We start from the raw sequence: 57,671 nt of genomic DNA, 5'->3' as shown, positions 1-57,671 counted from the left end.
AATGCCCAGAAATTAAAAATATATGGGTCTGAATTTGATGTAAGAATGACAAAAGATGGTGTATTGGTGATCAACCATGATGAGCACCATGGTAATATGGAAATTTCTGACGCTACTTTCAAAGAACTGGAAGCTGTGAAATTATCCAATGGAGAAAAATTCCCGACCTTAAAAGATTATTTGAAACAGGGGAAAAAAGATAAATCTCTGAAACTGATCGTTGAGATCAAGCCAGCCAAGACTCCGGAAATTGAAAATGAGATCACGGAGAAAACGATCAAAATGATCAAGGATATGAAGCTGGAATCTCAGAGTGAGTTTATTTCTTTCAGTCTTAATATCTGTAAAGAGATCAAAAAACTGGCACCTTCATTTAAAGTACAGTACCTGAACGGAGAATTGTCCCCTGAGCAAATCAAAAAAGAAGGATTGGATGGTATGGATTATCACTACAGTGTTTTCCAGAAAAATCCTACCTGGATTGCTGAAGCAAAAACATTAGGTTTAATTACCAATTCATGGACCGTGAATGATGTTGCAGTTTACGATGAATTGAAAAAACAGGGAATCGGGTTCGTAACAACCAATATTCCTGACCAGTTGAAGAATAAATAACCGTTGGAAATTTCTCACAAAGAGTACAACCGAAGGACGAAACATTCCCCTCCTCCGGAGGGGTGGCAAAAATTCAAAGAATTTTTGACGGGGTGGTTTAAAAGACATCCCATCTCAATCAATTACAATCATAATTTACGCAGTCTGACTCTTAAAAAGGGGACAGACTGTTTCTTTTTTAGGGGAGCTGAGTCCTTATATTCATAAATAATAAAAAACAGTATAATTAAATTTGATTTATTGTATTATTAATCAAATTGTTATGTTGTTTGTGTGGTATTATCTCAAGTAAAGACAATAAAGATACATAAATAGGGATGTAAAATAGTATTAAAAATACTTAATCATTTAATGAGTTGTTAATTAATTGTTTATGCAATATTGTTAAGGGTAGATTAATATATGGTTTAATAAATTTTTAAGAAACGTTAAAACTGTGTTAAGGTCATCCTTGTAATGTCGTTCTAATTTTGCGCAAACAAAAAGTAAATGCGTAAAGAGACACAAAAACTGTTGGTTTTGTCACTGTTAGGATTTGTCAGTGTTAATCTGGCAGCTCAACAGAAAGCTAAAAAAGACACGGTTAAAGGACTTGACGAAGTAGTAGTGACTGCTTTGGGAATCAAAAGACATGACAGGGCTTTAGGGTATGTTGCAGAAAAAGTAGAAGCCAAAACATTTGAAGAAACCCAGAATAACAACTGGGCACAATCAATGGAAGGAAAAGTGGCAGGTTTAAAAATCCAGACTGCCGGAGCAGGACCACTTGGAACTTCCAGAATTACTTTGAGAGGAGAGAAATCCATTATGATGGATCATAACTATGCTCTGATTGTAGTGGATGGCGTTCCATTGGGAAATTCTACTACAGGTTCCGGTACGGCAGCGTATGGAGCAGGTTCCGGAGGGGATGTTCCGATTGACCTTGGAAACGGATTAAACAGTATCAATCCGGATGACATTGAATCTGTAACTGTATTAAAAGGTGCTTCAGCAGCTGCATTATACGGATCCCGTGCGGCCAACGGTGCCTTGATGATTACCACAAAATCCGGAAAAACAAAAAACGGGAAACTGAGGGTAACCTTCAATTCTTCTTCAAGCTTCGATTCCGTATTAAAATGGCCGGACTGGCAGTATGAATATGGGCAGGGAACCCTGGCAGTCAATCCAGCAGGAAATTTTTACTATTCTTATGGCCTTTCTCCGGATGGACCAAGTACCGGAGGCACAAGTAGTGCATTTGGACCTAAATTCGCCGGACAATATTATTTCCAATACGATCCAAATGTACTGGGACAAAGCAAAGAAAGACAGCTGTGGAGACCCTATGAAAATAACATCAAAGGTTTCTGGAGAACAGGTTCTAATTACTCAAACAGTATTTCGATAGAAAGCTCCAATGAGAAAACCAGTTTCAGGACGTCATTGACTTACCTTAATAACGAGTGGATGATGCCGAATACTGGTTTTGACAGGTTCAATTTTGCCTTATCTTTTGCCCATCAGCTTACCCAAAAATTAAAAATCTCAACAAAATTTGCATATAACACTACTACGAGTGACAACCTTCCTGCTACGGGATACAACAATCAGTCGATCTCTTATTTCATGATCTTCCAAAATCCCAATGTAGATCTTGAATGGTATAAACCGATCTGGAAACCGGGTCAGGAGCAGGTTGATCAAATCCATCCTTTCAGTTCCTTTATTGACAATCCTTATATGATTGCTTACGAAATGTTGAATGGGGTCAGAAAAAAGACCATTACAGGAAACATTACGGCAGATTATCAGTTTAATAAAAATTTCAGTTTAATGCTGAGGTCTGGTATTGAAATTCTGAATGAAAAGAGAACAACCAAAAGACCATGGAGCTCAGCAAACTATCTGAAAGGGTTCTATAGAGAACAATTTATCAAAAATCAGGAATATAACAATGACCTTTTATTCTCTTACAAAGCAGATTGGAATAAATTCAGTATTTCCGCTTCTGCAGGGGGAAGTATCCGTTATAATGAATATCTGATGACCGATTACCAGGCTATCGGGTTGAAAACAGCAGGAGAATACAGCCTTACCAATGCGCTTTCTATTCCTGTTAAATATCCTGCACCAAGAGACAAGCATGTAGACAGTGTTTACGGATTACTAACGCTGGGATATGACAATAAAATTTTTGTGGACGTTACCGGAAGAAATGACTGGAGCTCTACACTTCCAAAGCAAAACAGATCTTTCTTTTATCCTTCAGTGAGTACCAGCTTCATTCTTTCAGACATTTTTAATCTGAAAAGTAATAACCTGAACTTATGGAAACTGAGAGCTTCATGGGCGAAAGTAGGGATAGACAGTGATCCGTATCTTTTGGATAACTACTATACTGCAAGTAACATTACAGGAAGTGTAATAGCACCTACAACTTTTAATAATCCAACTCTTAAACCTGAAAAAAATACAAATATCGAAGCTGGTATGGATTTCAGTTTTTTCAAAAACAGATTGAATCTTAATCTTACTGCTTATCAGAACGTCAGCGAAAACCAGATTATCCCTGTATCATTACCTACCGAAACAGGATATTCCAAAAGGATAATCAATGCAGGGAAAATCCGAAACAGAGGTCTTGAACTTTCAGCGGATATCTTAGCTGTAAAAGGCGAAAATTTCTCATGGAAAGTAGGCGGTAACTGGTCTACCAACGAAAACAGAGTGATGACTTTGCCTGAAGGATTTGACGGAATTGTTTCCAACGTAGGAGACGTTGTGTTCTATAAAATGGAAGTCGGAGGTTCTCTTGGCGACATGTATGGATTTAAATTATTAAGAACTCCGGACGGAAAAGTAATCTACGGAGACAATGGGCTTCCGGGAAGACCTGCAGATATTGAAAAAGTAGGCAATGCATTCCCGAAATGGAGAGCTGGTCTTCAGAATGATTTCAAGATCAAAAACTTCACAATAAGTTTCTCATTTGACGGTCAGTACGGTGGTATTGCTTATTCTCAGTCTCATCATAAAATGTCTGAGCAAGGCAAGCTGAAATCTACCCTTCCCGGAAGAGATAATCCTGGCGGTATGATTGTAGGCGACGGTGTTGTTCAGAACCCTGACGGATCTTTCACTCCGAATACAAAAGGAGTACTAGTATCTTCCTATTATGGAGATTACTATAGAAGAGCCAATGTGGAAACCAACAGCTTCAGTACAGATTTTATTAAACTGAGAGATGCCAGGATTGCTTATTCTTTCCCGAAAGAAACCATAAAATCTATAGGTCTGGATGATCTTACGATTGCTATTTTCGGAAAGAACCTGTGGATGTGGACCAAGTTTCCAATGTTTGACCCTGAAGTGGCTACACTGGACAACGCAACCATCACTCCGGGAGTAGAGATGGGACAGCTTCCAACAGCAAGAACAGTTGGTTTTCAGTTAAATCTTAAATTCTAAAATCTTTAAAAATGAAAAAAATAATCATACATCTGACATTGGTCGCTTCTGTTTTCATGCTTCAGTCCTGCGACAGAACATTTGAAGAAATCAATACAGATACCAGCAAGATCAAGGATCCTTCCGTGGGCAGCCTTCTTGCTCCCATCCAATATGAAATGGGAAGTTATGGCTATAACAGAGCCGATGATTTCACTTTTGATATGATGCAGATTGCTTTAGACTTTCCCAATGAAGGAAATTCCTACAGCCGGTATTATATGGACGAAAAAAGTGGTAATGGCTACTGGAATACTTCTTACAGATGGCTTAAGCAGGTCAATGACCTGAGAAAATATGCTGCGAAAGAACAGAATAATAATTATCTGGCCATTTCAATGGTCCTGAATGCATGGATTGCCTCTAATCTTACTGATGCTTTCGGAGATGTCCCTTTATCTGAAGCGGTGAAAATTGAAGAAAATATTTTAAAGCCAAAATATGATAAGCAGAAAGATATCTACATCCAGCTGTTAAATGATCTAAAAACAGCTAATTCACTATTCAACCCAAACCAGGCATTAGCAGAAACAGATTTGTTTTATAATGCCAATACCAATAGCCAGACGGGTATTTTAGGATGGAAAAAATTCTGTAACTCTCTTTCATTGAGATTACTGACCAGGATTTTAAGCAGAAACGGTGAAATAAACGTGCATGAAAGAATCCAGGAAATTGTCAATAATCCTGCACAATATCCTATTTTCCAAAATAATACGGACAGTGCGGTGCTTCCGCTTTCAGGGATATCACCTTATTTACCGCCAATTGCCCGTCCTCAGGATTTTACGGCATACAGGGCAGCAGGCGAATTTTTTGTAAATGCCATGAAAGATAATAATGATCCAAGATTGAGTCTGTTTTTTACCAAAGCGAAAGCAACTACAGGGGAAGATCTTGGGTATAAAGGAGCGCCTTCAGGATATGCTTTGGGAACAGCTTTCAACTATCAGCCTTCCAACCTTAATCAGAATCTGGCGAAAGCACCTTTAAAGATTTTAATCATGACTTATTCTGAAGTGCAGTTTATCCTGGCAGAATTAGTCAACAAAGGAATTATCACAGGAAATCAGCAGACTTATTACGAAACCGGAGTGAAATCTATTATTGAACAATGGGGAGCAACGGTTCCGGCCAATTACTTCAGTAATGCAAACGTCGCTTACGACGGCTCTCTGCAAAAACTGATGCTTCAGAAATATATCTCCCTGTTTTTTGTAGACCATCAGCAATGGTACGAATACAGACGTACAAAATTGCCGGTACTTCCTAACAACGGAGGACTTCAGAACGGAGGGCAGATGCCTGTAAGATTCATGTATCCTACCGCTACAAAAGTGATGAATACGGATAATTATAATGCAGCGGTGCAATCCATGGGAGGAGACAATATCAATGTAAAAATGTGGTGGAATAAATAATAAATTGAATTTAAAAATTGAAAATAATTAAAGATTAAAAAACAATGAGTATCAATATAAAAATTTTAGTGCCATGCCTGTTGGTTTCAGCAATGGCATTCCCGCAGACTTCTGTTTCCGGATATGTATACGACGACAGTAATAAAAATCAAAAGAAAGAAAACCGCGAAAAAGGAATTGAAGGCGTAGCCGTTTCCAATGGTGCTCAGATAGTTCTTACTGATAAAAACGGACGATACAGCCTTCCGGTACAGGAAGATCAGACTATTTTTGTCATCAAACCTTCAGGATATCAGACGGCTTTAAATGCTAATAATCTTCCACAGTTTTATTATCATCATAAACCCAATGGTTCCCCTGCGGATTTCAAATACAAAGGAGTGGCTGCTACAGGAGATCTTCCCAAAGAACTGAACTTCCCGCTTTATAAGCAAAACGAAAATAAAAACTTTGATATCCTTGTTTTCGGTGATCCGCAGCCTTACACAGAAAAAGAACTGGACTATTTCAAAAGAGGAATTGTAAATGAAGTGAAGAACACGAAGAAAAATGCGGTACTGGGAATCAGTCTGGGAGATCTGGTAGGAGATAATTTAAGTCTTCAGAAGCCTTATGCAGACGTCATGAAAGAAGTCGGACTGCCTTGGTATAATGTGATGGGAAATCATGACATGAATTATGATGCAAAAGAAGATAAGCTTTCCGATGAGACATTTGAGTCGAATTTTGGTCCGGCCAATTATTCTTTCAACTATGGTAACGTGCACTTCATCATTCTGGATGATATTCTTTATCCGGATCCGAGAGATGGTAAAGGATATTGGGGAGGATTCCGTGAAGATCAGCTTCAGTTCATTGAAAACGATCTGAAACTGGTGGATAAAAATAAACTGATCGTCATTTCTTTCCATATTCCACTGGAGCATAACAACGAAGACAGCTTCAGAAATGCGGACCGTCAGAAACTATTTGATTTCTTAAATCCTTTCCAGAATGTATTACTTCTGTCAGCACACACCCATATTCAACAGCAGATTTTCTATGGAAAAAAAGCAGGCTGGAACGGAATAAAAGAACTCCACGAATATAACGTTGGAACTACCTGTGGTGATTGGTACTCAGGAACACCGGATGAGGCCGGACTGCCAACTTCTACCATGAGAGACGGAACGGCAAAAGGATATTCATTCATCAGTTTTGAAGACAATCAGTACAAAGTGAAATACAAAACGGCCGGAAAACCGGATGATTATCAGATCAAATTATATGTTCCGAAAGTGATTCCTTCCTCAAGAACCTCTGCAAAAGTATTGGCCAATTTCTTCATGGGAAGCAAAAAAGACAAAGTAGAATACAGAATAGATGGTGGAAAATGGGAAGAAATGGAGTACGATGAAACTATAGACCCGAATTTTGCCCTTTCAGTTTTCAAATGGGATGCTACAGAGAAAATTTTCCCGGGAAGAAGACCTTCCAATCCTGAAATGTCAAAGCACATCTGGGAAGCAGATTTTCCTAAAAAACTACCGTTAGGAAAGCATAAAGTGGAGGTGAAGGCTGTTGATATGTACGGAAATGAATTTACAGCTTCAGAAGAGTTTGAAGTTCAGAATGCCATTCAGATTCCTTAAGCTTTATTTTTTTACTATACCTTTTTTTAGATTTTGAAACCGGTTCTCGATGAGCCGGTTTTAATTTTTTGATGAGGTTCTGGGAAACCATAAAAGTCACAAAAGATTTAAACACTCAATTTTTTTAAGTTATGACTTTGAGTAGAATGGAGTACACTTAGGTTTTATATAAAAAAATATACGTTTTCATCTTATATGAACTTTTATGCAGAATGATTACAACTTTCAAATATTCTCAATGTTAATCATCTTTTGTGACTTTTGTGGTTGAATAAAATATAAGTTAAATCTGTGTTTTCACCGCTTCATAAAAATGTTCTTTCGTAACTTTGTATCAAGAAAAGTATCATTACTATGAATATAAACGGAAAAAATGCCATCGTAACAGGTGGTGGAAGAGGATTAGGAAAAGCTGTAGCACTTGCTTTGGCTAATGAAGGAGTAAACGTTGCCATTACAGGAAGAAATGAGGAAAACCTGAAAATGACGGTTGAAGAAATCAAAAAACTGGGAGTAAATTCCGCATATGCAGTTTTTTCTGTAGACAATGAAATTCAGGTAAAAGCTGGAATTGAATCTTTAGCAGAACAATTAGGAGGTATTGATATTTTAATCAACAATGCAGGGATCGGAGACTTCGGAAGTATTGAAGAAATGCCTTCTGAAACATGGGAGCAGGTAATTAAAACCAATCTGTTCGGAGTATATTATGCAGCGAAAGCAGCTCACCCATTTATGAAAGCTAAAGGAGAAGGAGATATCGTCAACGTAGCTTCTACAGCTGGTTTGAAAGGTGGACCAAATATGTCCGCATACGCCGCTTCAAAAGCAGCAGTGGTATCTTTATCACAATCTATGATGGCAGAATGGAGAAAACAAAACATCCGTGTAATTACTTTGACTCCAAGTACCATCGCTTCAGATATGAGCATCCAGGGCGGACTTACAGACGGAAATCCTGATAAAGTATTACAGCCGGAAGACTTTGCAGAATGGGTAAGAGATATTCTTAAAATGAACAGAAGAGCACTGATTGCAAACGGTTCTATCTTCTCTACAAATCCTTAATAGCTTAAAAATTTAAAGTTCAAGGTTGATGTTCAACGTCGTCAGCAAAGAACTCTTAATCTATCTATCTTGAATAGCAAAATTCAATAGGAGCGGGCTATTATCCTGAGCATAGACGAAGGAAGCCCGCTTTTTCTTTTTCCAATCTTAGTGGCTTTAGCCAAAACTTGGAGTTTCTCGCATTTCAAAAAATTTAGCAATTTATTTCCAGGTCTCTAATGATAGGTTTTGGCTAAAGCCAATGGAATTAGTCTTGATTTTGTAGACGGGCTAAAGCCCGTCCCTATTGAATATATTGTATGCAATCATCTGTCATCTACATAATCAGTGAGGACAAAATTTTATAAATAAACTTTTCCATAGCATTCATTCAATAGGAGTGGGCTATTTTCCAAAGTGTCATTCTGACGAAGGAAGAATCTTATTCACAGTTAATAACATGAGTTACTTCACTGCATTTCCGTACGAAAAAACATAAAAATCCCTGGTTTCAGCCAAAAATTACTCCATCATTTTTTTAACAATAATAACATTAGTATTTTTGCAGCAAATTAGTCACATGCAAAATTATTTAGAATTCAATTTCAAAATTTCTCCATTGCAGCCTTGGAATGAAATTTTAATGGCAGAGCTTATAGAAATAGGCTTTGACAGCTTTACAGAAGAAATTGACGGAATTTTAGGATATATCCAGACAGAATTGTTTCAGGAAGATCAGTTGAAGGCTCTTCCGATCTTTGAAAACGAAAACGTAAAAATTGAATATACTTTCGAAGAAATGCCGAATATCAACTGGAACGAAGAATGGGAAAAGAACTTTTCTCCAATCAATATTGATGATAAAGTATTGATCAGAGCAGAGTTCCACGAATCGGTTCCGGGAATGCATGAAATTATTATTCAGCCTAAAATGTCTTTCGGAACAGGACATCACCCTACAACTCACCTGATGATCCAGCAAATGATGGATATTGACTTCAATGGTAAAAAAGTGCTGGATATGGGATGCGGAACTTCTGTATTGGCAATCTATGCAAAACAGCAGGGAGCAGGAGATACGAAAGCGATCGATATTGATGAATGGTCCGTAGAAAACTCAAAAGAAAATGCAGTAAGAAACAGTGTAGAACTGGATATTGAACAGGGAACTGCAGAAAATTTAGGAAAAGAAAATTTTGATGTTATTTTAGCCAATATCAACAGAAATATTCTTATTTCAGATATCCCAACCTATGTTTCAGTATTGAATAAAGGTGGTAAACTATTGCTTTCAGGACTTTGTTTCTTTGACGTAGATGATATCCTGGAAGTATGTAAAGAAAGCGGTCTTGAGCTTAAAAAGCAGCTGCAGCGCGAAGAATGGGTAAGCCTTCTGCTTGAAAAATAACACTCAAAAAACAAAATACGAATATGAAAACTTTATGGACAGCTTTATTGATACTGATGCTGCAATTTTTTTCAGCGCAGGAAAATGAAGTGTATGCAGATGGTGTCTTTGGCTTTGAGGAAAATAAAGCGCAGAAAATTTTTACAGACTGGACCCGCGTGAGATTAGATCCAGGAGTGAACGCTCAGATTACAGATTCATTGCAGACCAATCAGCAGGTAATGATTCTTAAAAAAGAAGAAGAAGTACTGAAGTTGGGGGAAAGAGCTGCTAACTGGTATAAAATCTCTTATCAGAAAGGAGAAAATACTTTGGAAGGATATATCTGGGGCGGTAATCTTTGTGTAGGATATCGTAACAAAAATGGGTATGATTTCCTTTTTGGGCTAGCCAAAACAATTGACAGGAAAAATAAAGAATCCAATGAGACCGAAAAACAGAACATTGCAGGAATAAAAGCAATGGAAGGGAATACCCTTATTGATGAGGTGTATTTTGATACGGGAAGAGGAGAGGAGCTGAGTACAGCAACTTTCAACATAGAAAGTAATCACAAGCTTCAAAATGTTGAATTTACCCTCAAAGCAATGGTTTCCGGTGAAGCCTGCGGAATTGCAGGATATGACCAGTATGTTCTTTTTAAGGATAAAAAACTGATTGCCCTTCCACAATTAATGAATGTAGGGGATGCCGGAGCTTTTTATCACAATGAAGAATTTGTTTTCCCTAATGATAAAGGTGGAATTCCCAACACATTTATCCTTAAAGTAGAAGATATGGAAGTAGATGAAAAAGACAGAGAGAAGAAAAAGCATTCTTCCAAAACCTATCTTTGGAACGGAAGTTCTTATAAGTTAAAATAGCATCCTCAAAATAAATTAAACCGTTGTAGCCACAGCGGTTTTTTTATTGTATAAATGCCAAAAAAATAGGATTGGAACAAGCCAATCCTATCAAACATGATTAAGTGTATAGTTGAGCCATAAAGGCTACAGGGAATTAAAGTGCACAAAAAGATTTTTATTGATCCTTAATCAATGTTTCCTTAATACTAATTAAACTAACTAAGTGACCTTGCGGCTACGTTTACCATGTAAAAGTAATACATCTTCCCATCTCTCAAATTAAAAGATAAGCTGATTCAGCAAAATAGATAGGTGAAACGGAATTTTCAACAAATGAAACGTATTTTGTAGATTTATAATGTCTCCGCTGTACTAATTCATTCCTGTTATATCCAGTCGTTTACTTTAATGACATCAGCCTGCCTTGGGAAAACTTTTCTCATCAGCAGATGATGTACTTCTTCATCTCCGTCTTTACAACAATCTTCAATCACTGTGAGTTTGTAATCTTTATCTGAGGCTTCTCTCACTGTAGATAGAACAACACCGCTTGTAGACACTCCTGTCAGTACCAAATGTTGAATATTCAGACCACGCAGAACTACTTCAAAATCACTTCCTGTAAAAGCACTGAACCTTCTTTTGGTAATAACAATGTCTTCCTCTTCAGGGCTAAGCTCAGGATGAATGGCGGTCCATTCTTTCATATTGACATCTGCCATATGTTGTTTAATTCCTGAAAATACTTTGTTATTAGAGTTTATTTCCGGCATTCCCTGTCTGAACCCTACTTTGATATAAATAACCGGAATTTGGCGGTTTCTGGCCGCTTTAATAACCTTGTTGACATTAGATATCAATTCTTGTGTGTCAGGTAAGTTGCTTAATATTGATGACTGCATGTCCATCACCAATAATGCTGTTTTTATGTTTTCCATTTTAATTACACTTTATTAATAAATTGTTCCTCAGATTCTTCTAAAAGTTGGTTGTTCACTGCTTTTGTCTTATTCGTTTTAAATAATAAACGTCTGAAGACAATAGCAACTAAAATTCCCGCAATTCCTTCCAGTAATAATGTTTTTGGTGCTCCTATTTTCTCGGAGATAAACCCAATAAGTACACTTCCCAGAGGCAGCATCCCGAATATGGCAGTTAGCAAAATACTGATCGCTCTTGATCGCATCTCGGGAATCACCTCAGACTGTACGATAATATTACAGGTGGTAAACTGTGCGACACCACCCAATCCTGTAAGCGCTGCAAAGAACATAGACCAATAGAAATTGGTTGCATACGAAAAGCATATCAATCCAATACTCAGAATAACTGTACTCAGGATGAGAATATTCCTCATGGATGCCCCTTTCTTCAGAGAAGCCAGAAATACCGTTCCGAGAACTGCCCCAATCCCAATGAAACTGGAAATATAACCGAACGTCTTAGCATTACCTTTGAAGATTTCCTTTGCATACACAGGAATTAACGTATCGTAAGGCAAAATCAGCAAACCTGTAATACCCAGCATAATAATAACCAGACTGATGGATGGTTCTTTTTTCAGGTACCTGAAACCCTCAGCTAATTCTGTAAAAGTTCCTTTTTTAGTTGTTTTTTTCGGAATGATCTTTATCTTCATCAAAGAAATCGAAAGCATTACCGCTGCAAAACTGGCTGCATTGATAAGAAAACATGTTCCCGCTCCGAATTTTTGGAGGATAATTCCGGAAAGGGCAGGGCCCGCCAATTTAGCGATACTTGCCATGGCAGCACTCAGAGAAAGAGCACTTGGAAGGTCTTCATCATCCGTTACCACTTCATTAATCATAGCCTGACGGGCCGGAATGTCATAAGCGTTGATAATGCCGAGAAAAACGCTGAGTATAATGAAACTCCATATATTCTGATGTCCCGTCATTACCAGGAAAGCTAGAAGAGATGCCTGTATTAATGATAAAATTTGAGTGATCTGTATAATTTTATACCGGTTATACCAATCTGCAGCAACCCCGCCGAACGCTGAAAATAAAAATGAAGGGAATTGTTCTGCAAAAATGGTGAGCCCAGCATAAAAGCAGACTCGGTCATGCTGTATACAACCCATACTACTGCTGTACGCTGCATCCATGTCCCAAATTGAGAGACAGAACGCCCGAAAAAATACAATGTGTAATTGGTGCTTCTGAAGGCCCGGAATGTACTGATATTACTTAATTTGTTCATTTTTTTAATAGACTATTTGACAAATAATGTAAAAGTGTCAAAATTGAAATAAAAAATTTTTACCCAATATGTTTAATAACCATAGAGGTTAGAGTGCTTACTGTACTGTTTAAGTTCTCGAAATTGTTTTTTAAACTCATCTCGCGCCTTATTCCCCTGATACTGCTCTGTAGAATAAAGATGATGATTTCCTGTTCCTCAATGGCAACTTTTGGAATTGAACCTTTGCTAATACTTGTTGAGAATAAATTCAACAGGAGGTTTCTTTCTGCTTCCATCATTCTGTTGTGGGCATCGGTGATGTGTTTTGACTTCTCTTCATTGTCCATTCCTGCTTCTATAGCTCTGAAAAATGAAGATCTTTCTTCCGATGTTTTTACTTTAGCAAGACAAAACTCCTGGATTTTTCCTTCGAAAGTTCTTTTCTTCTTCATCCTGGAATCAATCTCGGAAATAACTTCCTTGATCAGATTTTCCAAAACCGCCTGAAATACTTCCTCCCGATTTTTATAATAATAATAAATTGAAGTTCTGCTTTTACCAACTGCTTTTGAAATATCATCCATTGTCACCTTCTTTAAACCATACTTCAAATACAGTCCTGAAGCGGTCTCCAGAATTTGTTGTGAAAGCTGATCTTGTTCTGTGTGAGATGACATTGTCTGAAAATTATCTGAAATAGGAATACAAAAATAAAATATTTTTGACAAAAAAACAAATTTTGTCAAATTGTACAATACGATAAATCAATTGAAGTAAATTGTATTCGCAATAACTCTTGAATACTTATAATTTTTGATAAAGAGTAAACACAAAAAAAGACTCACTGTTTTCAGTAAGTCTTTGTGTGAGCGCGAAAGGATTCGAACCTTTGCCGTCCCGACTGAAATCGGGATGCTGTATCTTGTCTGATCTTGCTGCATGAAGTTATTAAAAACAAAAAAACTCACAATGAAAATTGTGAGTTTTAAGTGAGCGCGAAAGGATTCGAACCTTTGACCGTCTGCTTAGAAGGCAGATGCTCTATCCAGCTGAGCTACGCACCCATAAGTAATTTTGAGAAAACTACTAAAACAGTCGGGGCGGCAGGATTCGAACCTGCGACCTCCTGGTCCCAAACCAGGCGCGATGACCGGACTACGCTACGCCCCGAGGGTGTCATCAGTAACGATATTTACTTCGTTTTTGCGGTTGCAAAGGTACAATACTTTTTTAAATAAAAAAATAAAATGAAGAATAATTTTTAATTAATTTTTAGTGAATAGAATTTTATTAACTTTACCTGGTTAATAACCATTGACTTATCGTGTTTGAAAAATGATGGAAAAATTTTCATTTTTTTTCTCTTTTTTGAAATTTGAAACCGTTTGTTCATGGGTTCTGTTTTTAATAATTATTTCTCATTGATCGTTCTACCACATGAAAGAGTTATAATTTTTTTTCTCTCTGTTAAAAATTGTTTTAAAAAAACTTGTGGTATATGTTTCTTTTGTAGATTTGCAAAAAAAACCTAAAACCATAATAATTCCATGAAAAAATCAGTCATTTCCATCTTTATATACTATCATATACCTGAATTTCTAAGATAGTTTTCTTTTTGATGAATTTTTCAATCTAAACTTCGGTTGGCTTCTGTCGACTATCCATTAGTAAAAAATATCTAGCACATGTATAACCCTTTTTATTCTAAGGCATTCGCGGTAATTTGTTTATCGTGTTCTGTGTCTGTTTATTCTCAATTAGTGGGATCTGATGCCCAGCTATGGGAAAAATCCAATCCAACACTTCGCGAAGTAACGAGGTGCAAAGATGAAAATTTACTCAATTTTCATTGTGGTATCAAGGATAAGCTTTTCAAAAAATATATTAAATACAGTAAAAACAAGAGCCATACTCTTACAGCGGTCCACCGATCGAAGGAAGATGAATTGATATGGGAAAATACTGAGAAAAAGATTTCGCTGGGAAATAGCAACTTTAAAACTGGTGGAGAAAAAACTGTTGAAATTAAAAAAAGACCAAGTATTTTTTCGTTTGTAGCAGTTGCAGAACCGAACCGTGATAAATCTGATAGCTTGAAAATTAAATTTGAAGATCAGAATCTTTATGAGATGATATTTTTTCCAAGAAAAGCAAAATCTTCAGATCTTGGTAAAATACACTCCTATCTCTCTATTAAATACGGAATTTCACTTGAAAAGGGGAAATATTATAGCAGTGATGGAAAGGTAATCTGGGATCCTGAAAAACATAAAGAATTTAGGTATAAACCCACTGGATTAGGAAGAGACAATGGGAATGAACTCTACCAAAAACAGTCTTCCAATCAGGCTGATTTGTTTTTAACAATTGGGAAAAATTCTATTGAAAGAACGAATATAGAGAATCAGGCGGTTTTTGAGAATAATCAGTTTGTTATTTGGTCTGATGATAATAATGAACTGGCTTTAAAAAACGATGGTACCTTTGATGTTTTGCAAAAAAACTGGGAAATTAACTTTATAGGTAATAAAGTTCCTAAAACCGATTATAGTGTAAGAATATTGAAAGAAACGGTGAATCCAAGGTCTTTACCTATTGCTTATTGGATGTTCCTGAAAAAACCTGACGGAAGTATTCTGAAAGTTCAAGGATCTGAAGCTGCAAATTATATCATTTTTAATAAAGTTGATTTCCTTAATGATTTTGATAGTGGTGATACAGCTCATTTCACTTTTGCAGTAAGTCCATTGAAAAATGCTAAGAATGAACGAGCGAATCAAAATCCAGATTCCGGATTATTAATTAACGGGGAGTTATCACTGAATCTCACTAAAATTAATCTTTATCCGAATCCAGTTAAAAAAGGACAAACTTTTACAGTTACTTTCCCTCCTATGGAAGGACTTGGAATTTCCATTTATGATGGATCAGGAAGATTGGTCAAATTTGATAATATTGATCGAAAATCAAATCATTACACTGGTCAGCTGGAAGTTCAAAGTGCTTACATTATTAATCTTATTCAAGATAAAAAAATCATAAAAACGTTCAAATTAATCGTTGATTAAACTATACCATGAAAATAAATACGGATCAATTTCCTGTTACCAGGAAGTCTTGTTTACTGATAGGCTTCTTTGCATTGATGTTTGTCTTTGCGAGCTTTACCAAAGAAGACAGGCAGAAGGTACAGGTATTCAAAAAAGAGCTGATAAGTAAATGGACTGATAAAAAAGTTGATTTACTTGATCAGGATGCAAAAGAAAATCCTCCTAATCAATTAACACAATCTGAAAAATTACCTGAAAAGAATATTTTAGGTGAAAATCATTCTGTATTTTTAAATTCAGCAAAGGAAAATTTAGGATTCTCTGAGTTTAAAAATGATGTTGCTGTCGACAATAAGAATTTTTATCCATCAAAGGAAAAAGAAGGAACTATTGGAGCCTTCACGGATCAGGAAGAAGATGAAGTTTCTGATAATTTCTTTACCATTGACATTCCATCTGCGGAAAAAAACACTGTAGCATATCTTGAATACGATTTATTTGGATTGGCTTCTCATGAGTCAGTATCCAGATCTATTAATCATAATATTGCGATAGGAGGAGGAATTATTGTTCCAAGCGCAAAATGGAGCCATCAAAAAGAGGAAATCAATTCGGAACTGATTAAAACAGGTTCTAATTCCATATTATTTACTTCACCTTCAGCCGGGGTAAAATACAAAGTAAAAAACTTACGTATTGTTTTTGAAAAAGATAAAAAGTCTGATAATAATCTAATCGTAAGTTCTGCACTGTCAGGAGATCAGTTGTATGTAAAAGGAAAGACAGCATCGTTATCAGATGTGGTAGTTAATAATGAAGTTGTTGCTGTAAAAAATGGTGAGTTTGAAAAAGTTGTCAAACTCTCAGAAAAAAATAAGGCAGAGGGTTCATTCTCTGTTATTGCAGGAGGTATAACTACTGCTTACAAAATTCCGGCTTCAACAAAAGCCTTTAAAGTAGTTGACCATTACTATGCAAAACCAAAAGGTGTTGAAATTTCAAAAGATAAAGAATTCAGTATAAGCTATGAAAATATGAATGTTTCTATAGAAAAGGGAACATCAGAGTCAGCTTACATTGAAGTTCTGAAATTAAGAGAAAAAGATATTCCTGCGGTATCCCAGGGGCTTAAAAATGTAACATTGAATAACGCCGCTTACAGATTTTCAGTAGTGTCCGGGAAGCTGGAGAAAAAAGCAAAGATTACTATTCCTTACGATACCAAAAGACTGGGATTGTTTTCTCCAAAAGATATTAAAATCTTTCACTTTGATTATGCCAAGAAACAATGGGTAGCAGACAAATCAGTTGTTGATGAGAAAAATAAAATGGTAATGGTAGAAGGAGACGGAGATCATGATTATATCAACGGAATTATTTCCGCTCCAGAATCTCCTCAGACAACGGCTTTTTCGCCTACGAGTATCAGCGGATTGAAAGCAGCTGATCCAATGGCAGGCATGCAACTGATGAATGCACCTACAGCAAATCAGAAAGGTGATGCCAATATGAATTACCCTATTAAAGTTCCTGCAGGATTGGGAGGATTACAGCCGTCTTTAGCAATAGGATACAATAGTGGTGCCGGTAACGGATGGATGGGTGAAGGATGGGATCTTCAGGGATTATCTGCGATTACAGTAGATACCAGATGGGGAACACCTATGTTTGGTAGCCAGGAAACAGAACTATATACCTTGGATGGCGAAATGCTTGTTTATCCTGGGGGCTACCTGCCTCACAGACATAATAATGTAAGTGAAACATCTACGGATATTACAACTGCAAGGCAACCGAGAAATGCAACAGGAAAAAAACAGTTTTATCTTAGAAAGAATCATGATTTTACCCTTATAGAAAGGGAGGGAAACAGTATTGGGACTTATTCATGGACAGTTACCTCTACCAATGGTACTAAAAGCTATTATGGCGGAAGTGATAACTCTGTTATAAAAAATAGCGAAGGCCAGATTGTTCATTGGGGATTGAGAATGATAGAAGATGCCCATGGCAACAAAATGCTTTTCACTTATCAGAATAATACATTAGATCTTGGAATAAACAATAATATAACTGGAGGAGTTTATTTTCATATTCAAAAAATAACCTATGGAAAGAATCAGGACTATAGTGTTACTTTTATTGCTGAAACCGGGATTAGCAGAAAAGATATCAATATCAATGCTAAGCAAGGATTGAAAAGAGTGGAACCATATCTTTTAAAAGCTATTGATATAAAACATAAGACAGAAAAAATACGAACATATGGTGTAGAATACGAAGATGGACAATTTAATAAAACAAGGTTAAAAAGATTATATAGTCAGGTATACAACATTAAGCTTGTTAATCCGCTTCCTATTATTGATGACTATTCTTTTGAATACTATAACCCGGTAGAAAATAATCAGATATTTGGACCTGATACCCAGGTACAGGTACAGAATTCTGAAAATGTCTATAATGGACTGATCGAAAACATCCTAAAACCCTCCAAAATCAATGGAAATATTTCCTCTGAAAATGGATTAAACTTCAGACCGGCTGCTGGGTTGAATTTCTTTTATTCTTCCAATGATGCATATGGGCATCTGATGTTTGGATTCCCTTTTGGATATTCTACTGCTGAAGCAAAAAATGCACAGCAACTTATTGATTTTAATGGAGATGGTATTCAGGATATGATTTACAGAACTTCTTCTGAACTGAAATTCAGTCAGGGAACACTGGACCAATATGGGAATTTATCATTTTTACCAGCAAAGCCCTTACTGAATTATAATAATAACTTTACTTATACTGAAACCAAAACCAACAATTCAGGATGGGATATGGGAGCAGTTGTATACAGCAAATCCCAGATTAAATCTACATCCAGAGGAACCACATCCACCTATCTGATTGATGCTAACTCTGACGGATTAGTTGATATTGTCAATAATGGGCAGGTATGGTTTAATAAATATAATAAGATCTCACAACAGCCTGAAATGACCAAACATTCTGAATTCACAGAAAATATGGTAGTGAAGGATAAACCAATAGCACCTCCAGTTTTACCACCGGTTGATCCTATTGTTACTCCAGATGTTCCGGCAGTACCAATTACTGATGTTGTAAAAGTATGGATAGCCTCACAGGATGGTTATATCACGATTAAAGATAATATATCCGTACCTCCTTATACTGGAGATCCGAATGATTTACCCATAAAAATGTATTATTCGGTGGAAGCCCCTTATATGTCTTCGGGTGCTTCTGTTAATACAAGAGTTTATCTTACGGAACTGAATCCCGGGGGCCTTGCGAAAAATATCTCGATCTCGAAGTATAATGATTATTATACAGAAATGAATACTATTTCCCCGGGATCTAATGCGGTATCCAATCAGGTAGGAGCTGCTAATAGTTCCAACAGGATTTTTGTAAAAAGTGGTGAGAAAGTTTATATAAGATTGCATAAAAGCCAGAATAAGAATTTAGAGGTAAACTCTAATCCGGAAGTTATTTATGTTGATCCCTCAACAGGATCCCCTTTGTCAAGCAAGTTTATATTTCAGGATCAGTTTAAGCTGAATAATGGAAATTATGGAAGCAATTTCCTGACCAATAATTTATTATCATCAGTGTATCTGGATGGTACGGGGACAGCAAATATTACAGTGGGAAGTGTTAATTTTACCTCTAGTACTGATAGCTTTACCTTTAAAGTAATTGCGGAGAATGCTAATACTGGTGCTGTTACAGTGCTTCATTCTTCAGAATATATTCAGTCGTATGATCCTTTTATTACCGAAGCTTTTACAGGTACTTTGAATGTGAACTCAAGTGAGCCAGTATACTTGAAGTTTATTGTAGAATCTGATTCTCATGCATCATTTTTAAATAGTAACTGGAAGGATAAAATCAAAGTAAATTATAATGCCGTTTCAAATAATAATACATCAGTCAACGTAGAACTGTATCCCGTTGCTCAATATCCTTCATATGCCGTAACACAACTAAGAGGAAGAATAGACCTTAGAAGTACACAGGATAATCCTAATATCGTTAGTGGGAAAAGAGCTTATGGTGTTCAGATAGACAAAGGGGTTACAAACTTTTCTACTCTTTCAACCGGATCGTTTTATTACGTAATCAAGACCGGATCTACAGTTATGGGAAAAAGAAAAGTAACTGTAGCTGCTAACGGAGCTAATTCCGTGATTAAAGAAGAGGATATGATTGGTGCATTTGATGTTCCAGGAGTAAGTCCCATCAATTTTTATAAGGGAGATTTGACAATACCTGAATTTGGTCAACCCCATCTTGTAAATATTCAGGTATACTGTAAAACAGATGGTGATTATGCTTTATTTAATAAATATTCTCAATACTTCCAAGGGAAACCATTCAAAATTTACGGAAGTGGTGAGCTGATTACCTCTGTACCGCCAACTTCGGTAAATACAGCAATGTATAACCCAAAAACTGCTGTCTATAATAACTGGGGACAATTTTTATATAATCCGGGAATTATAGAAGCTTATACCTATGGAAAACCAATTGAAGCAGAAGCTATGGCTCCGGGTAATGTAGCTCAAAATACTTATCCACAATGTATTCAGCAGCCTCCTTTAACTGCAGAGGAGTTGGCTAAGTGTATTGATAACTTACCTAATGCAAATCCTAATACAGGAAATAATACAGTTTCCCAATTTGTTTCTCCAATGAAACCACATAGTTCACTGGTAAATACTGGGGGTACGAATTACACCGTTAAAAGTATTTGGGTGGGAGCCGGAGAGAATCAGTTTGCTTCTGCAAGTTCTTTCAAGGATGATGAAACTGTCAATTATTTCAATAATCCTATACCTAATACACCATCGGTAATACCTACTACTCTGGTAACAGGAGCACTTTCATTGGATACCACAATGAAGGCTATCAGTAGAAAACAGAGCAGCTACACCCGTAATACAACGAATACATTAAGTGTATCATCAGGGAATATAAGTGGATCTGCAGCCGAATCTGAAACTGTACCTTGGGGGAACGGAAGTATCGAAACTCAGACATTCTCAGATATTAATGGTGATGGTTATCCTGATATGGTTTATCCGGAATCTATTCAAATGACGAACTCAGTCGGAAGTTTAGAGGATATAAGTCTGGTTTCCTCGGGAGGCTTCCCTACTGATTCTAATACTTATCAGAAGATGAATTCTCTGGGATTCTCTTACAATCTTTTTTCGGCTAGTGGAAGAATAAGTGTAAATGGTCTTTTAGGAACTACTTCAAAAGGAGATGCTTCAATGCCTTGGTCAGGATCAGGATCTGTCAGTGCAGGAGTTACTAAGTATTTTAACTCATTTGATTCGGGAAGAAATTTTTGGATGGATATTAATGGAGATGGACTTCCTGACAGAGTGGTAGCTGGAGGCGATCTGAATATGGGAGTAATGCTCAACCTGGGGAAAAAGCTGTTAACGCGGAAGCCTGTTGAAAATATGCTTACTTACCGATCTCATCCGATAGGAAGTGAAAATATTTCTATTGGCGGAGGTTTAGGATCTTCAGCAAATATGAGTGCTTTGAGCAGCTTTGGCTTTGGAATCAGTGCAAGTTTGGGAGGCTCGGCTTCAAAGGGGACCGCTGATGTTGTATATGAAGATATAAACGGAGATGGTCTCATTGATATTCTAGAGGTAAAAAACTGTGATGGCTTAGCAGGATGTGTCAAATCAACCAGTGTTCGTTATAATTTAGGACATAAATTTGATGCTGCAATTCCATTACTTAAAACAGTAGGAAATGTGGATTTCACCGAAGAAAGTGGCTCTTATAATGGTTACTTCTCTTTTGGGGGTCATTTTATGCTGAATATAGGGCCTATCCCGATTATTCCTCCTGCTCCGATTCTGAATCTTTTCATAAAAGTAGGGGCAGGGGCTACTGCCAACCTGGGGATCAATGTTTCTGATACCCAAAAGGCTTTCAGAGATATGAACGGAGATGGATTTGTAGACCTTGTCGTAGATAACAATAATGGATTTATAGTCAATTACTCCCTGATTGGGAAAACCAATAAACTGAAATCTGTTACTCAAAACATAACCAAAGGGAAGTACATTATAGACTATCAGTTTACACAGCCGAACTATGGGGATCCGCATGCAAAGCTGGTGGTTAAAGATGTTAAGATATTAAACCCGGATGTCTTTAGTACAGACTATACGCTTTCCAGTACAGAGAAAGATATTGTAACCCGATATAAATTTGAAAATTCCAGATACGACAGAAGAGAAAGAGATAATTTTGGTTTTGAGAAAGTAACACGTGAAGAAATAAATATCGATGGAAATCCTTACCGTAGAACAGAGGATACGTATTATAACACAAGTTATTTCTTAAATGGATTAATTAAAGAAAGTAAAACCCTTTCGGGAAATGATGAGTTAATTTCCAAAGTGATCTATAACTATCGTTTATATAAATTTAAAGATAATACAACCAAAATAGACCCTAATTACTTAACCGAAAGTTTTGATACCGGGGGAACAGAAGGTAGAAAAATGGCTACTGTTTTGTTGAATACAAAGATCAATACGAGATTTGAAAATGGCGGGCAAATAGAAACTACGGAAAAAATGGAGTATGATTATAATACCGGATTGATTTCAAATTATATCTATACCAGCCCTACCAATTCCTATAAATCTGTCATCACTTATTGGACCGGACTGAATAAGAATATGATTGAAATACCTAAAGAGATCAATGTATATGACGGAACAGGTTCTACTCTTCTAAGGAAGAGAAAAACCCAGGATGTAAATGTTAATACAGGAGATATAGGAAAATACATTGTATTTGATGGTTCTCAGGATATCATAACAGATTATACTTATGAACCTTCTGGTAATGTTAAAACTGTAACTTATCCGCCTGATGAATCACAGAACAGATATTCTATATCCTACGAATATGATGATGAAACTGGTAAGTATGTAATCAGGACAACAGATGCCTTTGGATATATTTCCTTTGGTCAGTACAGTCCTTATTTGGATGTATTAACAAAAAGTACAGATATAACAGGAAATGTAATACAATATGGGTATGATGACTATGGAAGGCCTATATCCATCATTGAACCTTATAGTCCTGCAAATGTTTCTACAATAACTCACTCTTATTATTATGATCATTATGGTATGCCGAGTTCAGATCAGAATATTAAAATATTCCGTGCCAGAACTTCTCATTATGATGCAGACCATACGAATAATCTTATCAATACGGATTCTTATTCAGACTTTATGGGCAGAGTAATACAGGTGAAGAAAGATATTGATGTAAGTGGTGTGGAAAAAAGATCTGTTTCAGGAAGATCAATATTTGATGTATTCGGAAGAACAATAGAACAGTATCATCCGGTACAGGAAGATCAGATGACAGATAATCTTAACCTGTCAATTGCTCAGAATGTAGTAAGAACTAGTTATGATCATTCAGACAGGATTAACAGTATGAAGGATGAAGATGGAGTGATGAAGAATCTTACCTATCAGATTGAAGGAAACCTGCTTAAAACTACAGAAGAGTTTGATGTTATGAAGACGGAAACCTTTGCTAATGCGGAAGGACAGGTTGTTGAGAAAATAAATTATCTGAGTAGTGACCCGCTGTCTACAAAATTTGAATACAATACAATAGGTGAACTGCTTAACGTAACTGATCCGCAGGGTATTAAGACGACCTATAAGTATAACCTTGCCGGAAGAAGAACAGAAATGTTACATCCTGATAAAGGGCTTACTACTTATGTATATGATGCTGCAGGACATCTTACCTGGTTTGGAACTCCAAATCTGGCAAATGATCCTACTATACAAACCCATCAGATTCATTATAAATATGATAAGAACAGACTGACAGATATTATACTTCCTGATCTTCCGAGCGGAGTTACTAATCCTAATAACGTTCATTACGATTATATGCCTGCCAATTCAGGAAATAATTCAGGAAGGATTACGACAAAAACAGACGGGACAGGTTATACCAATTATAATTATGGTAAGCTGGGTGAAGTAATATCAGAAACCCGCAGAATATTCGGATACAATATTCCAACGATGGAATTCAAAACAGATTATGTCTATGACAGCTGGAACCGTCTTAAAAAGCTGACGTATCCGGATGGAGAACAGCTTACTTACAGTTATGACCTCGGAGGAAATCTTAAAACGGTAACCAACGGAAGTTATAATTATATTCAGAATATCAAATATGACCTTTATGAGCAGAGAACAGCAGCCAACTACGGAAATGGAACAAGAACAGATTATTCATATATTGCTACCAACAGAAGGTTAAATCATTTTGGATTATGGAGCAATTCCAATGCATTCTTATCCAACAGTTATGAATATGATAAGAGAGGAAATATTATCCGTCTTGCCAATGACGTAGGAGTAACACCAAATCAGATGGGAGGAACCTATGCTTTCAAATATGGATATGATACTTTAAACAGATTGATTGGTACGGAAAGTGATATGGGGCTAAATGATAAAGGAGGAACTCCTACAACACCCAATACTTCTCCATATGCGCAAAGTAACTCACATTTTGAGCTTAGAAAGGTAACATATAACGAAAGTGGAGGAATTGTATTGAAGGAGCAGGTGCATCAGATCGACCAGCAGCCGAACCCATTGAATACGTACTCGAATAACTATAAGTATATTCCGGAAACTCATAAAGTGAAGACGATTATTGACGGTAATATCAGTGGTACGCAGCAACTTTTCGCCTATGATGAAAATGGGAATACCATTGAGCATGTTGATGAATTTGGTTCTAAGAAGATGTTCTGGGATGAGCAGGATCGTTTGAAAGCATTCTATAGTGACGACTCCGGAGTATACCAGTATTATGCGTACGACGACAAAGGAGAAAGAACGATAAAGTACAATCTTCATGGAAGCTCTCAGCTATATCAGAATGGAGAGTTGGTAGATCCGGGTAGTTTAAGCTTAACTGATTATACTTTGTATCCTAATCCATATGTAACGGTATCCTTAAACGGACAGTATACCAAACATTATTTTGAAGGAGCAACCCGTTTTGCCAGCAGGGTGATGGATGGAAGTAATATTTTTGTGCCATTAAACCTCAGAACATCGGATCAGGGAACAGCAATGAAAGAGCTTGATCCTTCTGTTGATTTTAAAACATATCTTGAAAAAGCAGGAGTAGGCGATATTTCCCTATCAGAGCTGAATACTTTAAACGGACCAACCAGCCAGTTAGGATTATACTATTTACATAATGACCATTTAGGAACGGCAACATTTGTTACCAATTCCAGTGCTCAGAGTACTCAGTTTTTCTTAAATTTACCATTTGGAGAAACAATGCTGGAGCAGAAAACAGGAGTATATGATAACCCATATAAGTTCAATGCAAAAGAACTGGATAGAGAAACAGGGCTGTATTATTATGGAGCAAGATATTATAATCCGAGAGCGAGTATTTGGTATGGGGTAGATCCGTTAGCCGAAAAATATCCAAGTTGGAGTCCCTATGTTTATACATTTGATAATCCTATCAGATTTACTGACCCAGACGGACAAGCTCCAAATGACATTGTTTTTATGGGGGTTAATGGTCGAGAAATTCATAGGATTAAAAGTAATACAGTTTTTAAGACCTATATGATTGATATTAATGCAAAAAGTGTTGCAGTAAGTGGTTTGACGGCAAACGGAGGAAAAGGATGGATAGAAGCGGTAATGCCCAATGTAATACAAGAAAAAGGAGGAGGTAATACTACTGGATCAATTTATCAAAAATATGATTATTTAATAGCGTCAGAAACTGGATATTTTAATCAATACAAAAATGCGGGTATTACTCCTAAACATACAAATGGGTTAAGTATTGATGACGCATCTACAGTACCAGATTTAGATCCCACTTTAGTCAAAGCTACAATCATGCAAGAATCTATGATGGGAACATATGATGAAAACCCTAATGATCTAAATAACCCCAAATCCGATATTATGCAAGCAAATGTTTATTATAGTGAATTTTCAAATGACTGGGCAAATGGACATAAAACTCAATTTGGACTAACAAAAGGAGGGGGAGCTACTCCAGAACAATCAGTTAGTGCTGGTATTGGATTGATGTATCAAAAAGGACTTACAACAAGTAAGGGAAAAACAAAATGGACAGGTGGAAGGACATGGGATAATGCAAGTAAAAACTATAATGGAGGTGGAGCTTCAAACTATGGTAATGTATTGAAAATGAGGGATTCAGCAAAAAAACCACAACCTAAAAATTATTAATAATATGAAAACCTTTTTATGTTTAATTTGTTTGATAGTGTTATCTCAGTGTCATAAAGTACCTCCACAGAAAGAACAAAAATCAAAGACATTAGAAAAACTACCAAGCGTAATTATAGAGGGTAGTAGTTTAACAAAAAAAAATATATCCTTGGATTGTATTGAATTAAAAAATAATAAGTTACAAGATAATTTTAATTTTTTAAAAACAAATATTGTTTATTACAGTATCAAAACAATTAATAAGAATAAATTAAATGATTTGGAATATTATAAATCATTTTTAGTTAAAATACCTTTTTTGAATTTTTTACCCAATGATTTTATTAAGAGTAATTTCAAGTTTAAAAAATATTTTAAAGAAGTAGAAAATTATGGAGATTGTCATATTGGAGAATTTATCTTTTTAAATAAAATTAATTCAAGACAAAACAAAGCTTATGTATTATTTAATACTACTCGAAATGAAGTAACAATTTGGTATTATGATAATATGAAATTTGACCCAAATGATATTGTTCTAACTTATAGTATTAAAGGTATTAATTCTTATTATATAGTTAAATATTCAGAAGAATGTCAAGCTTTTGTTCCTTTAGAATAATGGTTATCAAATGAATTAACATTTTACAAACAAAAAAACGCTCTATAAAGTCTCTTGACTTCTAGATGAAAAAGTAAATAATTTAATATTATACAAAGCCTCGCATTTTGCGAGGTTTTGTACTTTAAGAATCGTCTTTATCATTTGTAATGTTATTTATTCAGTGCTTAGACAACACTGTTTTTCTTAAATTTACCATTCGTAGAGACGATGCTGGAGCAGAGAACAGGTGTATATGATAACCCATATAAGTTCAATGCGAAAGAACTGGACAGAGAAACAGGGCTGTATTATTATGGAGCGAGATATTATAATCCGAGAGCGAGCATTTGGTATAGTGTAGATCCGCTAGCGGAGAAGTATCCAAATTGGTCGCCGTATGCATATTGTGGAAACAACCCTATTAATTACATTGATCCTGATGGAAATTTTAGATTACCAGCAAATGCTACCAGAGAGCAAAGAAGATTATATAAAGAGGCAGTAAAAACTATAAAAGCGGTGTTTCGAGATTCAGAATTTCGAGGAGCGTTTAAAGAGAGATTTGGTGTAGATGATAAAATGATACGGAAAATGCTCAGAGATGAAGATGGGCCCACTGTTATAATGAATGAAAGTTTACTTGATTTGGCGAGTTTTGATCCAGATAATCCCAATGTTATTAAAATAGATTCTGGCGTAGTAAACACGGTTTCAAAAAATAAAGGAGATAGAAAGTATATTGATAATTTAGCAGAAATTATAATTCATGAAGGTGGTCATTGGGCAGACTATCAAATGGACGGTAAATCCCAGGAAAAAGACGGAATTTTTAAGATGAGTCTTAAATCAAAAAGTGGTAGGCCAGATGCAGGAGATAATTGGGAAGCTGTTTATTTTGGAACAGATACTCAATTTTCTGCTTCTGATCGTGACATAATTACTGAAAAGTTTGATGGAATTAGGAGGAATAATGCTGCAAAAGATTTTAGGCAACAACGTGAAATCAGGGACTTAAAATCACAAAAAATGCCATCTGTTTTAGATAATTATAAAAAACCAAAAGATAATTTGCGAGTAAGACCATGTTATTAACCCAAAATCCCCAAATAATATGAATTTTAAAACTAAAATAGTTATAATTTTATTATTCTCTTTATTAATTACGAATTGTAAGGAGGAAATGAAAAAATGTGTAAGTCAATCTACCGATACTAATGTAAAACTATATAATGATTTAACAGATCAGTTGATACCTTATTTTTTTAGAGAAGATTATTTAGGTAAAAAAAAATATTTTGATAGTTTAAGAGTTCATAATGATGATTTATATATCGAAGAGAAGACAAAAGCCCACAACGAAATTTTTAATCATCCTGAAAAATTTTGCAATTTGTATATAGATTCTACTAAAAGTAAAAATACATATTTCGGGACAGATAATACCGAGGTTTATTTAAGACGCATAAAAAGAACGAAGGATTCTTTTAAAGACTTTTCTAATAGTCCAGATATTAAAAATTTAAGCATACGAAGTTCTATAAAAGCAAGTCAATTTAATTTGTGTACTGCAAAAGTCCTGGATCTGGCAGAGTATGATAAACATACAAATGAATGTGAGATAGGTGTTGTCTATTTTTCAGAGATTGTATTTGATACTTCTAAAAGAACAGCATTAGTTTTTGTTGACCATCGTATAAAAAAAGATTATTACGGTAGAAATGCTATATTTAAACTAAGATTGCATGATAATTATTGGGAAATAGAAGATTTTATGTTAGTGTCAACTTCCTAATTTCCGGCTCTTTACCTCCGCTTCTCAAAGTCTCCAGACTTTGAGGTAGGAAATCAAATAACTCAATTTAATATTATGAAAACCTCGTAAAACGCGAGGTTTTTTAATTAAAAAGCTCCACTAATCTCTATATTTGCCCCATGAAAAGATTAATGCTGCTGTACGTACTTTTTCCTGTATTCGTATTTTCACAGACGACTGGAAAAGTGATCAAAATTTCAGACGGAGATACCATTACTTTACTGTTAAAAGGCAATCAGCAAAAAAAGCTGAGGTTAGCTGAAGTCGATTGTCCGGAAAGCGGGCAGGCATTTGGGAAAAATGCCAAACAGTTTACTTCTGCCCAGGTATTTGGAAAAACGGTAAGCTTTGTTGAGACGAACACGGACCGCTATGGGAGATCTATTGCAAAGGTTTATTATGATGATGGAAAATACCTTTCCAAAGAGCTTATCAAAGCAGGAATGGGATGGTGGTATTTTTCTTACTCCAAAGATGCTTCTTTAGGTAAAATTCAGGAAAATGCACAATATAGAAAAGTCGGTCTCTGGCAGGATGCAAATGCTGTTGCACCCTGGGATTATCGTAAAATGAAGCGTGAGCTTAGAAATAATAAGAAAATCGAGGCTGCTAAAACTGGTGTAAAAATAAAAGGAGTAGCATAAACCTTTGTTGGAACGCCTGAAGCTGGAAATTAATTAATATGTAGGCTGACAGTAACTTCCATCTTCAGGCTCCCCGCTTCCAGCATTTCATCTATCCCCCTTTCTTCTTTACAAAAAGATAAAAACTTGTAGCCATGAAGGTAAAAATGGCAGCGATATTACAATAATCCATTCTTTCGAAAGCAATATTTTCGTTCATGAAGTTTTCCATTGATTTGTAACCTCCTGTGTAAATTAAAAAATCTGCAAATGATTTTTGATGGATAATCGTTGCAAAAAGCAGCATGAATACCCCGAACCCGATAGGATAAATGAAATTTTTGAAGAGAAGACTTAAAGTCAATTGTACCATCGCAATCGCAGAAAGAGTAATAAAAAACTTCAGAAAGACATAAAATATTACCTCCCTGAAATCATAGTTCTGGAATCCAAGCTGTGGAAAGGCAATTCCCAGAAGATATCCGCTCAGCAAAAACGTGAGGTAAGAAAAAAGCACAGAAAAGAAAACCGTGATCTGGATAAACAGAGCTTTTGAAAGAAATATTTTAGTCTTTGAAACAGGAAGGGTAAAAAGAATTTTATAATTATTGTTCCGGTATTCCACATCACAGCAGGCATGTACAAAAAGAGATACCAGAATAGGGTAGAGGAGATAGAAAAACATAAATACAGTTCTTCCCAATGACATTTTCCAGGGATTTACTGTTCCCTCAGATTCTTGCACTCCGGAACGGAGTACATCATACACTATGTACAGATCAATCGCAAAGATGATCAGAACAGGAAGCAGCAGAATCCCGAAAATCTCTTTGTTTTTCGAGAGTTTATACTGCTCGGATGAAAAAGCTTTTAAAAAAGTATTGGTATTAGTCATGTTTTTTAGAAATTAAATTAATGAAGATCTGCTCAAGATTCGTACTTTGAGACTCTATGTCATAAATCTCAATTCCATTTTGGATCAGCGTTGTGAGAAGTCCGTTGAATTCTCTATCATCGTTGATTTTTGTTTAGTCGAAAATAATACCAGAAGAAAAATGGTGTCAATTCGTCTTATTTTTCCATATTCCGGGAAATACATAATCAGGATGAGTCTGAAAAAATAAAAACTATCTCAAAAATGCGACAGCATCCCGATTTTTTAATCGGGATGCTCTATCTTGTCTGATCTTGCTGCATGGAGTTATTAAACACAAAAAAACTCACAATGAAAATTGTGAGTTTTAAGTGAGCGCGAAAGGATTTGAACCCTTGCCGTCCCGATTAAAAAATCGGGATGCTCTATCTTATCTGATCTTACTGCATGGAGTTATTAAACACAAAAAAACTCACAATGAAAATTGTGAGTTTTAAGTGAGCGCGAAAGGATTCGAACCTTTGACCGTCTGCTTAGAAGGCAGATGCTCTATCCAGCTGAGCTACGCACCCATTAAGTAGTTTTGAGAAAACTACTAAAACAGTCGGGGCGGCAGGATTCGAACCTGCGACCTCCTGGTCCCAAACCAGGCGCGATGACCGGACTACGCTACGCCCCGAATATATAGAAGAGCGGAGGGTAAGGGATTCGAACCCTTGCGACACTTTCGCGTCGACAGTTTAGCAAACTGCTCCGTTAACCACTCCGGCAACCCTCCTTTTTGTTGATTTTTTAATGATCGTTGTTCCGTTATTGCGAGTGCAAATATAGAATAGATTTCTTTATTTACCAAATAAAATTCAAGAAAAATTTGTGTATTTTTGAAGTAATAAATCATCCAAAAACCAAACTGATGCGTAAAACATTATATATCATCGGATTAAGCACTTTTGTTTTTTCATGTACTTCTCAACAAAATGTAAAAAAAAATACATACAAACCGAAAACCCCGGTAACACAGGTGAAACCGACGGTTCAGACAACCCCTCCGGTTGCTCCGAAACCCAAAGTAGTATCTGATCATGGAGTAGATTTTTTTACTACTAATATAGCAGACCCAACAAAAAATGACAATACCGCAAGTTATGGCTCTATTGTATCTGCAAAACCGGCAGGATATAAAGTTGTAAAGACTTATTTCCCTGCAGTAGCCCAAAACTTCAGACAGCGATATTTAATATTACATTATACCGCTCTTGCAGATGATAAATCGATTACTGTTCTTACCCAGCAGGCGGTGAGTGCCCATTATCTGGTAAACAATACAGGAGATAACGAGATCTATCAGTTGGTAGACGAAAATAAAAGAGCATACCATGCAGGCGTAAGTTCATGGAGGAATGACAAAAACCTTAATGATACCTCTATCGGTATTGAAATTGTAAATGCCGGCTATACTACAGATAGTACCGGTAAAAGAACATTCGCTCCTTTTAGTGATGACCAGGTAAAAAAAGTGGCTGCATTGGTTAAAGATATTGTGACAAGATATCAGATTCAGCCTACTTATGTACTTGCTCATTCAGATATTGCTCCTACAAGAAAACAGGATCCCGGACCTATGTTCCCATGGAAAAAGCTGTATGACGAATACCAGATTGGGATGTGGTATGATGAAGCAGCCAAGCAGACTTATCTTGAGGCGGCGCAGGCAGATATTACCGCAAAATATAATGAATCCAGCTTTATTTTCCTTATTCAGACTTCACTACAGAAATTCGGATACGGGCTGGATCTTAGCGGAACATGGGATGATGCTACCAAAAAAACAATTGAAGCATTTCAGTACCACTTCCGTCCGCAGAATTATGACGGAATCATGGATGCCGAAACATGGGCAATACTGCAAGCTTTAAATCAAAAATATCCGGTAAAATAATTCAAATTAAAGCGCATCGGTTAGATGCGTTTTTGCTATCTTTAAACGATCAAAAACAGTAAAATATCTGTAATGGAAAATTTCAGGAAAGAAAGTGATCTATTAGGCGAACTGAATGTGCCTTTAGATGCTTATTATGGGGTTCAGACACAAAGAGCTATCAACAATTTTAAAATTTCAGGACAGCTTTTGTCTTCATATCCGGATTTCATAAAAGGGTTGGCTTTTGTAAAAAAAGCAGCCGCAAAAACCAATTATGAATTAGGACTTCTGGACGAAAACCTATATTTTAAAATAGCAGAAGCGTGTGATGAAATTGTAGACGGGAAATATCATGACCAGTTTCCGGTAGATATGATTCAGGGTGGGGCAGGAACCTCCATCAACATGAATGCAAATGAAGTAATTGCCAATATCGTATTGGAGAAATTAGGAAAAAATAAAGGAGAATACGAATTCTGTTCACCCAATGACCATATCAACCTTTCCCAGTCCACCAACGATGCTTATCCTACAGCCATCAAAATGGGATTGCTGCAGATGAATATCGGGCTGGTAGAAAAGCTTGAAAAAATTATTGCTGCATTCCGTGCAAAAGGACAGGAGTTTCATGATGTGATCAAAATGGGCCGTACACAGCTTCAGGATGCCGTTCCGATGACTTTGGGACAGGAGTTTGAAGCCTATGCTGCTACGTTGGAAGAAGATATTTCTAAACTGAATAACAATGCCAGTCTTTTTGTAGAAGTGAACATGGGGGCAACAGCTATCGGTACAGGATTAAATGCTCCTGTAGGATATGCCACACTTTGTGCTAAAAACTTAGCTCAGATTACAGGATACCCAATTGTTTCAGCACCGGATTTAGTGGAAGCAACACCAGATACAGGATCTTATGTAATTTACTCTTCAGCAACCAAACGTCTTGCCGTGAAATTATCAAAAATCTGTAACGATTTAAGATTACTTTCATCAGGTCCGAGAGCAGGTCTTTTTGAAATCAACCTTCCGCCAATGCAGCCGGGATCCTCTATCATGCCGGGTAAAGTAAATCCGGTAATTCCGGAAGTGGTCAACCAGGTTTGTTTCAAAGTATTCGGGAATGATCTTACCGTAACTTTTGCAGCAGAAGCAGGACAATTACAGCTTAACGTAATGGAGCCGGTACTTTCTCATGCGATCATGGAAAATATCAATTTCCTTTGCAACGCATTAGATACCCTTCGTGAAAAATGTGTGGTTGGAATTACTGCCAATAAAGAAATCTGTCTGAATATGGTGAAACACAGCATCGGTATTGTAACAGCTTTGAACCCTTATATCGGGTACAAACAATCTACACAGATTGCCAAAGAAGCATTGGAAACCGGAAAAAGTGTTTACAACCTCGTTCTTGAAAAAGGAATTCTTTCCCAGGAGAAACTGGACGAAATCCTTGATCCGAAAAATATGCTGAAACCGCATAACAAATAAAATCTTTAAACGATGAGTAATCAATGATAATTGATGTCTTAAAAAGCTTTTTATCATTGATTATTCATCATTAATCACTTATAATTCCCGTGAGGTTTTTAATTATAATTCCTGCCCATAACGAAGAAGATAACCTCTCCTTTACACTGGATTCTTTACAAAAGCAAAGCAGCAAAGATTTCAAAGTAGTGGTAGTGAATGACGGTTCTGTAGATAGAACCCCTGAAATCATCAGGAAATATACCAGGACTGATTCCCGTTTTGAAACGATTAATCTTCAGAAATCTGAACATCAGCCGGGATCGAAAGTCGTTCATGCTTTTAAAAATGGTCTCCGGACTCAACCGATGGATGAATTTGATATCATCTGTAAATTTGATGCCGATATCATCCTTCCGGAAAACTATCTGTCAGCAGTAGAAAAAGCTTTTGCAAACAATCCGGAATATGGTCTCGTAGGAGGTCTTTTATACATAGAAAAAGACGGAAACTGGATCTATGAAGGAAATTCCAATAAACATCATGTAAGAGGCCCTATGAAAGCTTACCGTAAAGAATGTTTCATTCAGATTGGTGGTTTAAGAGAGACATTGGGATGGGATAATATAGATTCCATACTGCTGGAAAATCTGGGGTGGAAGGAAGTTGTTCTTCCGGAACTCCATGTGAAGCTGATTAAAGTAAAAGGAGCCGATTACACCATACGGCCAGCGGATTATTATGGCAGGTATTTTTATTTCTTAGGCCTGAACAGGTTTCTGGCTTATGTTGCTTCTTCAAAAGAAGCGATGAAAAGCAAGTCTCCATCATTTTTCTTTGACATTATCAATTCCTATGAAAATTGCAGATCAAAAAAAATGGAGCTTAAAATTACAAAAGAAGAGCAAAAAGCTGTTAATGATCAACGTTGGAGAATGCTGAAGAAAAAATGGCTGAAAATGTAAAAAACATAACTTATTATTTGTAAAATCAATAGGAATGGGCTTTAGCCCGTTTAATCAAAAAATAAAATCCATCGGCTTTAGCCGAAACTTAAGAATGTAACTTCCATTAATCCGTGAAAAAAATAGCTTACATAGAAATAGATACCCACGCAGAAATTGCTCAGGCCTTCATGGATATTATGAAAGGTTCTCAGGATTTTGCTGTAGACTATTATTTTTCAAAAAGAATTAAAGATCAGATCATTGATAGCAATGAAAATGTTTTCCTGTCAGACAGTTCTATGATTCTGGATCAGTTGAAGGGAAAAGGATATGACCTGGTTGTAATTGGAACTGTGCATCGTTATTTTAATACATTTTTAGCAGTAACAAAAAAGTACAATACAGCCATCATTACCCATAATCTTAATTTTACAAAAGCTTCAAAACTGAACCTGCTGAAAAGTATCTTCAAAGGAGATGTTATTTTCAGACTTAAATTATGGTTGAAAGAAGGTCTGTTTTACAAAACCAAAGTTTATCAGACATCCGGATCTCTTTTTGTGCTGGATGAAGCTTTGACTTCAGAAAGACATCAGTTTTTGCCGCTGTTTTATACCAGAGATTTTGATAAAGCAAGAAATGAAAACCTTGTAGTGGTAATTCCAGGTGGTGTTTCACAGAAGAGAAGGAATTATACTTATATTTTAAAAACCATTCAGGATTTGAATACAGATAAACGTTATGAGTTTGTATTCCTTGGAAAAGCAAAGGATCATGAATTAAAGAAACTAGAACAACTGTCTCAAAGAGTGCCTGAAAATATCAGTATTACTTATTTCTCCGAAAGGATTTCCTCTGAAAACTTTGAAAAATGGATGCAGAAAGCAGATGTCCTGTGGTGTCCGATTCAGCAGGATACAGAGTTTTTCAGCATGAAAGAAACATATGGGGTAACTAAAATGACGGGAAACCTTGGTGATGCTGTCGCTTACGGAAAATTGGCTGTTTTTCCGGGAAATTATCCTTCAAAACTAGATTTTATCATTCCTGAAAAAGGAAATATTATTGAACAGTTGACGACCTTATCAGAAACTCCTTTTGATTTTTATAAAACTTACAGCAGAGAAGTGGTGCAGAAAAAACTGGAACAATTCTTAATCGGTCTGATATAGGTTTTTAAAGTAAATGTCTTTGCTTTCTTCGTAAAAACCTATTTAATCTTAAATACACTCTTGATAAACTTCATATTCAGATAGTCTTCAATGGGGAATATTTTGGTGAAGTAATTTCCGATGTAGATCAGGATCAGAACAACTGCCGGTTTATAAACCAGGTTAATCAGATTGCTGTTGAAGTTGGGAAGAACAATAGCCACGGTAATTGCCAACGTACAGATAATGGAAACAAAAATCATTTCAATACTCAACGGTGAAACTTTAAATACAAAATAGTTGAAAATAATCTTCACAACATTGTAAATGGAAAGAGAAATAGCCGTAGATAAAGCAATTCCGATCAGTTTAAGGTCTGTGTTTTTAATGAAATAATAGTTAAGTCCAATAGTCAGTCCGGCCAGTAAAAGCATCACCAGAATATTGAATCTGTAATATTTTGAAAGCGAAATAATATTTCCGTTGAAGCCTGTTGCCAGATCTATCAGCACAGCAGAACCCCAGATCCATACTACAGGCTCATATTCTCTGAGCATCGTTCCGTTTTTGGGCATAAATTGTGTCAGATAGGGGAATCCAACCATGATGCATGAGAATAGAACAGCACCAAGGAAATATAACGTTAAAGATGTTTTCTTGTGAAACCTGTCCAGCTCTACCATATCTCTGTCTGCCAGAGTTTTGTTGATGATAGGAGCGGAGATATTAAATAATCCAAGCTGTGGAATAGAGATTAATGAGATCAGGGCATACAACACGGAATAGATTCCTACCTCTTCCATTCCCATAAATTCCCCGATCATAAAGCTGTTGATGGCCAGGTAATTTCCAAAAGTTCCCAGAAATCCGAAGAAACTGTAATTGAAGAATTCTTTCCAGAAATTATTTTTCTTAAAATAATCCGTATTAAAATCAAGTTTGATTTTCTCCAGTTTGTTAGTATAATAAATATACCCCAAAAGCATTAAAAAGAATATTCCAAAAAAGAATGCAAAAGCAATTTTCTGTGATGTTGCAGCAGTAATATTCTGTGATAAGGCAAAGAAAAAGAGGCAGAAAGCTCCCAGGTTTGCAATTTTCGGAAACAGATTGTCGAAAATATTAGAAACCACAATTCTTTTATAATTGGAGGTGTATTTATTGAAAATAGCACAAAACGAAAGAATTAAAACCAGCGGAAGAATCATTTCTTTGATCTTCCATGCTTCCGAGTGTCTGAATTTTGGATAAAAATAGGGAAGTATAAAAAATACAACCGTGAAAATAAGAAAATTGATAAAAACAGTGAGCAACGATAATGAGAGCATGTTTTGTTTTTTGCCATCTCTTTCTACCGTGTGAAAAAACTTCACGTTGGAATAGGAAATTCCCAGGACTACAAAAGGAACCAGCATCTCTGCGGTAGGAAGAATGTAGCGAAGCTTTCCGTAAAATTCAAAATCATTCGGAAATATGAATATTGCGGAAACTGTGCCCAGCAAAAAACCAATATAACCGATAATGGAATATTTGAAGCCTTGTCTCGCTACTACACTCATAAAGTCGTTTTAAATGTTTTTAGGTATAAAAATAATATTGTTGATGTACTGGGTTTTATTTTTTTCGTCGTTTGTATTTTGTGTTATGATATCCTCTGTAAGATTTTCCAGGGTAAAGCTGTTTCTGTTCAGATATTTTGCTTCATATCCCCAGCTCATTACTTCAGATATTTCATTCCATATCGGAGTCTGGTGGTGTCTTTGTTCCATTTCAACCATCAAAGTCGGTTTGAATTGTCTGATGGTCCCTCTCGCTCCTGAAAGGGTTTTTATTTCGTTTCCTTCAACATCTATTTTGATAAAATCAAGCCTTTTGAAATGTTCCAGTGCAGCCCATTCATCCAGTTTGATTACTTTTACTTTTTCCGTATAGCTTTTTTCTTCTCCTTTTTCTTTGTAAGAAGTGTTTAAAGTACCGCGGGAAGCAACTGTTTTTCCGTTAATAATGGGTACTTTGAACTCGGCAATACTGTTTTCATCAGAAAGAGCCAGAGGAAAGACATGCATGGCTGGAAACAGTCTTTTCAATCGTCTGCAAAGCTTTTTATTAGGTTCAAAACCATAAATATTATCATGGTTCAATGAGTTTTCCAACTGGTACAGGAAAGTTCCTACATTCGCCCCAATGTCCAATATGACAGCATTTTTAGGAAGGTATTCTTTGATCCATACCAGTTCCGGTTCTACATTACGTTCCGAAAAATTATTTTTGTTAAGATTATTTAACGTTTTAAAATATCTTTTTTTGTAGAAATTCGGACTTATATATTGTAGTTTCTCTGCGATTTTTTGGTATAAAGACATCGTATGCGTTTTGACGAACAGCAAAGATAAGCAAAAATGTAAAACTTTTCTTAAAAAATGTTAAATATAATAAGTTGATTTTCAATAGTTATCTTTGGTTTCTGTTTTTGTAATCTATTGCTTTTAATGGATTTTACATTTGTCACAGAGGCATTTTTATCCCCCGGACTTTTGTAAATTATTCAGAACCAGAAGGCTTAATTATCTTTGAAATCTGTGATGTCTGTGGAGGAAACATCTGTTTTTCAGGATCAATTAAAGAAAAGGAGTGTTCAGGAAATCATTGAATGGTTTCATCAGCTTGAAAACTTTAGTCATATTTTTCACTGCATTTTTATCCAGTACCTCCTCGTCTTTTAAAGAATATACTACAATAAAGTTTTTAAGTTTCAGATATTCTCCCATAGGATCTTCTTTTTCGAAACCTTGCGGGATTTTTTTCAGTTTGTCGTCCTGGTCAAGTTCCGGGAAGTGCTTTTTGAAATCTTTATTATTGAGAATTTTGAGGAAATCATCACCGTATAACGATATTTCTTTGCGTACTTCTTTCAGAACTGAAGATTCAGGCATATAAATTCCTCCGGCTAAAAAGGATTTTCCGGGTTCCATGTGAAGATAGTAACCACCTTTCTGATTGCCTTTTCCCATTCCCAGAGAAGCTCCGAAATTAGTTTTATAAGGCGACTTATCTTTTGAAAATCGCGTGTCTCTGTAAATTCTGAACAGCGCTTTTTTACTGTCAATTTTAGCAAGTTCTTCATCAAAACCAGACATCTCTTTAATCAGTTCATCCAAAAATGAAACAACATTTTGCTGAGATTCTGTATACAGGTTTTTATTTTCATTAAACCACTCCCGGTTATTGTTTTTATTTAATTTGTTTAAAAAATCAAATGTTTTAGAAGAAATGCTTGCAGACATATTGTGTGAGGTGTTTTTATTGTTGTTAAGTGAGATTATAAAGGCTTCTCAACCCCGAATCCCGAATCTCATAACTCAAATTTACAAAAACTATTCATATCTCAATGCCTCAATAGGATCAAGTTTTGAAGCTTTCAACGCAGGATAATACCCGAAAAATACTCCCGTCACGGCACATACGATAAAAGAAACAATAATGGAAGATTCCGTAATAAAAGTAGGCCACGAAAGGAAAAAAGTAACCAGTTCTGAAGACAGAATGCCTAAAAGTACTCCAAGAATTCCACCAGTGATACTGATCAACACTGCTTCAATAAGAAACTGGTACAGGATGTCTTTTCCTCTGGCACCGATAGACATTCTCAGCCCGATTTCTTTGGTTCGTTCCGTAACGGACACATACATAATATTCATAATTCCGATTCCTCCTACAATAAGCGAAATACCGGCAATAGCAGATAACAGAACTGTCAGAAGCTGGCTGGTAGAACTCATGGTAGAAATAAGTTCAGCCTGAGTTCTTACACTGAAATCGTCATTGCTTCCGTCGACAGGAAGTTTATGTTGCTTTCTCAAAATTTCTGAAACCTGATCGGTAGCCTGCTGTGAAGTGTTTTCACTCGAAGAAGATGCATAAATGGTCTGAACATAGGTGATTCCTAAAAATCTTCTCTGAACAGTATTGAACGGCGCGATAATGACATCGTCCTGATCCTGCCCAAATGCATTAGACCCTTTTGGGGCCAGGATTCCAATAACTTTCATGGGGACTTTATTGAATCTGATAACGGCTCCTACAGGATCTTCGCCATTGGGAAATAAATTATTGTAAACCGTTTGTCCTAAAAGACAGACCTTATTGGAAGATGACACATCTTTTCTGGTGAAAGAGTTGCCATTCGCAATGCTCCAGTCTCTGATGCTGAAATATTCTTCATTCACACCCTGTAATTGAGTAGGCCAGTTATTAGGCCCGTTGATAGACTGTCCATTTGTCTGTACAGCAGGAGAGACATAAGAAACATCAGGAGCTCCCTTTGAAATAGCGTCTGCATCCTGTGGTCTCAGTGTCTGTAATCCCGAAGCCCCGATTCTGGCCCCTCCTGAAACATTCACATTACTGGACGGACGTATGGTGATCATATTGGAGCCCATAGAAGAAAGCTGATCACTGATACTTTTTTTTGAACCTTCTCCAATGGCTGTCATTGCAATTACCGAAGCCACACCGATAATAATACCAAGCATGGTTAAGAATGCACGAAGCTTATTCCGTAAAAGGGCTTTCCAGGCAATTCTGAAGAGGTTTGAGAGGTTCATTGTAATAAAATTTTTAGTTTAAAACTATTTGTAATCATCGTTTACCGGAAGGTTTTCAAGAGCTTTTCTGGCAGATTTGATATGATCATTATTAACATCTTTAATGACTTTTCCATCCCGAAGAGTCACTGTTCTGCTGCTGAAAGTGGCAATATCAGGTTCATGAGTCACAAAAACGATAGTTCGTCCCTGATGGTGAAGATCCTGCATAAGTGCCATAATTTCATAGGAAGTTCTGGTATCCAGGTTTCCGGTGGCTTCATCCGCCAGAATCATTACAGGTTCGTTTACCAAAGCTCTGGCAATGGCAACTCTTTGCTGCTGTCCTCCGGACATCTGATTGGGAAGATGATCAATCCTGCTTTCAAGTTTTACCGCAGTCAGAGCCTGTATAGCTCTTTTGTGTCTTTCTTCAGTAGATATTTTTGAGTTATAAAGAAGTGGAAGCTCTACATTTTCTTTTGCTGTGGTTCTTGGAAGAAGGTTATAAGACTGAAATACAAAACCGATTTTTTGATTTCTGAGAACAGCAAGCTCATCGCGGTCAAGATTCTTAATATTAACCCCATCCAGGCTATAATCACCTCCAGACGGTTTATCCAGGCATCCAATAATATTAAGCAGGGTAGATTTTCCGGAACCGCTGCTTCCCATAATAGTCACGAATTCGCCTTTCTCTACTGTGAATGTTACACCCTTCAGTGCATGAACAACTTCTTCACCCATCTTGAATTCTCTTTTCAGATCTGTGATCTCCAGAATTTTTTCTGCCATGACTTTTTGTTTTTAGGTTTGCTAGTTGCTAGTTGCTAGTTGCTAGTTGCTAGTTGCTAGTTGCTAGTTGCTAGTTGCTAGTTGCTAGTTGATTTGCTTAGGCTTGAATTATCTCGGTCCGCCGCCACCGCCACTGTTTCTGTTATTTCCGCCACCTCTTCTTTGAGGCATAAACGGGCTTTTAGCCTGTCCGCCAGATGATTTTTTTGAAAGAACTTTATAACCGGTGATGATATTGTCATTTTTATTTAACCCTGAAACAACCTGTATTTCGGTGTCATTATCCATTCCTGTTTTTATTTTTTTGCGGGAAATAGTGCTGTCTTTAGCAATGATCCAGACGGCTGCCTCACTTTTATTCTCTGTTTCTTTACCCTGTTTCTTCCATTGTCCTTTTTCATGTTTTTTACCATTGGCAAATGGAGAATTTATTTTATATTTTTTGATAATCAAGCTATCTGGTCTGAAGCTGGTTGCTGCTACCGGAATTTTCATAATATTGTTTAGGACCTGCGTGTAAATTGTAATATTTGCCGTCATTCCTGGCTTCAGTTTTAAACCTGAATTATCTGCGTTGATGATGGTGGTATAATTCACCACATTCGATGAAACGGTAGGATGAAGGCGAACTTCTGAAACCTCACCATCAAAGATTTCATCCGGAAAAGCATCTACCGTAAATGTTGCTTTCTGACCTACTTTTACATTTCCGATATCAGCTTCATCCACTGAAGCACGAACTCTCATTTTAGTAAGATCCTTGGCAATACTGAACAGGGTAGGAGTGCTGAAACTTGAAGCTACGGTCTGCCCTTCGCTGACATTCCTGTTGAGTATAGTTCCATCAATCGGGGAATAGATATTAGTCAGCGACAGATTTTTGTTGGCTGTGGAAAGCTGAGCATTTACAGATCCTACCTGTGCTTTCGCAGCATTATACTGATTCGTTGCATTATCATAATCTGCTTTACTGATAGCTCCCACTTTGTACAGTTGTGACTGTCTGTTGATGTTAATTTCGTTGTAAGCAAGATTGCTTTTTGCATTTTGAAGGTTCGCTTTGATCTGCTGGGACTGGAACTGAAGCAGATCCGGATCTAAAGTAGCCAGCAGCTGACCTTTTTTCACTGTAGAATTAAAGTCAACATAAATATTTTTAATGATTCCTGATACCTGAGTACCTACTGCAACGGTATCTACAGGCTGAATGGTTCCTGTAGCAGTAATGGAATTGGATATTTCTCCCATTTCAGGCTTTACTGTTTCCAGCTGGATTTTTATTTCTTTTTCTCTGATGAAGAAAAACCAGGCTGCACCTATTGCAATGATGCCGCCCACAACCCAGTACAACCATTTTTTATTCTTTGTTTTCATAGCTTACTTTAGATTTATAGGGTTACCTGCGTAAAATTCGTAGATCTGTTTATTGAGAACTGCAGTGTATTTTGCCTGAAGATAATTCTGGACAGACTGTATATAAAGCAATCTTTGCTGCTGAAGCTGTACATAATCAATGCTTCCGATTTTCATCTGGGCATTCACAATATCATAACTCTGTTTGCTGATGTCCATTTGTTTGTAGGCAGAATCATACTGAGACAGCGCGTTTTGGAGATTGATGTAAGATTGTTCTACCTGCTGATTAAGCACCGTTTTGGTATTCAGTAAATCAAGATTGGCCTGTTCAATCGCTATTTTTGACTTCTCAATCTGTGTTTTGTAAATTCTGTTGTTGTAAATCGGAATTCCAAGGCTTAATCCAATGGGCATATAAAAGTTATTTCCCAACTGATTAAAGTAATTTCCATTTTCATTGGAATAGTTGGTAGAAATATTTCCTGTCAGACTCAGGGTGGGCTGAATGGAAGCTTTAGCCATCTTCAGATTTGTATTGGAGTTTTCTACGTTAAGTTCCCCGTATTTTACTTCCGGACGTTGGTCTTGTGCTAAATTTTGAACATCCTGTAAGGTTTTCAGCTGATCGTCTACAATAATACTGTCGGGTTTTACAACCTGAAAATCATAACCTGAGGGCAGCTGTAGGATTTGTTTTAAATTAACAGTATTCGTTCGTAGATTGTTTTGAGTAGCTGTCAGGTTATATTGATCCTGAGCAACCTGTGACTGGATCTGTAGATAATTTAATTTGGAAAGGCTTCCGGCTTTATACAGCTGATCACCTTGTTTCAATTGAGTTTGGGTTGTTTTCAGCACATTTTCAAGAGAAATGATATTTTCCTGATTCATCAGAATATTCAGATAAGCCTGGGTGATCGTGAGGGTAATATTGTTTTGTGCTTCCTGAACAGATAAGTCTGCCATCTGAACGAGCAGATTTTTTGAGGCTTCATTGTTTTTAATGTAATTGGCATGATAAAGTGTCATGGAAGAATTGGCCCCGATACTTTGAGATTGTGCGCCTGTCATATGAAGACCGTCACTTCCGTTGAGAGCAAAAAGTCCTTGTGAAATGGTTCCGCTTAAATTGGGATATTTTGCATCTTTTGCCTGAAGGAGATCCTGCTGAGCTGCATTTTTTGAAAGCCTTAGAGAATTAATGGAAATATTATTCTCTTTTGCATATTCAATACAATTTTCCAGAGTCCAGGTGGCCGGATAATTGGGGGTTTGGGAAAATATTTCCAAGGCGATGCATAAGAATATCAAAAAGAAAAATTTGCGTTCCATGGTTTTATTTTTGAAAATTCATAAATAACACAGAAAAAATCAATCCAATTTAATAAAAAAAAATAATGTTTAACAAGTTTTTAACCTAAAGCTGTTTTTTTTACATTTAATTTTCAGAAAATTAAAAATATATTAAAAGATTCTGAATTTAAGATTGTATATTTAAAACTTTATTCAAAAACAAGTCAAATATTTATTGTATCTTTGCAAAAATTTTAAAATAGTTAATGAATTTATTTACGGAAACCAATTTAAGTCCTGATATCCTTAAGGCAATTGGCGAACTGGGCTACGAAAGCCCAACAGAAATCCAAAAACAGACTATCCCTTTTATTCTTTCAGATATTCGCGACTTGATCGCACTTGCGCAAACAGGGACAGGCAAGACAGCAGCGTTTTCGCTTCCGATTTTGGATATGATTGACGATACGAGTCGCAAAATCCAATTATTGGTGCTTTGTCCGACACGGGAATTATGTCTTCAGATTTCGAAGGACATAAAGAATTACTCTAAGTACATGAAAGACATCAAAACTACTGCAGTTTATGGTGGAAGTAGTATTTTAGACCAGATGAGATCTTTGAAGGATAAACCACAGATTATTGTGGGAACTCCGGGAAGAGTAATTGATCTTATCAACAGAAAAGCACTTGACTTTTCTGCGATTCATTGGTTGGTATTAGATGAAGCCGATGAAATGCTTTCTATGGGATTCAAAGACGAATTGGAAACCATTCTAAGCGAAACTCCGGAAACTAAACAAACTTTCTTATTCTCTGCAACGATGAATAAAGAGGTGGAAAGAATTTCCAAAAATTACCTTACAAAACCACACCGTATTTCAGTAGGTTCTATCAACGAAGTGAAGAAGAACATTACTCACGAATACTATGTAGTAGGGTACCGTCAGAAAAAAGAAGCATTGAAGAGATTAATTGATGCTAACCCCAATCAGTACTCTATTATCTTCTGTAGAACGAGAATGGAAACTCAGGAGGTAGCAGATTTCCTGATGCAGAACGGGTATGCAGCTGATGCTCTTCATGGTGATCTTTCTCAGGCGCAAAGAGATACGGTAATGAAGAAATTCAGATTGAAAAACATTGATATTCTTGTAGCAACAGACGTTGCAGCAAGAGGATTGGATGTAAACTCTCTTACACACGTTATTCACTTCTCTTTACCGGATGATCCTGAAGTATTCGTTCACAGAAGCGGTAGAACAGGTAGAGCTGGAAAAGACGGTATTTCTATGGCCTTAATTAAGCCTGAAGAAAGCAGAAAACTGAAGCAGATCAAATCTGCAACAAAAATTGAAATTAACGAAAAATTCATTCCTACAGGTGATGATATTATCAAAGCTCAGGTAGGAGGTGTATTCGAAAAATTATTGACGGAGCACGAGGATCTTTTTGAATTTGATGATAGCTTAATCCCGGATCTAAGCAAATTTACAAAAGAAGAACTGGTGCACCAGCTGCTACAGTTCCAATTGAAGGATCTTGCTTTATATTACAAAGATAAACACGATCTTGTTGAGCAGAAATTAAGCACCAGAGATGATGATTACTCAAGAAGAGACCGCGGACGTGATAGAGACAGAGACCGCGGACGTGACAGAGACAGCAGAGACAGAGATCGCGGAAGAGACAGAGATCGTGGTGGAAAGCCAAGAAGAAGAGATGAGAGCATGGTAAGATTCTTCTTTAATCTTGGAAAAAAAGACCACTTGAAGAAGCTTGATGTTTTAGATATTATCAATAAGGCTACTGGTGATGGAAAATCCAAAAAAAGAGCTGAAATCGGAGATATCGAAATCTTAGAGAAATTCTCTTTCTTCGAAGTTGAAAAATCGTTTAAAGACAACGTCTTGAGCAATATTCAATCTATGAAGTTCAAAGGAAAAGATATGAGAGCTGAAGTAGCAAACTAAATCTCACAAATTACTATATAAAACCGGCCTTAAGGCCGGTTTTTTTATTTGATAATCAGGAGTTAAGCGAATGTTAACAAAACTTAATGTCATATAGTTTCACGTACAATCCTTTTTTAAGAAATTTGCACTCGAATTATAAATACTAAAAAATGGGAATTGGTAATATTTTCCACGCTTTTCAACCAAAAGATAAAATCTTCTTTGTACTTTTCGAAAAAGTAACTGAAAATCTAGTTGCAATGTCAGAAGATTTCAACACAGGAATCAAGGATTTCGATCTAAATGATGATTCTATGCTGAAGAAAATGAGTGACTTCGAACACAAGAATGATGAACTTACTCACGAGATTTTCGTAGAATTAGGGAAAAACTTCATTACACCTTTTGACCGTGAGGATATCCACACGTTGGCAACAGGACTGGATGATATCGCTGATTATATCTACGCTTCCACAAAATATATTTTCCTATACAAATCACCTGAGATGAAGGCTTATTCAGACTTCTCTTTATTGATCCATAAAGCATGTCTTGAAATTCAGAATGCAATGAAAAACCTTAAAGGGTTCAAAAACATGGAGCAGGTGAAAGAAGCTTGTATTAAAGTGAACTCTATTGAAAATATTGCTGACGATTTGCTTTCCAATTCAATGGTAGAATTATTTGAAACCAATGATGCAATCAACATTATTAAAGTTTCATCTGTATTGAACTACCTTGAAATTGTAACAGATAAAGCAGAAGATGTTGCCAATACAATCGAGAACATCATGATTAAATACGCCTAATACATAGCAAAAAATGGAATTTCCGATTTTACTTGTAGTTATTATTGCGTTGGCCCTGATCTTCGATTATATCAATGGTTTTCATGATGCAGCCAATTCAATTGCGACTATTGTTTCTACAAAAGTTTTAACTCCATTCCAGGCTGTACTTTGGGCAGCACTTTGGAACTTTGCAGCATTCTTTATTGCTGCTTATATTATTGGAGAATTCAAAATTGGTAATACAATTGCCAAAACAGTTAACGAGAATTTTATTACCCTGGAAGTTATATTTTCCGGTCTTGTGGCAGCTATTGCCTGGAACCTGCTTACATGGTGGTTCGGAATCCCTTCTTCATCATCACATACGCTGATTGGAGGTTTCCTGGGAGCGGCTCTTATGCACGCTTTCATGATGGATTATCATGCGGTGGCAGCAGCACAGCCAGAACTTGGAATGTGGGGTACCGTTAAAGAAGCTTTCAACCAGGTTACTCATCAGAGTGTGGTAAAGTTTGATAAAGTAATTCCTATCTTCCTGTTCATTTTCATGGCACCGATTATAGGGATGATTATCTCAATCATCATTACACTGATTATCGTACACCTTTATAAAAGATCAAACCCGCATAAGGCAGACCAGTCTTTCAAAAGATTACAGCTGGCTTCTTCAGCTTTGTTCAGTTTAGGACACGGTTTGAATGATGCACAGAAAGTAATGGGTATTATTGGTGCGGCGCTTATCTACTACCATGTTGAAATGCTGCATGATCCAATCTATCTGAACATTCCTGCTGCAGGACGTTTTGATTATTTCGCTCAGCATTACCTGTGGGTTCCTTTGGTTTCGTTCCTTGCTATTGGTTTGGGAACAATGAGTGGGGGTTGGAAGATCATCAAGACCATGGGGACTAAGATTACTAAAGTAACTTCATTAGAAGGAGTAAGTGCAGAAACTGCAGGAGCTATTACTTTATTCATCACAGACCACTTTGGTATCCCTGTATCTACAACACATACGATTACAGGTTCTATCATCGGGGTGGGATTAACAAAAAGAATTTCTGCCGTAAGATGGGGAATTACTGTAAGCTTACTTTGGGCTTGGGTTCTTACCATTCCAATCTCTGCAATTGTTGCAGGAATTACTTACCTGGTGGTAACCTTCGTTTTCTAGAAAACAAATCATATAATTATACAAACTTTGTCCTTTTGGGCAAAGTTTTTTGTTTTATAAAGCCTCGAAAAATCGTATTTTTGTTCAAATTAAAAGATTTTATGGAATTTTTAGACAGATACCAGCAGATTGTTGCGGACGCCATCACAAAATATACTTTTAAAGATAAACCTTCAGAGCTGTATGAGCCGATGAACTATATTATTTCCCATGGTGGAAAGCGTCTTCGTCCTATTATGGTGCTGATGGCTTGCGAGATGTTCGGCGGAGATCTTAAGCAGGCAATTAAGCCGGCATTGGCTATCGAGTTTTTCCATAACTTCACGCTGATCCATGATGATATTATGGATGAAGCTCCTTTAAGAAGAAATAAGCCTACCATTCATACTTTACACGGTCTTAATGTGGGAATTCTTTCCGGAGACGGACTGATGCTTAAAGCCTACAAGTTTTTTGAGGATCTTGAGCCGGAAATCTTCAAAGCATGTATCAGAATATTTACCCACACAGGACTTCTGCTTTGTGAAGGACAGCAGTATGATATCAATTTTGAAACTCAGGAAGATGTTACTTTTGATGACTATATCAGAATGATTACCTATAAAACAGGAGTTTTGAGCGCTTCATCATTTGAGATCGGAGCTTTGATTGCAAAAGCCGATTTTAAAGATGCAAAAGCTATTTTTAATTTCGGAAAACATATCGGAATTGCGTTCCAGATTATGGATGATTATCTTGATGTATTTGGTGATCAGGCACAGTTTGGGAAAAAACATGCCGGAGATATTTACGAAAACAAGAAAACTGTTCTGTATTTGTTAGCAAGAGAACATGCTACCGATGAAGAAAGAAAAGAACTGGATTACTGGTATTCTAAAAAGACAGAAAACGTTGATAAAGTTTACGGAGTAGAAAAGATATTCAGAAGAACAAAAGTAGACGAGAAAGCATTACGTCTGATCGAAAAGCATAATGAAATCGGACAAAGCTATCTTCAGAAGATAGATGTTCCTGAGGAAAAGAAAAAACCTTTTATCGAACTGGCAAATTATTTGTTGAGAAGAGAAAGTTAATAGAGGTAGTAGAGGGTAGGCAGCAGGTAACAGCAATTTACCCGCTGCCTATTTACTGCCACCTAATACCTATACGATGAAATTCAGAACAGAAGTTGATATTCCTGCATCAGATAAAAAGATTGAGATTGAAGATAAAATATTTTCAATAGGCTCATGTTTTGCCTCTGAAATGACAGATTTGCTTAAGGATGGACAGCTTCAGACACTCAATAACCCTTTCGGGACGATATTTAATCCTTTTTCAATCAATCATGCAGTCAATAGGTTACATGATTCTGCGTTTTACGAAGAAGAGGAACTGATTACCTATAAGGAAGAATATATTTCTCTGGATCACCACACCAGTTTTGATACCCGGTATATTCATCAGACACTAGACAAAATAAACGGAGCTATTGAAGCCGGAAATGCCTTTCTGCAGGAAGCTGACTGGATCATTATCACCTATGGTTCCTCATTTATTTACGAGTTTCTTCCCAAGAAAAAGCTCGTGGCCAACTGTCACAAAATCCCGCAAAAGTTTTTTGAAAAAAGACTGCTTTCCCATCAGGAATTGACGAGTTCTATTTATCAGACGATTCTGGATCTTAAAGATATTTGCAAAGAAGGAGTACAGATCCTGTTTACTGTTTCACCCGTAAGGCACACTAAAGATGGAATGGTAGAAAATCAGCTAAGTAAATCCAAATTAATCACCGCTATTCACGAGTCCATTTCTCTCTTTGAAGACTGCCATTATCTGCCGGTCTATGAGATTTTGATGGATGATCTGCGGGACTACCGTTTTTATAAAGAAGATATGATTCATCCCAGCACACAGGCGGTTAATTATATTTTTGAGAAATTTGGAAACGCCTATTTTTCAGCAGAGACGCAGCATTTTATCAAAGAAAATTTTAAGATTATCAAGGCGCTGGAGCATAAAACCAGTGATAAGAAAGACCCTAAGTTTATAGAATTCAGGGAGAAATTAGATCAGAGAATTGAAATTCAGCGTAAAAAGGTAAAACATAAAATATTTTAAATGCTTGATTTTACCAGAATTAACTACCTGAAAAACGGCAATGAAAGGCAAAAAAGGGCGTATGATGTTCTTGCAAAATATCAGATTTTTGAAAAATTAAAGGCTTATTCACCCATTTTGGCAGGAACAGTTCCTATTGAAATTGATATCGAAGGAAGTGATCTGGACATTATTTTTGAGGTTGATTTAAGATTTGAAGAAGACTTTCTGGATGATTTAATGTTGAGCAGATGTATTCCTCACGATGTAACCGTTGAACATCTCATCATAAACGGTGAAAAATGCATTACATTGAATTTTATGCTGGAAGGATTCCCCATTGAGATTTTCGGCCAAAATAAGCCGACAAAAGAGCAAAATGCTTATCTCCATATGGTAGCTGAATACAAAATATTAAAGGAAAAAGGAGAAGAATTTAAACAAAAAATAATAGAACTTAAAAAGCAGGGAATAAAAACCGAGCCGGCCTTTGGAATGTTGCTCGGACTTAAAAACCCTTATGAAGATCTATTGAAATTTTAAATAAAATGATTGATACACATACACATCTATACGCAGAAGAATTTGATGAAGACAGAAAAGAAGCTATTCAAAGGGCTTTAAATAAAGGAATTACAGAATTCTATCTTCCTGCTATTGATTCTGAATCCCATGAGAAAATGCTGCAGCTGGAAACAGAATATCCTGGACAGATTTTTTCAATGATGGGATTACATCCTTGTTATGTAAAACCGGAATCGTGGGAAAAAGAACTCGAAATCGTAAAAAATTATCTTGATCAACGACATTTTCCTGCAATTGGGGAAATAGGGATTGATCTGTATTGGGATAAAACAACTTTGGATATTCAGGTGAAAGCTTTTGAACAGCAGATTGACTGGGCTATAGAAAAAGATCTTCCGATTGTGATTCATACAAGAGAAAGCTTTGATGAGACCTTTGAAGTGCTGGAAAGAAAAAAACACCCGAAGCTCAGAGGAATTTTTCATTGCTTTTCAGGAAATCTGGAGCAGGCACAGCACGCTGTTGACCTTAATTTCATTTTGGGAATCGGTGGAGTCGTAACGTTCAAAAACGGGAAAATAGATCAGTTTCTGAATGAAATTCCACTGGATAAGATTGTTCTGGAAACAGATTCTCCTTATCTGGCGCCGGTTCCCCACAGAGGAAAAAGAAATGAAAGCTCCTACCTTGATCTGGTAGCCGGTAAACTGGTGGATATCTATGGGAAAGATTTCTCTGAGATAGACCGCATCACTACAGAAAATGCAAAGAATCTTTTTCAGTCATAAAGGTTCTCAACTTTAAGATAAACAAAACCCTCTTCAATTTTGAAAAGGGTTTTATTTTTTTATTTCTTTCTGGTGAAATTCTTGTTTTTAGGCTTTTTGAAACCTACTGAAGCTCCTGTAGAAGGCTTTTTACGGTTGTTATTTGGCCTTGAATTATTACTGTTGCCTGTTTTAGGTTTCTCACCACCTGCATTAAAAGGTTTGTTGTTAGAATCCCTTTTCTGGGCAATCAAATCATCAGTATGGAACGGGTGGTCTTTGATCACAGGGATTTTCTTCCCAATCAATTTTTCAGTATTCTTTAAATTCAAAAGATCAAGTCCGTCTACAAAAGATATAGAATTACCTTCAGCTCCGGCTCTACCTGTTCTTCCGATTCTGTGTACATAGGTTTCAGAAACATCGGAAAGTTCAAAATTGATCACGAATTTCAATTCATCAATATCAATTCCTCTTGCTGCAATATCTGTAGCAACAAGAACTCTTGTTTTTCCGGATTTGAAGTTATTCAAAGCATTTTGTCTCGCATTCTGAGATTTATTGCCATGAATGGCTTCAGCAGAAATATCGTCTTTCTGAAGTTTTCTGGAAATCTTATCTGCACCGTGCTTCGTTCTTGCAAATACCAATACTGAGTCTGAAATGTCATTTTTCAGAATGTGAGAAAGCAAATCCAGTTTGTTATCTTTTTCTACAAAATAGACAGATTGTTTAATGGTGTCTGCTGTAGAAGAAACCGGAGTTACCTCTACTTTTACCGGATTATTCAGGATAGAATTAGCAAGTTTCTGGATTTCAGCCGGCATTGTTGCAGAAAAGAATAAAGTCTGTCTTCTCTGAGGTAAAAGTTTGATGATTCTTTTTACATCATGTACAAATCCCATATCCAGCATTCTGTCTGCTTCATCAAGAACAAAGATTTCAAGGTTTTTTAAACTGATGATGCCCTGAGCAATAAAGTCAAGAAGCCTTCCTGGTGTTGCTACCAGAATATCAATCCCTTTTCTCAAAGCAGCTTCCTGGTTTCCTTGTTTTACTCCTCCGAAAATAACAAGTTGCTTTAATGGAAGATATTTACCGTAAGCATTAATGTTTTCCTCAATCTGAATGGCCAGTTCTCTGGTTGGTGTAAGGATTAATGCTTTTATATGTTTATTGGGAATTTTATTTTTGGATAAATTCTGTAGAATAGGAATAGAAAAAGCAGCTGTTTTACCAGTTCCTGTCTGTGCGCAGCCTAAAAAGTCTCTGCCGTCTAATATATCAGGAATCGATCTTTCCTGGATAGGAGTAGGAGTCGTATATCCCTGTTCCTGAATTGCTTTTGCAATAGGTTCTATTAAGTTTAAGTCTGTAAAATTCAAATGAATTATTTTAAAATTTAAATAAAAATTCCTTCAGTCTGAAAGAATTACATTCTGCAAAGGTAGTTTAAATATTTTTAAGTATCTTATTCCACTTTTTCAGACTTATTTACTATAAGAAAAACAAAAATGGCCACCCGAATGTAAGCAGCCATTTTATTGATATGAAAATCTGAAGTTTATTTAAATTTATATCCTACACCAGCCTGCAGAAATCCGATTTTAACAGGAACTGAATTGCTTTTATTCATTTCTATAAAATTGAAATTGTATCTGACATCAACAAAAAACTTCTCATTAATCTTATATTCTGCACCCAGAAAAGGAAATAAATTCAGGGTTTTTAAAGATTCGTAATTGTGTGTTTCAGCCTCATCAAAAACAGTATTCATTTTTACTTTGGATGAGATGTTGAATCCTAAGTTCATCCCTACAGAAGCAGAAAGCTCCGGAACAATATAATATTTTAATGAAATGGGAACCTGTATCTGGTTGAATTTGTAATTTAAGTTCATATTACCCATGTTTACGACCTCGTTGCCTACCAATTCATACCAGGGATAAGCATCTTTACCACCCAATTGAGTATACAGTAATTCAGCCTGTAAGCCAAATTTAGAAGATATAGGCTGCTCTGCTACGATACCTATATAAAAATAGGATTTTGAATCCAGCCCGGTTCCAAAAAACTTCATATTGGATAAGGAATATCCTCCCTTTACCCCAAAGCTCACAGATGCCGGATCTTTTGTGGTTTCCTGTGCATTAAATATTGCTGAGAAAGCAAATAATGCAACGAAAAAAATGTACTTCTTCATGTTTATTTTAAATGGTTAATAGTTTTACAAAAAAATAATTCCTCCAAACGAAGGAATTACTGTTACAAAGATAAATTAAATATTTTTTAGTGAGGCTATTTCACTTTATTCCATTCCTGGTTCTTTCTTAAGTTCTCAAAAAATTGATAGACTTCTGAAAGTTTTTCACTTCCATGTTTTCCGTAATCTTCCACATTTTTTGAAGTGCCGTCAGCGAATTTGATTCTTAAATAAGAGGTTGGAAGGTCGGTGATGTTTTTCTCACCATACTTATCGTTTAAGCTTTTTACATTGAGCCCATCCAGTAAGCTGATTAATTTATTGTAATCCTCTTCCTTGATTGTTCCTTTGAAAGTTCCTTCACGAGGCTTTGAAAACTCATCTTTTGATGGCTTATCATTAAAATTAAAATGTTCAGCTTCAAAAACTGCTGTTCTGTCCGGACTGATCGTCATTTTAAAAACAGGACAGAATCCGAAACACGGAGTAGCCTCATATTCAATAGTAGAATATTGGGAGTTAACTTTCTGAGAAGTACAGGAAAATAAAAATACAAATGCACAAAGGGTCAATAAATATTTCATAGTTTAAAATTTCGGAAATTCTCCCAATAATTGTTCCAAAAGATAAAATCTTCCTTTGTTTTTATGTTAAATATAAAATGGAAAACCTGCTTAACCTTTATTTGAACCATTAAGATACCATGAAGATGTTAAAAATATGAAGATAAGCTTTGCTTTAAGCTTAAGAATCAGAATGATTTACTTAACTATACTTTATTTCTTAAATCCTTCTTAATGGTTTAAAATATTGTATAGAAGAAATAGAATTAATTGTATTAAAAAACAGCCTCAGATTTTCTAAGGCTGTTTTGTATGTTGCAGTTCCATTGTAAAATAAAACTGGTGAATCAATGTTTTTTCTATCCGTGTAGTTGTTTCCAGATGGCATCTTTCAGTTCCATAAGACCTTCTCCGGTAACTCCTGAAAAGAACAATGGCTGCTTGTTTTCAGGAAACTCTGCTGCAATTTCTTTTTTCAGTTCATCATCCAAAAGGTCAGATTTTGAAACGGAAATAATGAAATCCTTATCCAAAAGTTCAGGATTGTACTCCTTCAGCTCATTTTCAAGAATTTTAAACTCCTGGAAGTGATTTTCAGAATCCGAAGGAATTAAAAATAAAAGGATAGAGTTTCTTTCAATATGTCTCAGGAATCTGTGTCCTAAGCCTTTTCCTTCCGCTGCTCCTTCAATAATTCCGGGAATATCGGCCATTACAAAAGATTTGTAATTTCTGTAGTCCACAATTCCAAGGTTAGGAGTCAGGGTTGTAAAAGCGTAATTGGCAATTTTTGGTTTTGCTGCAGAAACAGATGCTAAAAGTGTAGATTTTCCGGCATTTGGAAACCCAACAAGTCCTACATCAGCCAAAATTTTAAGCTCGAAGACTACATATCCTTCCTCGCCATCCATTCCAGGCTGAGCATATCTTGGGGTCTGATTGGTAGAAGATTTGAAATGTTCGTTTCCTTTTCCTCCTTTTCCTCCCTGCATCAAAATGATTTCCTGCTTGTCATCAAGGATTTCTCCGATAATTTCACCTTCTTCATTTTTAGCGATCGTTCCAATGGGAACATCAATATAAATATCAGAACCGTCAGCTCCTGTAAGCTGGTTTTTCGCTCCGTTTTCACCGCGTTCTGCTTTTATGTGACGGGTGTATCGAAGTGGAAGTAAAGTCCATTCATTAGCATTTCCTCTCATGATGACGTGTCCGCCACGACCTCCGTCTCCACCGTCAGGACCACCTTTAGGAATATATTTTTCACGGCGAAGGTGGGCAGAACCAGCACCTCCGTGTCCGCTTTTACAATGGATCTTTACGTAATCTACAAAGTTAGACATATAGTTTGTGTTGCGAGTTGTGAGCTACGGGAGGAAATTTCTTATCCCGTACCCGTATCCCGATTATTTAATTTTCTCTACTTCAGCGAAAAGTTTTTGGGAAATCTCGTCAATTTCTCCAACACCGTTTACCTCTACATATTTACCCTGCTGCTTATAAAGCTCGGCAACTTCTGCTGTTTTAGTATAATATTCTTTAATTCTGTTTTCGATGATCTCTACATTGCTGTCATCTGATCTTCCGCTGGTTTCTCCTCTTTTCAGAAGTCTTTCAACCAAAATTTTGTCCTCTACTACCAATGAAAGACAGATGTCAATATCGTCGTTCAATACTTCCTTAACGATAGTTTCCAGAGCTTCTGTCTGAGCAGTTGTTCTTGGATATCCGTCAAAAATGAAACCGTTGGTATCAGTAGGTTTTTTGATCTCATCGATCAGCATATCTGTTGTTACCTGATCCGGAACCAATTCTCCCTTATCGATGTATGACTTAGCCAGTTTTCCAAGTTCAGTGTCATTTTTCATATTGTATCTGAAAAGATCACCTGTTGAAACCTGTTTTAAATTGAATTTCTCGATTAGATTCTGAGCTTGTGTTCCTTTTCCACTTCCTGGAGGGCCGAACAGAACAATGTTTATCATAATGTTGATACGCTTTCAGCAATTTGCATTCGCTTCTGGCTCCTGGCTTTTGGCAGTTTGCTTTTTGCTTTCAGCTTTTTTAAGTTATTATTAAATTTATTTCTTTATATAATGTTTTAAGCTAAAAGCTATCAGCTAATAGCCAACAGCGTTTAATGGTTGATTTGTCCGTCTTCCAATTGATATAAATTAGGTAGGTTTCTTCCCAATTCATCATAATCAAGTCCGTATCCAAGTACAAATTTGTTTGGAATTTCTCTTCCGATATAATCCAGCTTGAAATCTTTCTTGTAAATCTCAGGTTTCAGTAAGAAACTCGCCAGTTTTACAGATTTAGGACGTTGGGTTTCCTTAAAATATTTGAAAAGACTTTCAACAGTGTTTCCTGTATCTACGATATCTTCTACAAGAATGATGTGACGGTCTCTTACATCTTTGGTAAGTTCCATTTTCTGATAAACAATCCCTGTAGATTCAGTTCCTACGTACGAACTCATTTGAATGAAGGCAATTTCACATTCCCCCGGATAATATTTTAAAAGATCTGAGAAGAACATCACCACCCCATTTAAAACGCCAATGAATACGGGTACTTCATCTTTGTAATCTTCATAAATTCTTAACGCTGTCTCTTTTACAATTTCCTGAATTTCGGCATCCTTTAAATAAGGAACGAAAGTTTTGTCGTGAACTTTAATGCTTTCCATAAAATTTTTAGTAGGAGGCAAAGTTACGGATTTTTGATTAAAATACTTTCCTGTTTTTATGAGTTTGAAAGTTTGACGGTTTCGACACAACAAAGTGGGGGATTATGATGAAGGCTGTTTAAATCAGAATAAATATAAGTCATTGAACGACATAGAAAGGAATAGCCTTAGAAAAATAGATTCTTAAAGAGGTAATAAATGCCTGGTGTTTAAGAGTGGAAGAAAAAAGAGATGATAAATATCTTGATAATTTATGGAAAACTGAATATTGTAAAAAATGACTACCTTTGTTCTTTCAAAACCCAAAATACGGACATGTAGGATAACATTTCTTTCAGATTCAATAAAAACAGTAACTAAGATGTTACTGGTGTTCAACTATTTTTTAAGAAAGAAATCATGATTTTACTACAACATATATCCTTTGGGTTTCCGGGAGGGGATCTTCTATTTAATAATACTAACTTAACAATACCATCTCACACCAAATCTGCTTTGGTGGGAAGTAACGGCATGGGAAAATCAACCCTGCTGAAAATGATCGCGGGGGAAATACAGCCTTTAAACGGGAATATTACTATTTCGGATTCTGTTTTTTATGTTCCTCAGATGTTTGGAAACTTTAATCATCTTACCATTGCTGAATGTCTGAAAATAGATCAGAAACTGAATGCGCTCCAAAAAATCACCAATGGAGAGGTGGATGAAATCTATTTTGAAATTCTCAATGACGACTGGGATATTGAAGAGCGTTGCCAACACGCATTAGAACATTGGGGACTTGATAATTTTGATCTCAATCAAACACTGGAAGGCTTAAGTGGCGGCCAGAAAACCAAGGTCTTTCTTGCAGGAATTCAGATCAGTCAGCCTGATATCATTATATTGGATGAACCCACCAATCATCTGGATCTTGAGGGAAGAAAGCTCCTGTATGACCTTATTGATAAAGCGGATGCAACAGTAGTTATCGTAAGCCACGACCGGACTTTACTGAATCTGGTTGATACCATCTTTGAATTAAGTAACCAGGGAATCGCCACATATGGAGGGAACTATGATTTTTATGCAGAGCAAAAGGAAGTGGAGGAGGAAGCCTTGCATAATGATATTCATGCCAAAGAACGGGCGCTGAAAAAAGCAAAAGAGAAAGAAAGGGAAACGCTGGAACGAAAACAGAAACTCGATGCAAAAGGAAAGCAAAAGCAGGAAAAATCGGGCGTTGCAAGAATTATGATGAATACCCTTCGGAATAATGCTGAAAAAAACAGTTCAAAGCTGAAAAGTGTGCATGCAGAGAAAATCAGTGGAATTTCAGATGGCTTGAGAGATCTGCGCTCCTCCTTAAAGAATTCTGAGCAGATGAAAGTGAATTTTAATGATTCCAATCTGCATTCGGGGAAGATTTTAATTGCGGCTGAAGATATTAACTTCAATTATGGAAAAGGAA

42 protein-coding genes and 5 tRNA genes (2 of these 47 running past the window's edge) are annotated in these 57,671 nt (G+C 36.4%); 25 read left to right on the top strand and 22 right to left on the bottom strand.

What is annotated here, in order from left to right:
- The 7 genes from FN817_RS17590 to FN817_RS17560 all read left to right on the top strand — a co-directional run.
- On the top strand, positions 1–615 hold the 3' portion of the coding sequence (locus tag FN817_RS17590) for a glycerophosphodiester phosphodiesterase family protein (RefSeq protein WP_142719073.1). The gene continues 132 nt to the left of window position 1, outside the view; 615 of the gene's 747 nt are visible here — the last part of the coding sequence; its start codon lies off the left edge, out of view; it ends in the stop codon at positions 613–615.
- Positions 616–1,104: 489 nt separating this feature from the next.
- On the top strand, positions 1,105–4,068 hold the full coding sequence (locus FN817_RS17585) for a SusC/RagA family TonB-linked outer membrane protein (protein WP_142719072.1): 2,964 nt from the start codon (positions 1,105–1,107) through the stop codon (positions 4,066–4,068).
- An 11-nt stretch (positions 4,069–4,079) separates the two neighbouring features.
- Positions 4,080–5,528 (top strand): SusD/RagB family nutrient-binding outer membrane lipoprotein, encoded by a 1,449-nt coding sequence (locus FN817_RS17580; RefSeq protein WP_142719071.1) that lies wholly within the window; start codon positions 4,080–4,082, stop codon positions 5,526–5,528.
- Between the two features lie 44 nt (positions 5,529–5,572).
- Complete coding sequence (locus tag FN817_RS17575) at positions 5,573–7,159, top strand: calcineurin-like phosphoesterase C-terminal domain-containing protein (protein WP_142719070.1); 1,587 nt, start codon at positions 5,573–5,575, stop codon at positions 7,157–7,159.
- 354 nt (positions 7,160–7,513) lie between these two features.
- Positions 7,514–8,227, top strand: a complete 714-nt coding sequence (locus tag FN817_RS17570; RefSeq protein WP_077415804.1) for a 3-ketoacyl-ACP reductase — start codon at positions 7,514–7,516, stop codon at positions 8,225–8,227.
- Between the two features lie 559 nt (positions 8,228–8,786).
- On the top strand, positions 8,787–9,614 hold the full coding sequence (gene prmA, locus FN817_RS17565; protein ID WP_047420603.1) for a 50S ribosomal protein L11 methyltransferase: 828 nt from the start codon (positions 8,787–8,789) through the stop codon (positions 9,612–9,614).
- Between the two features lie 23 nt (positions 9,615–9,637).
- Positions 9,638–10,477, top strand: coding sequence for an SH3 domain-containing protein (locus FN817_RS17560; RefSeq protein WP_142719069.1), 840 nt, complete (start codon positions 9,638–9,640; stop codon positions 10,475–10,477).
- A 368-nt stretch (positions 10,478–10,845) separates the two neighbouring features.
- Here FN817_RS17560 and FN817_RS17555 read toward each other — a convergent pair whose 3' ends face one another.
- The 5 genes from FN817_RS17555 to FN817_RS17535 all read right to left on the bottom strand — a co-directional run bounded on the left by FN817_RS17555 (position 10,846) and on the right by FN817_RS17535 (position 13,834).
- Positions 10,846–11,397 (bottom strand): isochorismatase family cysteine hydrolase, encoded by a 552-nt coding sequence (locus tag FN817_RS17555; RefSeq protein WP_142719068.1) that lies wholly within the window; start codon positions 11,395–11,397, stop codon positions 10,846–10,848.
- Positions 11,398–11,402: 5 nt separating this feature from the next.
- On the bottom strand, positions 11,403–12,587 hold the full coding sequence (locus tag FN817_RS17550; protein ID WP_228451594.1) for an MFS transporter: 1,185 nt from the start codon (positions 12,585–12,587) through the stop codon (positions 11,403–11,405).
- A gap of 154 nt (positions 12,588–12,741) precedes the next feature.
- Positions 12,742–13,341, bottom strand: coding sequence for a TetR/AcrR family transcriptional regulator (locus tag FN817_RS17545; RefSeq protein ID WP_142719067.1), 600 nt, complete (start codon positions 13,339–13,341; stop codon positions 12,742–12,744).
- A gap of 313 nt (positions 13,342–13,654) precedes the next feature.
- Positions 13,655–13,728 (bottom strand) — tRNA-Arg (locus FN817_RS17540).
- Positions 13,729–13,759: 31 nt separating this feature from the next.
- Positions 13,760–13,834, bottom strand: a tRNA-Pro gene (locus tag FN817_RS17535).
- Positions 13,835–14,349: 515 nt separating this feature from the next.
- On the opposite strand from FN817_RS17535, the gene FN817_RS17530 reads away from it, so the two are divergent.
- The 6 genes from FN817_RS17530 to FN817_RS17505 all read left to right on the top strand — a co-directional run bounded on the left by FN817_RS17530 (position 14,350) and on the right by FN817_RS17505 (position 29,103).
- Positions 14,350–15,732: a T9SS type A sorting domain-containing protein gene (locus FN817_RS17530; RefSeq protein WP_142719066.1), complete on the top strand. Its 1,383-nt coding sequence runs from the start codon at positions 14,350–14,352 to the stop codon at positions 15,730–15,732.
- Positions 15,733–15,740: 8 nt separating this feature from the next.
- The gene (locus FN817_RS17525) at positions 15,741–26,060 is read left to right on the top strand and encodes a SpvB/TcaC N-terminal domain-containing protein (protein ID WP_142719065.1); all 10,320 of its coding nucleotides are present in this window, start codon (positions 15,741–15,743) and stop codon (positions 26,058–26,060) included.
- A 4-nt stretch (positions 26,061–26,064) separates the two neighbouring features.
- The gene (locus FN817_RS17520; protein ID WP_142719064.1) at positions 26,065–26,664 is read left to right on the top strand and encodes a hypothetical protein; all 600 of its coding nucleotides are present in this window, start codon (positions 26,065–26,067) and stop codon (positions 26,662–26,664) included.
- A gap of 210 nt (positions 26,665–26,874) precedes the next feature.
- Entirely contained in the window at positions 26,875–27,738 is an 864-nt protein-coding gene (locus tag FN817_RS17515) for an RHS repeat-associated core domain-containing protein (protein ID WP_142719063.1), read from the top strand.
- A gap of 19 nt (positions 27,739–27,757) precedes the next feature.
- Positions 27,758–28,438 (top strand): hypothetical protein, encoded by a 681-nt coding sequence (locus FN817_RS17510; RefSeq protein WP_142719062.1) that lies wholly within the window; start codon positions 27,758–27,760, stop codon positions 28,436–28,438.
- A gap of 140 nt (positions 28,439–28,578) precedes the next feature.
- Positions 28,579–29,103: a thermonuclease family protein gene (locus FN817_RS17505; protein WP_142719061.1), complete on the top strand. Its 525-nt coding sequence runs from the start codon at positions 28,579–28,581 to the stop codon at positions 29,101–29,103.
- 91 nt (positions 29,104–29,194) lie between these two features.
- Here FN817_RS17505 and FN817_RS17500 read toward each other — a convergent pair whose 3' ends face one another.
- From FN817_RS17500 to FN817_RS17485, 4 genes are all read right to left on the bottom strand, one after another.
- Entirely contained in the window at positions 29,195–29,977 is a 783-nt protein-coding gene (locus FN817_RS17500; RefSeq protein ID WP_142719060.1) for an ABC transporter permease, read from the bottom strand.
- 477 nt (positions 29,978–30,454) lie between these two features.
- A tRNA-Arg gene (locus tag FN817_RS17495) sits at positions 30,455–30,528 on the bottom strand.
- A 32-nt stretch (positions 30,529–30,560) separates the two neighbouring features.
- A tRNA-Pro gene (locus tag FN817_RS17490) sits at positions 30,561–30,635 on the bottom strand.
- A 14-nt stretch (positions 30,636–30,649) separates the two neighbouring features.
- Positions 30,650–30,734: transfer RNA gene (locus tag FN817_RS17485), tRNA-Ser, on the bottom strand.
- Positions 30,735–30,869: 135 nt separating this feature from the next.
- Here FN817_RS17485 and FN817_RS17480 point away from each other — a divergent pair.
- From FN817_RS17480 to FN817_RS17465, 4 genes are all read left to right on the top strand, one after another.
- Entirely contained in the window at positions 30,870–31,895 is a 1,026-nt protein-coding gene (locus FN817_RS17480) for an N-acetylmuramoyl-L-alanine amidase (protein ID WP_142719059.1), read from the top strand.
- 72 nt (positions 31,896–31,967) lie between these two features.
- A complete protein-coding gene (aspA, locus tag FN817_RS17475) occupies positions 31,968–33,368 on the top strand; it encodes an aspartate ammonia-lyase (RefSeq protein WP_047420623.1) in 1,401 nt (466 codons plus the stop codon).
- A gap of 89 nt (positions 33,369–33,457) precedes the next feature.
- On the top strand, positions 33,458–34,312 hold the full coding sequence (locus FN817_RS17470; protein WP_142719058.1) for a glycosyltransferase: 855 nt from the start codon (positions 33,458–33,460) through the stop codon (positions 34,310–34,312).
- Between the two features lie 113 nt (positions 34,313–34,425).
- A complete protein-coding gene (locus FN817_RS17465; protein ID WP_142719057.1) occupies positions 34,426–35,466 on the top strand; it encodes a hypothetical protein in 1,041 nt (346 codons plus the stop codon).
- A 38-nt stretch (positions 35,467–35,504) separates the two neighbouring features.
- On the opposite strand, the gene FN817_RS17460 is transcribed toward FN817_RS17465, so the two are convergent.
- The 7 genes from FN817_RS17460 to FN817_RS17430 form a co-directional block, all read right to left on the bottom strand.
- Positions 35,505–37,004, bottom strand: a complete 1,500-nt coding sequence (locus FN817_RS17460) for a lipopolysaccharide biosynthesis protein (RefSeq protein WP_142719056.1) — start codon at positions 37,002–37,004, stop codon at positions 35,505–35,507.
- Between the two features lie 9 nt (positions 37,005–37,013).
- Entirely contained in the window at positions 37,014–37,808 is a 795-nt protein-coding gene (locus FN817_RS17455) for an FkbM family methyltransferase (RefSeq protein ID WP_142719055.1), read from the bottom strand.
- A gap of 255 nt (positions 37,809–38,063) precedes the next feature.
- The gene (locus FN817_RS17450) at positions 38,064–38,729 is read right to left on the bottom strand and encodes a DUF2461 domain-containing protein (RefSeq protein WP_047420628.1); all 666 of its coding nucleotides are present in this window, start codon (positions 38,727–38,729) and stop codon (positions 38,064–38,066) included.
- 90 nt (positions 38,730–38,819) lie between these two features.
- Entirely contained in the window at positions 38,820–40,049 is a 1,230-nt protein-coding gene (locus tag FN817_RS17445) for an ABC transporter permease (protein WP_142719054.1), read from the bottom strand.
- A gap of 24 nt (positions 40,050–40,073) precedes the next feature.
- On the bottom strand, positions 40,074–40,823 hold the full coding sequence (locus tag FN817_RS17440) for an ABC transporter ATP-binding protein (RefSeq protein WP_142719053.1): 750 nt from the start codon (positions 40,821–40,823) through the stop codon (positions 40,074–40,076).
- A gap of 108 nt (positions 40,824–40,931) precedes the next feature.
- Positions 40,932–42,197, bottom strand: coding sequence for an efflux RND transporter periplasmic adaptor subunit (locus FN817_RS17435; RefSeq protein WP_142719052.1), 1,266 nt, complete (start codon positions 42,195–42,197; stop codon positions 40,932–40,934).
- A gap of 3 nt (positions 42,198–42,200) precedes the next feature.
- A complete protein-coding gene (locus FN817_RS17430) occupies positions 42,201–43,511 on the bottom strand; it encodes a TolC family protein (protein WP_142719051.1) in 1,311 nt (436 codons plus the stop codon).
- 227 nt (positions 43,512–43,738) lie between these two features.
- Here FN817_RS17430 and FN817_RS17425 point away from each other — a divergent pair, with 227 nt between their 5' ends.
- The 7 genes from FN817_RS17425 (at position 43,739) to FN817_RS17395 (ending at position 50,784) form a co-directional block, all read left to right on the top strand.
- On the top strand, positions 43,739–45,445 hold the full coding sequence (locus FN817_RS17425; protein WP_142719050.1) for a DEAD/DEAH box helicase: 1,707 nt from the start codon (positions 43,739–43,741) through the stop codon (positions 45,443–45,445).
- Positions 45,446–45,597: 152 nt separating this feature from the next.
- Positions 45,598–46,236, top strand: a complete 639-nt coding sequence (locus FN817_RS17420) for a DUF47 domain-containing protein (protein WP_042723220.1) — start codon at positions 45,598–45,600, stop codon at positions 46,234–46,236.
- Between the two features lie 13 nt (positions 46,237–46,249).
- Positions 46,250–47,392, top strand: coding sequence for an inorganic phosphate transporter (locus FN817_RS17415; RefSeq protein ID WP_142719049.1), 1,143 nt, complete (start codon positions 46,250–46,252; stop codon positions 47,390–47,392).
- Positions 47,393–47,493: 101 nt separating this feature from the next.
- Positions 47,494–48,465, top strand: coding sequence for a polyprenyl synthetase family protein (locus tag FN817_RS17410; RefSeq protein WP_047420635.1), 972 nt, complete (start codon positions 47,494–47,496; stop codon positions 48,463–48,465).
- Positions 48,466–48,541: 76 nt separating this feature from the next.
- A complete protein-coding gene (locus FN817_RS17405) occupies positions 48,542–49,492 on the top strand; it encodes a GSCFA domain-containing protein (RefSeq protein WP_142719048.1) in 951 nt (316 codons plus the stop codon).
- Positions 49,493–50,014: a DUF4269 domain-containing protein gene (locus FN817_RS17400; protein ID WP_142719047.1), complete on the top strand. Its 522-nt coding sequence runs from the start codon at positions 49,493–49,495 to the stop codon at positions 50,012–50,014. It begins immediately after the preceding gene.
- A gap of 5 nt (positions 50,015–50,019) precedes the next feature.
- Positions 50,020–50,784, top strand: coding sequence for a TatD family hydrolase (locus FN817_RS17395; protein ID WP_142719046.1), 765 nt, complete (start codon positions 50,020–50,022; stop codon positions 50,782–50,784).
- 59 nt (positions 50,785–50,843) lie between these two features.
- Here FN817_RS17395 and FN817_RS17390 read toward each other — a convergent pair whose 3' ends face one another.
- The 6 genes from FN817_RS17390 to FN817_RS17365 form a co-directional block, all read right to left on the bottom strand.
- Positions 50,844–52,148: a DEAD/DEAH box helicase gene (locus tag FN817_RS17390; RefSeq protein ID WP_047420639.1), complete on the bottom strand. Its 1,305-nt coding sequence runs from the start codon at positions 52,146–52,148 to the stop codon at positions 50,844–50,846.
- Positions 52,149–52,327: 179 nt separating this feature from the next.
- Positions 52,328–52,966, bottom strand: coding sequence for a porin family protein (locus FN817_RS17385; protein WP_142719045.1), 639 nt, complete (start codon positions 52,964–52,966; stop codon positions 52,328–52,330).
- A gap of 95 nt (positions 52,967–53,061) precedes the next feature.
- Positions 53,062–53,550, bottom strand: coding sequence for a DUF6438 domain-containing protein (locus FN817_RS17380; protein ID WP_142719044.1), 489 nt, complete (start codon positions 53,548–53,550; stop codon positions 53,062–53,064).
- Between the two features lie 338 nt (positions 53,551–53,888).
- Positions 53,889–54,872, bottom strand: coding sequence for a GTPase ObgE (obgE, locus tag FN817_RS17375; protein ID WP_142719043.1), 984 nt, complete (start codon positions 54,870–54,872; stop codon positions 53,889–53,891).
- Between the two features lie 63 nt (positions 54,873–54,935).
- On the bottom strand, positions 54,936–55,514 hold the full coding sequence (locus FN817_RS17370; protein WP_047374143.1) for an adenylate kinase: 579 nt from the start codon (positions 55,512–55,514) through the stop codon (positions 54,936–54,938).
- Positions 55,515–55,666: 152 nt separating this feature from the next.
- Entirely contained in the window at positions 55,667–56,221 is a 555-nt protein-coding gene (locus FN817_RS17365; RefSeq protein WP_047420642.1) for a phosphoribosyltransferase, read from the bottom strand.
- A gap of 399 nt (positions 56,222–56,620) precedes the next feature.
- Here FN817_RS17365 and FN817_RS17360 point away from each other — a divergent pair, with 399 nt between their 5' ends.
- Positions 56,621–57,671 carry the 5' portion of an ABC-F family ATP-binding cassette domain-containing protein gene (locus FN817_RS17360; protein WP_142719042.1) on the top strand. The gene runs 539 nt beyond the window's last position, so the window shows 1,051 of its 1,590 coding nt (coding positions 1–1,051); the start codon lies at positions 56,621–56,623; its stop codon lies off the right edge, out of view.

The organism is Chryseobacterium rhizoplanae (assembly GCF_900182655.1).
Classification (GTDB): Bacteria; Bacteroidota; Bacteroidia; order Flavobacteriales; family Weeksellaceae; genus Chryseobacterium; species Chryseobacterium rhizoplanae.
The sequence above is the reverse complement of the archived record's forward strand: the minus strand, read 5'-3'. Positions and strand labels throughout refer to the sequence as shown.

What these genes read in the sequence shown, in the direction of transcription:
- FN817_RS17405 (WP_142719048.1), top strand. Translation starts at nt 48,542, where the DNA reads ATGAAATTCAGAACAGAAGTTGATATTCCTGCATCAGATAAAAAGATT.
- FN817_RS17415 (WP_142719049.1), top strand. Translation starts at nt 46,250, where the DNA reads ATGGAATTTCCGATTTTACTTGTAGTTATTATTGCGTTGGCCCTGATC.
- FN817_RS17570 (WP_077415804.1), top strand. Translation starts at nt 7,514, where the DNA reads ATGAATATAAACGGAAAAAATGCCATCGTAACAGGTGGTGGAAGAGGA.
- FN817_RS17480 (WP_142719059.1), top strand. Translation starts at nt 30,870, where the DNA reads ATGCGTAAAACATTATATATCATCGGATTAAGCACTTTTGTTTTTTCA.
- FN817_RS17545 (WP_142719067.1), bottom strand. Translation starts at nt 13,341, where the DNA reads ATGTCATCTCACACAGAACAAGATCAGCTTTCACAACAAATTCTGGAG.
- FN817_RS17445 (WP_142719054.1), bottom strand. Translation starts at nt 40,049, where the DNA reads ATGAACCTCTCAAACCTCTTCAGAATTGCCTGGAAAGCCCTTTTACGG.
- FN817_RS17425 (WP_142719050.1), top strand. Translation starts at nt 43,739, where the DNA reads ATGAATTTATTTACGGAAACCAATTTAAGTCCTGATATCCTTAAGGCA.
- FN817_RS17395 (WP_142719046.1), top strand. Translation starts at nt 50,020, where the DNA reads ATGATTGATACACATACACATCTATACGCAGAAGAATTTGATGAAGAC.
- FN817_RS17370 (WP_047374143.1), bottom strand. Translation starts at nt 55,514, where the DNA reads ATGATAAACATTGTTCTGTTCGGCCCTCCAGGAAGTGGAAAAGGAACA.
- FN817_RS17430 (WP_142719051.1), bottom strand. Translation starts at nt 43,511, where the DNA reads ATGGAACGCAAATTTTTCTTTTTGATATTCTTATGCATCGCCTTGGAA.
- FN817_RS17500 (WP_142719060.1), bottom strand. Translation starts at nt 29,977, where the DNA reads ATGACTAATACCAATACTTTTTTAAAAGCTTTTTCATCCGAGCAGTAT.
- FN817_RS17455 (WP_142719055.1), bottom strand. Translation starts at nt 37,808, where the DNA reads ATGTCTTTATACCAAAAAATCGCAGAGAAACTACAATATATAAGTCCG.
- FN817_RS17580 (WP_142719071.1), top strand. Translation starts at nt 4,080, where the DNA reads ATGAAAAAAATAATCATACATCTGACATTGGTCGCTTCTGTTTTCATG.
- prmA (WP_047420603.1), top strand. Translation starts at nt 8,787, where the DNA reads ATGCAAAATTATTTAGAATTCAATTTCAAAATTTCTCCATTGCAGCCT.
- FN817_RS17385 (WP_142719045.1), bottom strand. Translation starts at nt 52,966, where the DNA reads ATGAAGAAGTACATTTTTTTCGTTGCATTATTTGCTTTCTCAGCAATA.
- FN817_RS17560 (WP_142719069.1), top strand. Translation starts at nt 9,638, where the DNA reads ATGAAAACTTTATGGACAGCTTTATTGATACTGATGCTGCAATTTTTT.
- FN817_RS17505 (WP_142719061.1), top strand. Translation starts at nt 28,579, where the DNA reads ATGAAAAGATTAATGCTGCTGTACGTACTTTTTCCTGTATTCGTATTT.
- FN817_RS17400 (WP_142719047.1), top strand. Translation starts at nt 49,493, where the DNA reads ATGCTTGATTTTACCAGAATTAACTACCTGAAAAACGGCAATGAAAGG.
- FN817_RS17575 (WP_142719070.1), top strand. Translation starts at nt 5,573, where the DNA reads ATGAGTATCAATATAAAAATTTTAGTGCCATGCCTGTTGGTTTCAGCA.
- FN817_RS17380 (WP_142719044.1), bottom strand. Translation starts at nt 53,550, where the DNA reads ATGAAATATTTATTGACCCTTTGTGCATTTGTATTTTTATTTTCCTGT.
- FN817_RS17510 (WP_142719062.1), top strand. Translation starts at nt 27,758, where the DNA reads ATGAATTTTAAAACTAAAATAGTTATAATTTTATTATTCTCTTTATTA.
- FN817_RS17435 (WP_142719052.1), bottom strand. Translation starts at nt 42,197, where the DNA reads ATGAAAACAAAGAATAAAAAATGGTTGTACTGGGTTGTGGGCGGCATC.
- FN817_RS17520 (WP_142719064.1), top strand. Translation starts at nt 26,065, where the DNA reads ATGAAAACCTTTTTATGTTTAATTTGTTTGATAGTGTTATCTCAGTGT.
- FN817_RS17525 (WP_142719065.1), top strand. Translation starts at nt 15,741, where the DNA reads ATGAAAATAAATACGGATCAATTTCCTGTTACCAGGAAGTCTTGTTTA.
- FN817_RS17550 (WP_228451594.1), bottom strand. Translation starts at nt 12,587, where the DNA reads ATGGATGCAGCGTACAGCAGTAGTATGGGTTGTATACAGCATGACCGA.
- FN817_RS17410 (WP_047420635.1), top strand. Translation starts at nt 47,494, where the DNA reads ATGGAATTTTTAGACAGATACCAGCAGATTGTTGCGGACGCCATCACA.
- aspA (WP_047420623.1), top strand. Translation starts at nt 31,968, where the DNA reads ATGGAAAATTTCAGGAAAGAAAGTGATCTATTAGGCGAACTGAATGTG.
- FN817_RS17450 (WP_047420628.1), bottom strand. Translation starts at nt 38,729, where the DNA reads ATGTCTGCAAGCATTTCTTCTAAAACATTTGATTTTTTAAACAAATTA.
- FN817_RS17585 (WP_142719072.1), top strand. Translation starts at nt 1,105, where the DNA reads ATGCGTAAAGAGACACAAAAACTGTTGGTTTTGTCACTGTTAGGATTT.
- FN817_RS17530 (WP_142719066.1), top strand. Translation starts at nt 14,350, where the DNA reads ATGTATAACCCTTTTTATTCTAAGGCATTCGCGGTAATTTGTTTATCG.
- FN817_RS17460 (WP_142719056.1), bottom strand. Translation starts at nt 37,004, where the DNA reads ATGAGTGTAGTAGCGAGACAAGGCTTCAAATATTCCATTATCGGTTAT.
- FN817_RS17420 (WP_042723220.1), top strand. Translation starts at nt 45,598, where the DNA reads ATGGGAATTGGTAATATTTTCCACGCTTTTCAACCAAAAGATAAAATC.
- FN817_RS17515 (WP_142719063.1), top strand. Translation starts at nt 26,875, where the DNA reads ATGCTGGAGCAGAGAACAGGTGTATATGATAACCCATATAAGTTCAAT.
- obgE (WP_142719043.1), bottom strand. Translation starts at nt 54,872, where the DNA reads ATGTCTAACTTTGTAGATTACGTAAAGATCCATTGTAAAAGCGGACAC.
- FN817_RS17440 (WP_142719053.1), bottom strand. Translation starts at nt 40,823, where the DNA reads ATGGCAGAAAAAATTCTGGAGATCACAGATCTGAAAAGAGAATTCAAG.
- FN817_RS17555 (WP_142719068.1), bottom strand. Translation starts at nt 11,397, where the DNA reads ATGGAAAACATAAAAACAGCATTATTGGTGATGGACATGCAGTCATCA.
- FN817_RS17365 (WP_047420642.1), bottom strand. Translation starts at nt 56,221, where the DNA reads ATGGAAAGCATTAAAGTTCACGACAAAACTTTCGTTCCTTATTTAAAG.